We start from the raw sequence: 54,320 nt of genomic DNA on the forward strand, positions 1-54,320 counted from the left end.
GCGGTCGTCGTCGTGCGCGACCACGACGAGCTGCGGGCATGCACCCTGCGCGTCGCGGCGTTTCTGCCCCCGGTGTACGCCGTGGGCGCGTGCGGCGGCCGAGCAGGCGACGACCCGGTTCGCGGCCATGATCGCGATCGGATGCGCATTACCTGCCGGCGCCGCCTCGTCGCGTACCGCGGCAATCACCGGCCAGTCGGGCACCCAGAGGACGATGGTGCGCTGCATCAGCTGGCCCTCCGCGGCAGGGCGGTGACGGGAGCCGGTCGAGCGCCGCCCGTCTGCACCGCGCCCAGGCGCCCGCGCCCGGCGCCGAGCGGCGGGTCGAGGCGACGAATGCCGAGCTCGGGGTCGGGCAGCACGAGTCGCCCGCTGCGCGGCGCGGCCGAGCGGCGCGAGCTGACGGTGACGGTCACCTCGCGCTGGGTGAGGTAGCCCCAGCCCTGGCCGAGCCCCGACCAGCGGCTCGCGGTGATGCTGATCATGGCCTCGGTCTGCGGCCAGGTGCCGACGACGAGCAGGGTCGCCCCGCGCTCGCGCAGTCGCCCGGCAAGCTTCGTGACGGCGCCATCGCTCGCGGCACGCCCGGGCTTCACGACGATGACGCTCATCGCGTCGGCGATCGCGGCGGTCACCGTGAGCCACTGGTCGCCCGGGTGCGGCACGAGCACGAGCCGGTCGAGGTCGATGCCGAGCGACTCGGCTGCCTCGACCCCGAACTCGGGCATGCCGACGACCCCGCACCACGAGCCGGCCTGCGAGGGCCCGGCCAGCAGGGCCATGACGAGCGCGCTCGAGGCGGTCACCGAGTAGGCGGCGCCCTGCTTCAACCCGCCGTCGGGCAGGAGGTCGGCGAGTGCCTCGTGGGTGGGCGTGAGCTTCGTGTCGAGCGTCGTGCGCTGCATCGCATTGATGCGCGCCTGCAACGCCTCAACGGCCGAACGGGTCGGCTCGGGGGAGGCGAGGGCAAGGGCGGGCACCTCTCCATGGTCGAACATACGTTCGAATATGGCAAGCTGCACCGACATTCAGTCGGCGTGTCGGGGGACGCGTTGACGGAACGGCGCCGGGGGAGGAGGCTTCGCGCATGATTCGGCTCACGACAACCGCGGCGCTGGCCGCTTGTGTCGCCGCCTGCCTCGCCGGATGCGTGCCAACCGATTCAGGATGCTCGGGCGGATTTGACGCCGAGCTCACGCCCGACGCGTCCGGCTACGCGACCCCGATCGAGGCCGCCGAGGCGTGGGCCGCCACCACCGCTGCGCCCGACACGGGCTGGGTGGAGGCGGGGGAGACCGTCGTCGCCGACGACTGGGTGCTCACGGTCGTGGAGGCAGGCGGGGGTGGCTGGCTGGTCCAGTCTCAGCGCTGTGCAGAGGGCTGAACCAGCGAGCCTCATGCCCTACCCGTCCTCTCGCGACAACTGCCAGCCCATGTCGAGTTGCTCGAACTCGGCCGCGTAACACAGGGCATCATCGGCTCCTGCGACGGCTTCGATCCGGTAATCAATGACATCGGCATCTCGATCGACGACGCCGACAGACCAACCAAGGTCCTCCATACAGGCGATGTAGCGATCGAGCCCCGCAAGGTATTCATCCCGGGTGACTGTTCCATCGGCGAGCGCGTCCTGCTGTGCGTTCGACGGTTCGGCGCGCTCGGGTGCTGCGGCCCAGGACACCCAGATGACGTAGCGGTCCCCGGAGGTGCCACTCACGGACAGGGTGCGCGGGGCCTCGTCGCTCACGTCGTATTGCGAGCTGAATCCCCCGATCGTGGGCCCCTCGACGACGTCATCGCTGTCGCACTGTACCCAGCCGTCGGGCGTCTCATCGATGGTGATGTCAAAACGTCCCGGGTCGATGCAGCCCACGCGAAGGGCGAGAGTCGACGCATCCTGCGGGCGCTCGCCCAGTTCGACAATGGTGGTCCCTGACCCGGTGATGATCAGGGGTGTGCCAAAGAATTCGGTGCCGGGAAAGGTGATGGAACGCATCTCTTCCATCTCGATCTGTACGGCGCCGATCGTCTCCTGTGGCGAGAACGCCCCGGTGGCGGCGACAGCGGCACCCGTCGTCGCGCCGGCGAGACCAAAGGCAAGTATCGAGGCGGCAACGACCCGCCCGGGGGCGTAGCGGCGCGGCGATTCCGGGGTGGATGCACGTGCGACAAGCTCGGCGCGAAGAACGGCATCGCGTGTGGGGCCCTGGGGTGCGGTGTTAGGCGTCATTGCGGACTTCTTCCCATCGTGTCGGTCGAGCGGGGTGTGGCGTGATGGCCTCGGCGAGGCGGCGTTTCGCGCGAGACAGGCGTGATTTGACTGTGCCCTGCGGGACAGCGAGAACAGCGGCGGCTTCGGCATCGGTAAAGCCCTCAAGAACGCAGAGAGTGATGACCTGCCGATCGGCTAGTGAAAGCCCTTGCAGTGCCGCACTCGCAGGTCCGTCGTCATGACGCTCCGCATGGTCAGCGACCGGGGCATCGGCAGGAAGCCTGGCGAGCAGCGCCCGGTGCCGGCGAGCGCTCCTGCGGAGGTTCTGCGTCACCCGTGTCGCCGTTACCAGCAACCACGGCAGGAGAGAGCCGTCGACTAAGCGCGCGTCGGCACGGCGTCGCCAAGCCTCAAGGAAGGTGATTGCGACGGCATCGTGCGCGTCCTCCGGAACGGGAACGAGTCGGACAACATGGCGGTAGACCCGATCGCGGTGACGATCAAAGATCTTTCCGAAGCCCTCGCCGTAGCCGTTTTGCGCACGGATCCAGTCGTCCTGGTCGGCGCGCCCGTCCGGCGGGGAATGTGTCGGATCCATACCCTGAAGTGTCCGGCAGGTGCCGATCGGTTCCCTCGTCCCGTGATCTCTATTGTCAGGGCGCCGCGCCTGTCGGCTACAGCCCCAGCTCCGCGACCCGCTCGCGCAAGAACGCCGCGCCCGCCGCGTCGTGAATCAGCTCGCCCATCGTGACGACCGGGTAGTCCCGCGCGAGCATCCCGTCGCTCGGCCGCACGTCGACGTGCACGGCCTCGAGCCCGTCGGCGTGCACGTGGTCGGCCATCAGGTAGTCCGAGCGCGAGTCACCCGCCGAATACCAGCGCGGCGCGCTCACTCCGTGCCCTGCGAACCACTCGAGTGCCCGCGCCGCACCGCGATCCTTGTCGAGCAGCACCGACTCTACGTCGGTCGAGATGATCGTCGGGTCGATGCGCCACGGAACCTCGCCCCGCGCATCCGCCTGTTCCCGCTCGCCGTAGCGCAGCCCGAGCCCACGCTCGACGAGCAGCTGCCACACGCGTTCCTGAAACTCGTCGCGCGCCGGCCAGTAGTCCTCGTGAGCGATGTCGTTCCGCGCCTCGAGCGAGATCATCACGTGCTTGCCCTCGTCGACCTCCATCGCGTGCGCATACTCGGCACGCGCGAGGGCGTGAACCGCCTCCGTGACGTCCGCCGGGATCGCGAGCGCCGCATCCACCTCGATCTCACCGAGACCGAGACCGGCGGTGATCGGGGCCCACGCGCCGCCCTTCTCCATGACGGCGAACACCGGCGCCCCGTCGGGCAGCCCCGCAGACACAAGCCGTGCCGCGACCTCCTCGCGCACAAAGACGGCGCTGCGCCCTGTCACGAACGCGATCGGCACGCCCGCCGAGGCCAGCGTCACGAGATCAGTCAGGATGCTCGGCTCGACGATGCAACGCGCCACCGGGCTCGCAATGGGCCCGTCCACGTCGAGCAGCAGGCCGAACGGTGCTGAGAATGCGCTCACGCCTCCATCCTTCCCGACGCGCGAGCGGCACAATGACCCCATGACCCGCTACTGGAACTCGCGCGCCATCACCTTCGGCATCATCGCGATCATCGGCCTCGTCGGCACCTGGACCTACAACGCGATCGCGATCATCGAGCGCAACGATTTCCTCGGCGACTGGTTCAACAACGGCCCCGCGGTGGGCTCGCTCACGACCGATCTGCTCGTCATGGCGATCGCCGGATGCGCCTTCATCGTCATCGAAGGACGTCGCCTCGGCATGCGCCACCTCTGGGCGTACATCGCCTTCTCGGGGCTGACGGCGATCGCCTTCACGTTCCCGCTGTTCCTCGCGAACCGCGAGCGCCACCTCGAGCGCCAGCGGCAGGAGGCGCAGGCGCAGCCGCAGACGGCGGCAGCCGGCGAGCGGCAGGCCCTCTAAACGCGAATCGGCCCCCGAGACGTGAGTCTCAGGGGCCGATCTCGAACCAGCGTGCGCGAGGGGGGACTTGAACCCCCACGCCCTAATACGGGCACTAGCACCTCAAGCTAGCGCGTCTGCCAATTCCGCCACCCGCGCTGGTTTTGCCCGGCCCGAGGGCCGAACGAGGTACGACATTAGCACGGAATGCGGGCCCAAATGCGCGCCCGGTAGCGTGGGTGCCATGGCCGCCGACGAGACCCTCAGCGACACTGCCCGCATCGCCCGCGACCTCATCCGTTTCGACACGACGAACTGGGGCGAGGGCCGCAGCCGCGGCGAGACCGAGGCTGCCGAATACGTGGGCGCGATCCTCGAATCGCTGGGCCTCGACATCGAGTATGTCGACGCCGCCGAGCGCCGCACGAGCGTCATCGCCCGCGTCGAGGGCTCCTACGCGAACCCCGTAGACACGAGTCGCGCCGAGCGCCCCGGGCTCGTCGTCCACGGTCACCTCGACGTCGTTCCGGCCGACCCCGCGAACTGGAGCGTTGACCCCTTCGGTGGCGAGATTCGCGACGGCCTCCTGTGGGGTCGTGGCGCCGTTGACATGAAAAACATGGACGCGATGATGCTCACCGCGCTCACCGAGATCCTCTCGAGCGGCCGCCAGCCGAACCGCGACCTCACCGTCGCCTTCTTCTCCGATGAGGAGAACGGCGGCACCTTCGGTTCGCACCACCTCGTCACCCACCGCCCCGAGCTCTTTGCCGGCGCGACCGAGGCGATCAGCGAGGTGGGCGGCTACTCCGTCGAGATCGGCGGCAAGCGTGCCTACCTGCTGCAGACGGGCGAGAAGGCCCTCGTCTGGATCCGCCTGCGGGCCCGCGGCACGGCCGCCCACGGCTCGCGGGACATCCCGAACAACGCCGTGACGAAGCTCGCCGAGGCGGTCGTGACGCTCGGCCGCGAACAGTGGCCCCTGCACCTCACCGATACGACGCGTCAGCTGCTCGCCGAGATCGCCCGCCTGCTCGACGCCGACCCCGAACAGACCGGCCCCGACGAGCTGCTGCTGCGCACGGGCACGGCGGCGGGCTTCCTCACTGCGACCTTGCGCACCACCAGCAACCCCACGCTGCTGAGCGCCGGATACAAGCACAACGTGATCCCTGACACGGCCGAGGCGCTCATCGACATCCGCACCCTCCCGGGCGAGGAGGAGGGCGTGCTCGCCCGCGTCCGCGAATTGATCGGCGACGAGATCGAGCTCGAGATCGTCACGCAGGACGTCGGCCTCGAGAATCCCTTCGAGGGCCCCATCGTCGACGCGATGGTGGGCACGCTGCTGGCCCACGACCCCGAGGCGCAGGTGCTGCCCTACCTGCTGAGCGGCGGCACCGACAACAAGGCGCTCAGCGAGCTCGGCATCACGGGCTACGGCTTCGCCCCGCTGAAGCTCACGCCCGAGCTCGACTTCCCGGCGATGTTCCATGGTGTCGACGAGCGCGTGCCGCTCGACGCCCTCGACTTCGGCCACCGCGCCCTCACCGATTTCCTCCTGAACTACTAGAAGGCGACGCGCGATCCCGTGAGCACGAGCACCTATCTTGACGCGATCATCCTCGGCATCGTTCAGGGGCTGACCGAGTTCCTGCCGATCTCGTCGAGCGCGCACCTGCGCATCGTGGGCGAGTTCTTGCCCGCCGCGACCGACCCGGGCGCGACGTTCACCGCGATCACTCAGATCGGCACCGAACTCGCGGTCGTGCTGTTCTTCTGGCGCGACATCACGCGCATCCTGTCGCGCTGGTTCGCCAGCGTCTTCCGACGCGGCGTCCCCGCGAACGATCCGGATGTTCGCATGGGCTGGCTGATCATCATCGGCTCCGTGCCGATCGTCATCGCCGGTTACCTCGGCCAGGAATACATCCGCGAGGCGTTCCGCTCGCTCTGGATCGTCGCGATCACCCTGATTGGCTTCGGTCTGCTGCTGGGGCTCGCCGATTATTTGGGCCGTCGCACGCGCGAGCTCACCGACCTCACGTACCCGCACGGGCTCTGGTACGGGCTCGCGCAGATGCTTGCGCTCGTGCCGGGCGTGTCGCGGTCGGGCGCCACCACGACCATGGGCCTCGCCCTCGGCTACACCCGCCCGGCAGCGGCACGCTACGCGTTCCTCCTCGCGATCCCGGCGGTCTTTGGCTCGGGGCTCTACGAGCTGGTGAACGCGCTGGGGGAGACGACGTCGACCGGCCCCTTTGGCTGGGGCGAAACCATCGCCGCCACGGTGGTGTCGTTCGCCGTCGGCCTCGCGGTGATCGCGGGCCTCATGGCCTACATCTCGAAGCGCTCGTTCCTGCCGTTCGTGGTCTACCGCGTGCTGCTCGGCGGCACCCTGCTCGTGCTGCTGTCGACGGGCGTGCTGCAGCCCTAGGCAGCCGCCCTATGCGCGGGTGTCGCCGCCGATGTCGCCGCCCGGTTCGCCGTCGTCCTGCTTGCGCAGGTAGCGCTCGAATTCTTGCGCGATGGCCTCGCCACTGGCCTCGGGAGCCTCGACAGCATCCCGCGCCTTCTCGAGCTGCTGGATGTACGAGCGCATGTCTTCGTCGTCGTCGGCGAGGGCGTCGATGCCCTCCTCCCAGGTGCGCGCCTCGTCGAGCAAGTCGCCGCGGGGAATTGTGACGTCGATGAGTTCTTCGAGGCGGTCGAGCAGTGCGAGCGTCGCCTTGGGGGAGGGCGCGTTGTGCACATAGTGCGGCACCGAGGCCCACAGCGACACGGTCGGAATGCCGACCTCCTCGGCGGCCGCGGCGATGACGCTCAAGATGCCGACCGGCCCCTCATACGTCGAGCGCTCAATGCCCAACTCGTCGCGCACGTCGGGGTTCTCACTGGTTGCCGTCACCGCGATGGGCCGCGAGTGCGGCACATCGGCGAGTAGCGCGCCCAGCATGATGATCCCCGCAATGTCGGCGGTCAGCGCCTGGTCGACCGTCTCGGTGGCAAAGGTGCGCCAGCCGCGCGAGGGCTCGGTGCCAAGCAGCAGGTAGACGTTGTCGTGGTTCGTTCCGCTCACCGTGATCGGCTCGTCAGCCGCCAATTCGGATGCGCGCGGCAGCCCGTCATCCGCCACCGGCCCGAACAGGGTCACTCCGGGCCAGCGCAGTCGGCGCCGGCCCTCGTCGTCCATCTCGATCGTCGGTCTGTTGAGCTGGAAGTCGTAGTAGTCCTCCGGATCGATGTCGGCGATGGGGGCGACATCGAGCACGTCTTTGAGCGCGCGCACCGCGCCGCTCGCAGCCTCGCCCGCGTCGTTCCAGCCCTCGAACGCGACCACCAGCAGGCGGCCGGTGCGAAACAGATCCGTGTGCGCCACGCGCCCTCTTCTCACTCGGGGTGCCCCGGGCCTCACCGGAGCGTCCCCCAGGATAGAACGCAACTAGACTCGTGCGTCGTGACCACCGCCCCTGAGCCCCTCGACCGACCCGCCGCCGTGCTGTGGGACATGGACGGCACGATCGTCGACACCGAGCCGTATTGGATGCGCGCGGAGGTGCGGCTCGTTGAGTCGTTCGGCCGCACCTGGTCGACGGAAGACGCCATGCAGCTGGTCGGTTCAGGCCTCGAAAACTCGGCCATCCTGCTGCAACGCGCGGGTGTTGAGCTCGAGGTGGAGCAGATCATCGATCGGCTCACCGACGAGGTCATCGAGCAGATCGAGACCGAGGTGCCGTGGCGACCGGGCGCCCGCGAACTGATCGCGGCGCTGCGCGAGGCGGGCATCCCGATCGCGCTCGTGACGATGTCGCTTCGCCGCATGGCGGTGCGCGTTGCCGACGCGATCGGCGACGCCGTGTTCGACGTGGTGATTGCCGGCGACGACGTGACGGAGGCGAAGCCCCACCCCGAGCCTTACCTTGCCGCTGCTCGCGCACTCGGCGTCGACATTCACCACTGCGTCGCCATCGAAGACTCGCAGTTTGGGCTGGCGTCAGCCATCAGTTCGGGTGCCGCGACGATCGGCGTGCCGCTGCATCTGGCGCTTCACGAGGGGCCGACCCACACCCTCTGGTCGACGCTCGAGGGGCGCACCGTCGCCGAGCTGACGGCCGTCGTGAACGCGCATCTGGGCTTCCGTGCCCAGGAGGTGACGCGATGAGCGCCGAGCGCCGACGCGGCCCCTTCCGTCTGGGCGACCAGGTGCAGTTGACCGACCCGAAGGGCCGACTCAACACGGTGACCCTGCACGAGGGCGGCTCCTTCCACTCGCATCGGGGCGCTCTCGCGCATGAAGAGCTCATCGGCCGCCCCGACGGCAGCGTCGTCGAAAACTCGGCCGGGGTTGCCTATCTTGCGCTTCGCCCGCTGCTCACCGATTTCGTCATGTCGATGCCGCGCGGCGCCGCGATCATCTATCCGAAGGATGCTGCCCAGATTCTCGGCGTCGCCGACATCTTCCCGGGCGCCCGCGTCATCGAGGCCGGCGTCGGCTCGGGTGCCCTCTCGATGTGGCTGCTTCGCGCGATCGGGCCGGAGGGTCACCTCTACTCGTTCGAGCGACGAGAAGAATTCGCCGACATTGCTCGCGGCAACGTCGAGACCTTCAATGGTGGCGCGGTGCCGAACTGGTCGATCACTCTGGGCGACCTGCAAGAGCAGCTGCCCTCGACCGTCGTTGCGGGCGGCGCCGACCGTGCCGTGCTCGACATGCTCGCACCGTGGGAGTGCCTCGACGCCGTGGCCGACGCCCTCGCCCCCGGCGGGGTACTGCTCTGTTATGTGGCCACGGTGACGCAGCTGTCGCGCGTTGCCGAGGCCCTGCGCGACACCGAACGCTTCACCGAGCCGGATGCGCACGAGACGATGGTTCGTGGCTGGCACCTCGACGGGCTCGCCGTGCGACCCGACCACCGCATGGTGGCGCACACCGGTTTCCTCATCACCGCCCGGCGCCTTGCCGATGGCGCCCCCGCCTTCACGAAGGCGCGGCGCGGTTCGAAGACCGAGGCGAGTGACGACGACGTCGAAATCTGGACGCCCGGGGCCGTCGGCGATCGTCAGGCCAGCGCGAAGCGCCTGCGCAAGGCCGCACGACAGGCACAGTCGACGGCGGCGCGCGCGGCGGCGGGAGACGGCCGGGTGTCTGGCCCGGCCGACAGCGACCCGACGCCACCGCCCGCGCCGCTCGCATAGTGCACCCCCGATAGAGTGACCGTGACCCGCCCGAACGAAAGAGGATCTGTGCGCACTGTTCCCGCGCTGCTCGTATCGACTGCCCTCCTCGCATCGTTGGCCGCCTGCGCTCCGCTGGGGGCTTCCGCCGACTGCGAGCCGGTGATCCCCGCTGGCGAGTCACCCACGTACGTCGAGGTTGAGGGCGAGGTGTTCGAGGCTCCCGAGGTGAGCTTCCCGACCCCGCTGCGCACGAATGGCGCCGAGCGTGCCGTGCTCGTCGAGGGCGAGGGTGAGCCGATCGCCGCGGGCCAGGTCGTTGACTTCCAGGTCAGCCTCTACTCGGGGGTCGACGGCACGCTCATCACGCAGAGCGCCTACGACACGGCCGCAAACCCGCTGCGCCGCACGGCTGGCTCCGATATGGACATCCTGGCCGAGGTCGTGCAGTGCGCCGAGGTGGGTTCGCGACTGGCCGCCACCGGCACCATCGCCGACGTCTTCGGCGAGGGAACCCTCGACCCGGCACTCGGCCTCGCCGACGATGACTCGGTCGTCCTGGTGCTTGACGTCGAGGCGGCCTACCTCGGCAAGGCGACCGGCCTGCCGCAGCTGGGAGCCCAGGGCGTACCCGCCGTCGTGACCGCCCCCGACGGGCGACCCGGCATCACGATTCCCAACCAGGACGCGCCTACCGAACTCATTGACCACGTTCTGACGCTCGGCGATGGCGCCGAGATCACCGCGGGCGACCGCGTCGTCATGCACTACACGGGCGTCATCTGGGATTCGGAGACGGTCTTCGATTCCAGCTGGGAGCGCGGCGCGCCGGCCACCTTCCCCGCCGTGAGCTTCCTTGAGCAGCAAGACGGCATCGTGCCCGGCCTCGCCGAGGCGATCGTCGGCAAGACCGTCGGCTCACAGGTCGTCGTCGTGATTCCGCCCGAGCTGGGCTACCCCGAGGGGCAGGCACCGGCGACGATTCCCGCGGGCAGCACGATGGTGTTCGTCGTCGACATTCTCGGCATCGAAGACCGCGGCTGAGCGTCGGTCGCGTTCTAGGATGGCGGCTGTGACCGCTGACACGCCCGCACGCCGCACACCGGCCGAGGAGCGTCTCTTTCACCTCGTGCTCGCGCTGATCGCGACCGACACCGGGCTCACAAAGAGCCAGATTCTATCGACGGTCGAGGGCTACGCTCAGCGCTACGTTGCGGGGGCCGACAACGCGAGTCTCGAGCGCCAGTTCGAGCGAGACAAAGACGACCTGCGCGATCTGGGCATCCCGCTGGAGACCATCGACCAGCTCGGCGCCGATGGTGACACGAAGTTGCAGCGCTACCGCGTCTCGCGCGATGCGTACCCGATGCCCGACGATGTTGCCTTCACCGCCGACGAGCTGGCGCTGCTGTCTCTTGCCGGCCAGGTCTGGCGCGAGGGTTCGCTGAGCGATGACTCACGTCGCGCGCTCACCAAGCTCCGCGGTCTGGGGGTAACCATCGGTGATGCCGTGATCGGCGTCGCGCCCACGCTGCGCGCGCTCGATCGTGCCCACAACCCGCTCACGGTAGCGATCTCTCGCGGCCGCCAGGTCGAGTTTTCGTATCTGAAACCGGGGGATGCGCGCCCCGAGGTGCGTCTCGTGTCCCCGCTCGCGCTCGTTCAGCACGAGGGGCGCTGGCACCTGTTGGCCTACGACGAGGTGCGCGACGGTGAGCGCACTTTCCTCTTACAGCGCATTGTGGGCACGGTTCGTCAGCGTGCCGGAACCGCTCGCACGGCGGCACCGGGCGACGCCGAGCGCGCGCTCGCCGAGCTCGCCGAGCTGTGGCGCCATAACGTCGCGACCGTGCGCTCTCAACCCGGCAGCGAGGCCGACGTCGTGCTGCGCAACCGCCGCGGTTCACACAGTGAGGGCGAGGTGTTGCACGTGCGATCAACCGATCTGACGCTGCTCGCCGACGAGCTCGCCGGTTTCGGTGATGAGGTTCAGGTGCTCGGCCCGCCCGCTCTGGTCGATGCCGTCGTCGAGCGCTGGGAACGCGTGGTGGCCGCCCATGGCTGACGCGCGCGAGGCTCTCGGTACGACGCCCGATCGGCTGACGTTTCTTCTCGCTCTGGTTCCGTATCTCATCGATCAGGTGCAGGTCACGGTTGACCAGGCGGCAGCGCACTTCGGCACCACGCCAGAGCGCATCCGCCGCTCGGTAGAACTCATTGCCGTGAGCGGCGTTCCCGACGCCAGCGGCAGCGTCCTCCCCGGCGCGGGCATGTTCGACATCGACTGGGATCAGTTTGAGGACGAGCAGATCATCCGCTTTCGTCAGGCGCCTCTCACCGAGCAACCGCGCCTGTCGGGCCGCGAGGCCGCTGCGCTGCTCGCTGGCTTGCAGACCCTCGCCGCTCTGCCTGACTTCGCCGACCGCGATGAGCTCGCCGCACTCCGCGAGAAACTCACCCGGGGCGCGTCGGCGCAGCTCGCACCCGTCGCGGTCGACGTCATCGACCCGGGTGAGGTGCTTCGCACGGTGCGCGCCGCGCAGTCGGCGGGCCAGCGCCTCCGGCTCGACTACGTGACGGGCGATGGCGACCGCCAAGAGCGGCTTGTCGATCCGATTCGCCTCGACTCCGTTGATGGTGTCTGGTACCTGCGCGCCTGGTGCGTGCACCGCGAAGCCGAGCGCACGTTCCGGCTTGACCGCATGGCGTCCGTGAGCTCCGTGGGGGAGGCGGACGCGCATCCCGCGTCGCTCGCCGACCCGGCGGCGCTGTTCAGCGGAGCCACCTCCGGAGCGACGCGCATCCAGATCGACATCGCCGACGACGCCCTCCCGCTGATCGCCGACTACCTGCCCGAGAGCATCGATCCGATTCCGGATGCTCCCGGTCGCGTTCTTGCGACCGTCTCGCTCTCGCACACCGCGAAAATCGGTCGCCTCGCGGCCCGAGTCGGTCCGGCGGGGCACATCGTGACCCCCGAGGCGAGGGACGAGGCGCGACACTGGGCCGAACGCGCGCTTGCCGCCCAGCGTCGAGGGTTAGACTCGTGAGCACCTCGCACCACCGCTACGTGAAGGACGTGAGCTGAATGCCCCAACTCTCTGGCTGGACCGGCCTGATCCTCCTGTTGGTCATCCTGCTCTTGTTCGCCGCCCCCAAGCTGCCCCAGCTCGCGAAGAGCCTCGGTCAGTCGATGACGATCTTCAAGAAAGAGATCAAGGCGGGCAAAGACGACGACGGCGCGAACGCCGACGGTACGGCAAACGCCGAGGCGAAGTCGGACGGTCCCGACTCGACCACCACCAAGTAGGCGGTGAGCGACCGCCCCCCGCGGTCCCGGAATCCCGAGGGCCGCATGACCCTCGGCCAGCACCTGGTTGAACTGCGCAAGCGCATCACGATCGCGGGTCTCGCGATCATTGTGGCCGGAATCGCCGGCTGGTGGGTCGTTGACCCCATCTGGGCCGCGCTAAGTGCACCGGTTTTGCAGATCGCGCAAGAGCAAGACCGCGAAGCAGCCATTACCTATGTGACCGTCGGCGAGGCGTTCGATACCCGGCTGATCATCATGTTCCTCGTGGGCATCGTGGCCTCGTCCCCGGTGTGGCTCTACCAACTCTGGGCGTTTATCGTGCCCGCGCTCCACAAGAACGAGAAGCGCTACGCCGTCGGTTTCCTGCTCGCGGGGGCCCCGCTCTTCATCGGCGGCTGTGTCGCCGCTTGGTTCGTCTTCCCGAACATCGTGACCCTGCTCACCGGATTCGCGTTTGGCGAGTCTGCGACCCTCCTCACTGCCCGGGTGTACCTCGACTTCGCCGTGAAGTTCATCCTCGCGATCGGCGTGGGCTTCGTGCTGCCGCTGCTGTTGGTGCTGCTCAACTTCGCTCGTGTGTTGAGCGCTCAGTCGATGCTGAAGTCGTGGCGCTGGGCGATTCTGGCTATCGCCACCTTCACCGCGCTCGCGACCCCTGCGGCTGACGTGCTGTCGATGGTGCTGCTGGCGATTCCCCTCATCGGCCTCTACTTCGCGGCGTGTGCGGTGGCGGCGTTCAATGACAAGCGCATCGCGAAGCGCGAGGCCGCCATGATCGACGAGTACGGGCTCGCCGCCAGCGATGACTGACGCGCTGTCGCCCGCCGAGCGGTTCGAGCAGGCGCGGGCGATGCGCTCGCTGCCGCGGCTGTCGGCCTTTCGCGACCAACTGACCTTCGATCTCGACCCGTTCCAAATCGCGGCGTGCCGCACGCTCGAAGAGGGTCGCAGCGTGCTCGTTGCCGCCCCGACCGGCGCAGGCAAGACGATCGTCGCCGAGTTCGCGGTCTTCCTCGCAATGTTCGACGCCCGCGCGAAGATCTTCTACACGGCGCCCATGAAGGCGCTCAGCAATCAGAAGTACACCGAGCTGGTCGCACAGTACGGGCCGAGCGAGGTGGGCCTGCTCACGGGCGACACCAACATCAACGCGACCGCCCGCATCGTCGTCATGACGACCGAGGTGCTGCGCAACATGCTCTACGCCGACTCCGACCTCTTGGCCGACCTCGCGTACGTGGTCATGGACGAGGTGCACTACCTCGCCGACCGCTTCCGCGGCGCGGTCTGGGAAGAGGTCATCATCCACCTCTCCGAGCGGGTGCGGCTGATCTCGCTGTCGGCCACCGTGTCGAACGCCGAGGAATTCGGCGACTGGCTGCAAGCGGTCCGCGGCGACACCGACGTGATCGTCTCCGAGGTGCGCCCTGTGCCCCTCGAGCAGCACGTCATCGTGCGCTCCAAAATGGTCGACCTGTTCGACTCGTCGGGCAGGGCCGCGACTCATCGCGTGAACCCCGAGCTCGTCCAACTCGCGAAGGCGGGTGGGTACGCGCAGGGCCAGGGCGGCCGTGGGCGCAAGCACCCCGGCCGCTGGCAGGCACATCGCGGCCGCGACGAGGGCCGCATGAGCCGCGCCGAGATCGTGCACCTGCTCGACGGCAAGAATTTGTTGCCCGCGATCTTTTTCATCTTCAGCCGCATGGGCTGCGACCAGGCCGTGCGGCAGGTATTGCGGTCGGGCGTGCGGCTGACGGACGCCCACGAGCGCGAGGAGATCCGCCAGATCGTCGAAGAGCGCTGCCGCACTCTCCGCGACGACGACCTCGCCGTGCTCGGCTACTGGGAGTGGCTCGACGGCCTCCAGCGCGGCGTAGCCGCGCACCACGCGGGTCTGCTGCCCGCATTTAAAGAGGTCGTCGAAGAGCTCTTCCAGAAGAAGCTGCTGAAGGCGGTGTTCGCGACCGAGACCCTCGCCCTCGGCATCAACATGCCGGCGCGCACCGTTGTGCTCGAGAAGCTCGAGAAGTTCAACGGCGAAGCGCGCGTGCCGATCACGCCGGGGGAGTACACCCAGCTCACCGGCCGGGCTGGCCGCCGCGGCATCGACGTCGAGGGGCACTCGGTCATTCAGTGGGCCTCGGGGCTCGACCCGCAGGCCGTCGCCTCGCTCGCCTCCCGTCGCACCTATCCGCTGAATTCCTCGTTCCGCCCGACCTACAATATGGCCGTGAACCTCATCGAGCAATTTGGCCGCCCGCGCACGCGCGAGATTCTCGAAAGCTCGTTCGCGCAGTTCCAGGCAGACCGCGCCGTCGTCGACCTCGCGCGCACGGTCCGCAAGCACGACGAGGCGCTCGACGGCTACGCCCGCGCCATGGAGTGCCACCTCGGTGACTTCCGGCAATACTCGTCGCTTCGCCGTGAGCTCAGCGACCTCGAGCGGCGCCGGGCGACGGATGCGCAGGGTCGCGCCGAGCGCGATCGTCGCCAAAAGCAGATCGAGGGCGTCCGCACCCGGATGCGTAAGCATCCCTGTCACGGATGTTCCGATCGCGAGGCCCACGCCCGGTGGGCCGAGCGCTACTGGCGCCTCAAGCGTGATCGCGACCGCGTGAGCCGGCAGATCGAGGGACGCACCGGTGCGGTCGCGCAGGTGTTCGACCGCGTCACCGAGGTGCTCGGCGAACTCGGCTACCTCGTCACCGATGAGCATGGCCGCCTCGGCCTGTCGACCCACGGTCGAGCGCTTCGTCGCATCTACGGCGAGCGTGATCTCCTCGTCGCCGAGGCCCTGCGCCGCAACCTGTGGCGCGACCTCGATGCACCCGGGCTCGCGGCGATGGCCTGCGCGATCGTCTTCCAGGCGCGTCGCGACGATGGCCAGGCGCCCGAGTACGCCCTGCCGCGCGGAGCGTTCCGCGCGGTGCTGTCCCGCACGCAAGAACTGTGGGCCACCCTCGACGACCTCGAGCGCGACCACCGACTTCCCGGCTCCGACCCGCTCGCGACGACACTTGCCCTGCCTATGCAACGCTGGGCCCAGGGCGCCACCCTTGAGGCCGTGCTGCGCGACGCCGACCTCGCGGCGGGCGACTTCGTGCGCTGGTGCAAGCAGACGATCGACCTGCTCGACCAGATCTCTCTCGTCGCCGATGGTCCCGTCGGACGCACCGCCCGTACCGCCCTCGACTCCGTGCGACGCGGCATCGTCGCGTACAGCTCCGTTGCGTAGCGCGCATCCGTCTGACGTTTCGCCGACGCCGATGAGCTGGGCGCTGCTCGCGGCCGTGGGCGGCGGCTGGCTCATGAGCCTCGCGTACCCCGATCCGGGCTGGTGGCCGCTGCTGGTGCCCGGGCTCGGGCTCGTCCTGTGGGCGCTGCGAGGCAGGGGAGTGGGCGGAGGGTTGCTCGTCGGTGCCGTGAGCGGCTTCGCGTACTACGGGTTTCTCATCGAGTGGCTGACGGTGTACCTCGGCCTCGTACCATGGCTCGCCCTCACGCTCGCGCAGGTGTTCTTCACCGCACTCGGGGGCGCGCTCATTGCGCAGGCGTGGCGGTGGGTGCCGCGCGCCTGGCCAGGGCCAGCCGGTCGGCTCGTGCTCACTCCCGTCGTCGTCGCCGGCGCCTGGATGACCCGCGAGGCCGTGTCAAGCGTGTTCCCGTTCGGCGGCTTCGCGTGGGGTCGACTCGCGCACTCACAGGCCGAGGGGCCGCTCGCGCCGCTCGTGGCGTGGACGGGGTTCTCTGCGCTCAGCTTTCTGATTGCGGCCCTGGTCGCGGTGACGGTCGCCGCGATCGGCGCGACCGATCTCGCGAGACTGCACCGCGCATCCGTACCGGTGGGCCTCGCGGCCGCACTGCTCGTGTGGCCGGCGTTCCCCATTGCGACGACCGGCACCATGACGGTCGCGGCCGTGCAGGGCAACTCGAATTCGGGACTCTTCGCCGACTACCAGCGCGGAGAGATTCTCCAGGATCACTACGACGCCACGCAGCCGCTGTTCGGCCGCGACGACATCGATCTGCTGGTCTGGCCCGAGAACGCGAGCGACCTCGATCCGCTTCGCGACGACTACGCCAGTCAGGTTATGGACATCGTGTCCCGCGAGGTCGGCGCCCCGCTTGCCGTCGGCACGATCACGGCCTCCGGCGACGAGACGTTTAACTCGCAACTGTTGTGGCGTGCCGGGGAGGGGGCGGTCGATCAATACGACAAGATTCGGCCCGTGCCGTTCGCCGAGTACCTGCCGATGCGCGACTTCTTCACCCCGTTGGCACCCGACTTGTTCGCCCTCGTGCCCCGCGACTACTCGTTCGGGCAGCGCGACACGGTCTTCGACATTGACGGCGTCATCGCCGGGATCGCGATCTGCTGGGACATCGTTAGCGACGACCTCTTCTTCCAGACCATCGACGACGACGCCGAGATCTTGATCTCGCCCACCAACAACGCCGACTTCGGGGTCAGTGATCAGAGTGTTCAACAGCTGGCTATTGCGCGTCTGCGGGCAATCGAGGCGGGGCGCACCCTCGTTAACGCCTCGACGGTCGGGGCCAGCGCCATCGTCGCACCCGACGGGTCGACGATCACCGACTTGCCGCTGTTCACCGCGGGCACCATGGTCGCCGACGTACCGCTGAGCGACACCGTCACACCGGCGCACTACTTCGGTCGATTCCTCGAGTGGCTCGTCATCATCTTCACGGTGACGACGATCGGTGCCGCGCGCGTGCTCGGTCGCGGCACCGCAAAGGGCAAGCGATGACCCCGGCGCCCCGCACCGGGTCCGACAGCCTCGTCATCGTGCCCACCTACAACGAGGCCGACAGCATCCGCTCGATCGTCTCGCGTATCCGCATCGCCGTCCCCGATGCCGATGTGCTGATCGTCGACGATGCGTCACCCGACGGCACCGGCGCAATCGCTGACGAACTGGCCGCCGGCGACGCGTCGATCCGGGTGTTGCACCGTGCCGGTAAGAGCGGACTCGGTAGCGCTTATCTTGCGGGCTTCGCGCGCGCCACGAGCGAGCAGTACACCTGGGTGATCGAGATTGACGCCGATGGTTCGCACGACCCCGCCGAACTGCCGGCGATGCTGACGCTCGCCCACGATGTGGGCGCCGCACTCGTCATCGGATCACGCTGGATTCCCGGAGGCAGCGTCGTGAACTGGCCGTGGATCCGGCGCGCGATCTCGCGCTCCGGCAACGCCTACGCCCGGTGGATGCTGGGGTCACGAATCCAGGACATCACTGCCGGTTTCCGGGTCTTCCGCGTTGCAGCGCTCGCGGGCCTCGACCGCGAGCATGTCGCGAGCCAGGGCTACTGCTTCCAAGTGGAGCTTGCGTGGCGCGTCGAGCAGTCTGGGGGAGTGGTGCGCGAGCACCCCATTGCCTTCGTCGAGCGCGCGAGTGGCCGATCAAAGATGCACGCCGGCATCGTGCTGGAGGCGTTGGCGCGCGTCACCCTGTGGGGCATTAGCTCGCGCCGGGGCCGACGGCGCGTGGCCCCGACCCGGTAGGCGGCGGCTAGGCGCGCAGTCGTTCTCCACCACCGCGGCGGGCGCGCAACAGCTCGAGCCGTTCTTGGAGCAGCTCTTCCAGCTCGTCGCGGGTGCGTCGCTCGAGCAGCATGTCCCAGTGGGTGCGCACGGCTTTCTGTTCGCCCTCGTCGATGTCGACGGGCGTACCATCCGGTGCAAGAAGGCGACCCTCCTTGCCCGACTTGGGCGACTCCCACGTGCCGGGGAGTTCGGCGTCGGCGGCGAAGATCACGTCAAACTCTTCTCCGTCGGTCGTGCGGAAGCGAGCGCGTTGACGCTCCGCGAATTCGACGCCCTCTTCACTTTGCAAGCTCTGCGATCCGAGTCGCATGCCGCGAAGGGTTCGGTCAGCCATCGTGCACCTCCTATCACCGTCGGGGGAAATTCCATGAATAGGTATAGACCCGACAGATGAGAACCACGGGGGTGCCCGTCGTCTTCCCAGAACTTTGACAGTCGCTTAGCGCTCCTGACGCTCGGCCAGCACCGCGACCGCGAGATCGGCGCGATCGGTCACGATGCCGTCCACGCCGCGGTCCAGAAGGCGATGCATCGTGTCTGGATCGTTGACGGTCCAGACGTGCACTTCCACGCCTGCCGCATGGAAAGCGCGGATCCGCGCGGGAGTGACGGTGCTCAAGCCGCGTGCGCGCTCGGGAATCTGCACCGCGTGGATACCCGCGAGCGCACGTCGCACCGCGGGCGTCGCGCGCAGGACTGACGTGGCAAGGGCCAGGGCAAATCGGGGGCCGGATGCGCTGGTCGCCACCCCGGGAAGCATCCGCAGCGCCGCGCGGCGCCGCTGCTCGCTGAAACTCGTCACGAGTACCCGGTCCTCCGCCCGAGTCGCGCGGATAGCCTCGACGGTCGGTGCGATCGACGCTTCGGACTTGAGGTCGATGTTGAAGCGGAGGTCGGGAAACGCGTCGAGCGCCTCGGCGAGCGTGGGCACGTGCTGACCGTCACCGAGGTCGAGTCGCGCGAGATCGGCGGCCGTCAGCGCATCGACCCGTTCGGTTCTGCCGCCGATCCGACTGAGGTCCTCATCGTGGGCGACGACGGCGACGCCATCACTGCTCGCGTGAACGTCCGTTTCGACGTGATCGACCCCAGCAGCAAGCGCGTGCGCGAAGGCGAGCAACGTGTTTTCGGGCGCCTCGAGAGCGAGTCCGCGGTGGGCGAAGACGCGCGGTCGCGCTGGCTCGAAGTAGGGCAGCGACGCCACGACCGGCCTAGGCGGCAGGCGGAGCGGGCGGGGGCGTTCGCCCGTCGCCCTTCGGCGCGAAGAAGCCCTGCGAGATGCCCTGCAGCGCCTCGGTCAGCTCGCTCGGAATGATCCAGAGCTTGTTGGACGCCCCCTCGGCAAGTTTCGGCAGGGTCTGCAGGTACTGGTACGCCAACAGTTTCGAGTCGGGGTCACCCTGGTGGATGGCCGCGAACACGGTCGTGATGGCTTCGGCTTCGGCCTCGGCGCGCAGCACCTGGGCCTTCGCGTCACCCTCGGCGCTCAGGATCGCCGACTGGCGGGCACCCTCGGCCTCGAGGATGGCCGCCTGCTTCGTGCCCTCGGCGGTGAGGATCGCGGCGCGGCGGTCACGCTCAGCGCGCATCTGCTTCTCCATCGAGTCCTGAATCGACACGGGCGGGTCGATGGCCTTGAGCTCGACGCGGTTGACACGGATACCCCACTTGCCGGTGGCCTCGTCGAGCACGACGCGCAGCTGACCATTGATGTTGTCGCGGCTCGTGAGCGCCTCTTCGAGGTTGAGGCCGCCGACCACGTTGCGAAGTGTCGTGACCGTGAGCTGCTCGACACCCGCAAGGTAGTTCGCGATTTCGTACGTGGCGGCGCGGGCGTCGGTCACCTGGAAGTAGACGACCGTGTCAATGGAGACGACGAGGTTGTCTTCGGTGATGACGGGCTGCGGCGGGAAGGAGACGACCTGCTCGCGCATGTCGACGAGCGGCCGCATCCGGTCAATGAACGGGATGAGCAGGTTGAGACCCGGCTGCAGCGTCTTGTGGTACTTCCCGAGCCTCTCGACAACGCCGGCGTAGGCCTGCGGCACGATGCGGATCGAGCGAACGATCACCACGATCACGAAGATCGCCAGAACGACGAGCAGGCCGATCACGAAGATCTGGCCGACGAACTCAGTGGGGCTGATCATGCGGGGTCAGTCCTTTCTTCCGGAGCGACCTCCACGGTCGCGCCATCGACGCGGGTCACGACAACGCGTGTGCCCTCGGTCAGGGTGAGATGCTCGTACTCGGGTGCAACACGCGCCGTCCACGTTTCACCGTTCGCAAGGCGGGCGTAGCCGCCCAGGTCGGTGACGTCCGCGGTCACGCGAGCGCGCATCCCGTACAGGGCGTCGACGTTGCTCTTGGCCGGATCAGCGCCTTTGGTGAGCCGCTTCAGTAGCAGCGGCCGAATCGTGAACAACAGGGCGGCAGCAATGATCGCGGCGAGGGCAATCTGGGCCCACCAGGGCAGGCCAAGCAGGTTGGCGCCGAGCCCGCCGATGAGGGCGCCCGCGGCGATCATCAGAAACGTGAATTCGAGCGTGAGCAGCTCGATAATCACGCACACGAGTACGAAGACGAGCCAGACGATCCAGAGGTACTGGGTCAGGTCCAGCAGCATGCGGGGCCCCTTCGTCGCGGGCGGAAGTCGTGTGATCGTCACGCTATCAGCCCGCACTGACGCGCTGGCGGAATACGCCACCCGCTACGCTCAGAACCCGTGAACACTCCGCTGCCCGCCGGCTCGCTCGCCGGCAAGACTGCCCTCGTGACCGGCTCCTCCCGCGGCATCGGCGCCGACACCGTGCGTTACTTCGCTGCCGCCGGTGCCAACGTCGTCATCAACTACCGCTCCAAGGCGCCGCGCGCCGAGAAGCTCGTCACCGAGTTGACCGAGCAGGGCTCGCAGGCGATCGCGGTCGGTGCCGACCTGACCGACGCCGATTCGGTCGCCGCCATGATGCACACGATTCGTGAGCGCTTCGGCTCGCTCGACGTGCTGGTCTTGAACGCGTCGGGTGGCATGGAGTCGAACATGGGCGAGGACTACGCCCTGCGACTGAACCGCGACGCACAGGTGAACGTGCTCGAGCAGGGCACCGCCCTCATGGGCGACGGTGGGCGCGTTGTGTTCGTCACGAGCCACCAGGCGCACTTCATTCGCACCGTTCCGACGATGCCCGAATACGAGGCCGTCGCGCTCTCGAAGCGCGCCGGTGAGGATGCTCTGCGTGAGCGGATCGCGGATCTCGCCTCCCGCGGCATCGGCTTCACCGTCGTCTCCGGGGACATGATCGAGGGCACCATCACCGCGACGCTGCTGGAGCGCGCGCGGCCCGGGGCGATCGAGACGCGGAAGGAAGCGGCCGGCAAGCTCTACAACGTGTCCGAGTTCGCCGCCGAGGTGGCCCTCGCCGCCGTCGAGCCGGTGCCGGCCGACAACACGCGCCTGGTGGGGGACGTCAGCTTTTTCACCGACTACGCGGGGGAGTAGCAGGTGGCGCCGCAGCCGGGTCTGCGCCGCACGTCGCGCATCCTCGTCGTCGCTTCCGACGGCGCCGCCCTGCTGTTCATGACGGCGGCCCCCGACTCGTCACGGTTTGCGCGATGGATCACGCCGGGCGGGGGAGTCGACCCCGATGAGACCCACGACGAGGCGGCCGTGCGAGAGCTGTTCGAGGAGACCGGACTCGTTGTCGACAGCGTTGGTGCGAGCATCCATTCATACGACTTCGAGGTCGCGTGGGACGAGGCTGATCACGATCGCGGTCACGCCGAGTATTACGTGCTGAAGGTTGATGCGCAGTTTGATCCGTCGAGCGCGAACTGGACCGATGACGAGCACGTCGATGTAACGGCACACCAGTGGGTCACGGCCGATGACCTTGTTGGCCGCGGTGAACCTTTCGAGCCGCCCCACCTGCCGGAGCTCATTCGGCGCGCGGCCGCAACGCCCGCGTCCTAAGACGCGGGAGCCGCACGCGGCCGTTAGTCGCGGGTGAGGGCCTTCGAGCCGAATACTGCCTCGGCCTCGGCGAGCTCCTCATCGGTCGCCTCGCGGAACGGCGGGGCCTCCTCAACCTCGGGCGCGTGACGCCCCTGACCGCGGGTCTTCACGATGCTCGCGACGATCGCCACCGTCAGGATGAGCGCAATGACCGCCAGCGAGACGTTGGTCGGGATGTAGAGCACCTCGAGCAGGGCGAGCTTCGCACCCACCCACAGCAGCACGACGGCCAGGCCGATTTTGAGGTAGACAAATCGGTGAATGAGGTCGGCCAAGAGGAAGTACAGGGCGCGCAGGCCGAGGATGGCGAAGGCGTTTGCCGTGAAGACGATGAAGGCCTCCTGCGTGACGCCGAAGATCGCCGGAATCGAGTCGACGGCGAAGATAATGTCGCTGACCTCGACGAGCACGAGCACGGCGAGCAGGGGAGTGGCGTACACGATGCCCGCCCGACGGATCACGAACTTCTGGCCGTAGTAGGCGTCGGTCATCGGGGTGACCCGCTGGAACCATTTCATGACCTTCGAGTTCGCCACGTCAATGTGGTCGTCGCGCTTCACGATCATCGTGATCGCGGTGTAAATCAGGAACGCGGCAAAGATGTAGAGAATCCAGCCGAACTGGCTGATGAGCGCGGCGCCGAGGCCGATAAAGATGCCGCGGAACACGAGTGCGCCGAGCACGCCGAGGAACAGCACGCGGTGCTGGTACTGCCGCGGGACCCCGAAGAACGTAAAGATGATCGCCCAGACGAACACATTGTCGACCGATAGCGACTTCTCGATGATGTAGCCGGCGTAGTACTGCTGGCCGTATTCGGCACCCCACACGTTCCAGACGATCGCGCCGAACGTCACGCCGATAACGATGTAGAAGACGCTCCAGAGAGCCGCTTCGCGCACGCCAATCACGTGGGCCTTGCGGTGGGCAAAAAGGTCGATCGCGAGCAGGGCGATGATGGCGCCGACGACGGCGAACCAGACCCAGAGGTCAACATCCATGAGGTGTCTCCTGACAGCCGGCAGAGCGGCGGTGAGTCAGGAGGTCTCTCCCGACCGCGGTGAGCGCGGCCCGCAGCCCCGGGTCCGATGGCGAACCGTGATGACGAGGCGGCGTCGAGTGCGGGGATACTCCCCTCCGGCGGGCAAGTAGACCACACCGTGGCAGTTTGTCGCGAATCCGTCGACGGTTGCGGGGGAGCGGTCGTCGGGTGTGCGGAAGACCGTCCTCGCCAAGAAGCGCGGCCCTAGGCTGAGCGCATGAAGCGGCTCGATGTCGTCGACCCCGTGCTGCCGGCCTGGTACGACGCGGCGTTCGCGGTCATCGGCGCGGCAATGCTCGTGTGGTGGGCGAGCGCGATCATTTCGATCGCTCGCCGGGCACCCAGCATGCGTGCCTGGGAGGCCATCGCGTGGTTCCTGTTCGTCACGGTCGCGCCCGTCGTCGGCCCGTTCGCGTGGTTCCTACTCGCGCGCCAGCCCGCGTTGCGTGACGGAGTCCGCAACGATGCAGTCGCGGGCGATCGCTCATGACGCGTGGGGTGCGCACTCCCGATGCAACGGATGTCGAGGACATCGCCCGCGTGCACGTTGAGGGCTGGCGCGAGACCTACGCGGGACAGCTGCCTGATTCCTCGTTCGATGCCGACGCTCTCGCGCGCCGGCGCCAGATGTGGACGAGCATCCTGACGAGCCCGCCTCGGTCGACGCGGCGAGTCGCCGTCGCCACGTCGAACGGACACATCGTGGGTCTTGCCCTCGCCGACGAACCGCGTGACGCCGCAGATCGCGCAGCAGGCGTCACGCAACAGCTGTACGCGCTGTACCTGCTGAGTGCGCATCACGGATCAGGGCTCGGTCAGCGGATGCTCGACGCCGTGATCGACGACGGCCCGGCGCTGCTGTGGGTTGCGAAAGACAACCCCCGCGCACAGTCGTTCTATCGACGCAACGGCTTCACGCTAGACGGCACGGAGATCATTGACGATGACGTGCCGACCTTCGTCGAGTGCCGCATGGTCCGCTCATGAACCCCTCGCACGACATCCGATAATCTTCATTATGTCAGTTACGGCTTCACGACCTCTCCCTCAGCAGGGATCGCCTCATCCCCCGCCGGCCCGCGCGGCCCCCGCTCGATGAGCGGCACCACGCGCACCAGGACAACCATGCCGACGAGCTCGACGAGCGTCTGCGTGACCACGGCCAGGGGTGCGATGCCGAGTGCAGGCGGGAGCGCGAGCGCCAGGGGAAGCACCACGAGCGAGTTCCGGGTCGCCAGGGAGAACATCACGGCGCGGGTACCGGGAATGTCGAGCCGGACGATTCGGCCGACGACGCGGCCGAGCAGGACGGTGACGATGAGGAAGGCGACGTACAGCGGGATCACTCGGAGCAGCGCGAGGGCCTGGCCGCCTACGGCGGCGATCTGCGAGCCGATGACCACGGCGAGGGTGGCCATCATGAGCGGCACCATCGCGCCGGCCATGACGTGCTCGATGATCCGGCCGACGCGGTGCCGGCGGGCGACGGCCTGCACGATCGCCGCCGCGGTGAGCGGGGCGACGATGAGCACGAGGAAGGCTTCGACAAACGGCTCGACCTCGACGACGGCGAGCACGTCGGAGCCGGCAAACAGGAACAGGTAGACCGGCAGGAGGAGCATCTGCACGATCATCAGCAGCGGCGCGGCCGCGAGTAGGCGTGAGCGGGCTCCGCCGGCCAGGCCGGTGAACACGATCACGTAGTCGATGCACGGGGTCAGCAGCACCAGGAGCACCCCGAGCATGAGGCCGCGGTCGTCCGCGACGAACCGGGACAGCCCGTAGGCGATCACGGGGACGACCACGAAGTTGGCCACCAGGACCGTGCCGAGGAACCGCACGTCGCGGAACGCGCGGCCTACCTCGATGAGCGGGACGCCGAGGAACGTGGCGAACAGAAGCAGCGCGAGCACGGGGTAGATGGTGTGTTCCAGCGTCGGGGCCAGCTCCGGGGCGGACAGGCCGACGATCGCGCCCAGCGCGATCGCGGCCACGTAGAGCGGGATCTGATGCGTGTCCCACGCGTCCACGACTCGGCGCATCCCTACTCGCCTCCGTCGTTCGGCTCGTCATCGGTGTGGCACACACGCCGGCGCTCGCCCAGCAACATGCATTCGCTGCGGCAGGACGCCCCGCTGTCCGGGCACGCGGCAACGCGGCGGGTCGCGGCGACCAGGCGGTTGCGAAGCAGGCGCACGTTCGCCAGGTGGGCGTCGACCTCGCGCAGCCGCTCCGTCAGCTTCGGGTGCAGCGCGTCGCGGACTTGCGTACAACTGTCTCCCTCGACCACGCCCAGCAGCTCGGCTATCTCCGGCAGGGCCAGGTCGAGCTGCTTGGCCGCTTCGATGAACGACAGCCGCTCGAGCACGCCGTCGTCGTAGGCGCGGTAGCCGTTGGGCTCCCGCTGGGCGTCGATGAGCCCGATGGTGTCGTAGTAGCGCAGCGTGGTCGCGGGAATACCCGACCGCACCGCGACCTCGGAGATGCGCACAGCATCAAGGCTAGACCTTCGAGTTGGCTTCAAGGTCTAGCCTCGAAATATGACGTACGTGATCGCCCTCCCCTGCGTCGATGTGAAAGACCGCTCGTGCATCGACGAGTGCCCCGTCGACTGCATCTATGAGGGCGACCGGATGCTCTACATCCACCCCGACGAGTGCGTGGACTGCGGCGCCTGCGAGCCGGTCTGCCCGGTCGAGGCGATCTACTACGAGGACGACCTGCCCGAGCAATGGGCCGACTATTACACGATCAACGTCGAGTTCTTCGCGGAGCTGGGCTCACCCGGCGGCGCAGCCAAGACCGGCGTGCTGCCCTACGACCACCCCACCGTCTCAGCCCTCCCCCGGACGGCTCGCTCCGCCGGGGATCTCTGACCGCCCGATGCCGAACCTCCACTACGCGCTTCCTTCGGGCAAGGTAGTCGGTTGAGGAGAGCACCTTAGGCGTGCCTCGTATGGCTGAGCATTTGTTCGATCATGGCCCGGACGTGCTCGTCCTGGAGGTGGTAAATCACGTGCCGCCCGACACGATCCCCGACTACGAGATCCAGGTGGCGAAGGATGCGCAAGTGGTTGGACACCGACGCCTGCCCGAGCCCGAGTTCGTCGACGAGTTGACCCACCGTTGCCGGCGCACCGAGCAGCCGAGCAAGGATGAGCACCCGCGCCGGCGTGGCCAACCCGCTCATGACCTCGGCGACATGCTCGGCTTCTTCGGCGTCGAGCTGCATGGGCTCCTCCCCCGGAAACGATAACGATTCCTAGAATCATACCATCGTGATATTTACATATAGTGATATGTTGTAGCGATGAGCAAGGCGCGCGCAGCATCAGGGAGCATCGAACAGCACGGCCACGATCGTGCCGACCGTCCGTGGGAGCTCTACTTCGCCATCGCGGCGGGGATCACCTACGCCTCGGGCCTCGTCGCCGAATACGCCGTCGGGGCTCCCGCTGCGGTGTACGTCCCCCTGTTCCTCGCGACGTACTTCTTCGGCGGTTACTTCACCGTGATCGGGGCGTTCAGTTCCGTGCGACGAGGACGCTTCGAGGTCGACTTCCTGATGATCGTCGCCGCGATCGGCGCGGCCGCCGTCGGGCAGTTCGGCGAGGGCGCCGTGCTGCTGTTCCTGTTCAGCCTCGGCCACGCGCTCGAGGAGTACGCCATGTCCCGGGCCACGAAGTCGATCGAGGCCCTGGCCGCACTCGCCCCGCGCACCGCAACGGTGCGCGTCGGCGAGGGCATCCTCGAGGAGCGCCCGGTCGAGGCCCTTCTGCCCGGCGATGTTTTGGTGGTTCGCCCGAACTCCCGGGTCCCGGCGGACGGGTTTGTCAGCGTCGGCGACACCGCGATCGACCAGTCCGCGGTCACCGGCGAGTCCATCCCGGTGGAGAAGACGGCGGTGCCGGATTCCGCGGTCGCCCTTGCCCGCCCTGAGGGCGTCGCCGTGGAGTCGCGTGTGTTCGCCGGAACCGTCAATGGCCCCGCCGCGTTTGACATGGTGGTCACCGCCGCCGCCGGGGACAGCACCCTCGCGCGCGTGGTTACCCTGGTGCGGGAGGCTGACACGGCCCAGTCTCCGACCCAGCGGTTCATCGACAGGTTCCAGCGGATCTATGTCCCGGCCGTCGTCCTCGGCGTCCTCGGCGTGCTGGCGTTCGGCCTCCTCGCCCTCAGCGAGCCCTTCGGGGACGCCTTCTACCGCTCGATGGTCGTGCTCGTCGCGGCGAGCCCGTGCGCCCTGGCCATCGCCACTCCCGCCGCGGTTCTCGCCGGCATCGCCCGTTCGGCAAGAGCTGGCGTGCTCACCAAGGGCGGCGGGCCGCTGGAGAATCTCGCGAAGGTGCGGGCGATCGCGTTCGACAAGACCGGGACTCTCACCTGGGGCCACCCCTCCGTCACCGACGTGGCGCCCGCGCCCGGTGCGATGGTCGAGGAGCTGCAGGCCGTGGCGGTTGCGGTCGAGTCGCTCAGCGATCACCCGCTGGCAGGAGCGATCGTCCGCGACCTTGCGGAGCGCGTCGCCGACGGCGATGCCCTGATCGCTACGGACCTCGAGGGGGTCACCGGCCGGGGAGTCCGCGCACGGATCGAAGGCGATGAGGTCCTCGTCGGCAACCTGAGGATGATGGCCGACGGCGGACTGACCCTCCCGCCCGAGGTCGCCGGGGACGTCGACCGCCTGCAGGGGCAAGGCCGCACCACGATGGTCGTCGCTCGAGGGGGCCGCGTCCTCGGCGTCATCGGGGTGATGGACCAACCTCGACTGGAGTCCAGGGACACCCTGGAGGCCCTGCGTCGCGACGGAGTGAGCGAGCTCGTGATGATGTCGGGCGACAACCAGCAGGTCGCCGACGCCGTCGGGACAGCGGTGGGGATCGACACGGCTATGGGTGAACTTCTCCCCGAGGATAAGGTCGCCGCGATCCGCGGACTGGGAAGCGATGGGCGGCTGACCTGCATGGTCGGCGATGGGGTCAACGACGCGCCGGCGATGGCGAACGCGACGATCAGCATAGCGATGGGGGCGGCGGGTTCCGCGGTCGCGCTCGAAACCGCGGACATCGCCCTGATGTCCGACGATCTGGGCCGGGTCCCGTTCATCCGCCGGCTCAGTCGGGCCACCACAGGCATCATCCGCCAGAACTTGATCGCGGCGCTGGCGATCGTCGCCTTCCTCGTGCCCGCGAGCCTCATCGGGCTCTCGATGGGACCGATCGTGCTCATCCACGAGGGCTCGACAATCATCGTGGTGCTGAACGCTCTACGGCTGCTGCGCTTCGAGGTGGGCGGTGAGCACCGAGGCATCGCCCACGAGGACCGACCGGGAACGCCGGCACCGAGCGCGCGGAAGTAGAAGCAGGCCCCTCGGGACGGCTAGTGGCCACCCCTACAGCCCGAAGATGGAAGGGAACTGCACGAGGATCGTGAGCACGATCACCGCGTAGTTGGCCAGCACCGCCACCCATGCGAATGGGCTCAGCTGCTGCCCGAGCCGGCGGGTGCGGTCCCCGAAGAGGGTGCCGTGCTTGAGGCCCCAGGCCAGGAGGTACCACCACATCGGAATAGTGGCGGCCCAGACGAGCATGCAGTACGGGCAGAGCACGCCGATGACGTAGACGCTCTGCGTGTAAAGCCAGGTCACGAGGAGCCATGCGGCGAACACGCCGAGAGTGAACAGCCGCCAGTACCAGGAGCCGAACCGCGCACCCGCGAGCAGGCCGGCGGCGACGGCGATCGGTGCGACGAAGCCAGCGACTCCGAGGATCGGGTTGGGGAAGCCGAGCAGCGAAGCCTGCCACCGGTCGAACAAAGCACCGCAGGACACGAACGGACTGATGTCGCAGCTCAGCGCCACGCCGGGGTTCTGCAGGCTGCGAACACGCTCGATGAGCAGGACCACGGACCCGAACAAGCCGATCGCGCCGGTCACGAGCAGGACTGCCGCGAGAGATCGCAGCTGCCGGCGATCGGCGGCATCCTGGGGCGTCGGCTCCATGTTTCTCCTTCGGTCGGCGGTCATCCAGGTTCCTACCTCGACCCTACGGAGTCGCACTGGATGTCGCCCGCGCAGGGCTGGGCCTCGGCCGGGTCGCGGGCAAGTAATATTGGCGAGATGAGCGTGCCTGTTGCCCTTCGCCTCGAGGCCCCGCCGGGGCCTGCGGCGATGATGCGGCTCGTGACCATCATCCTGGCGCTCATGATGGTCCTTCTCGGGGTGCTGGCCGCGCATCACGCCCAGACTGCCCAGGGCGAGGCCGGCCACGCGATCGTGGCTGAGTTCGAGACGGCCCACCAGCCGCTCGCTGCCGGCGGCGCCGCGCCGGACATTGCCGGGGAACACCTCGCTGTGGGGCTGGCCGCGGGCTGCATCGTGCTGATCGCCTGCTGCGCGCTGGGCCTGGCCCTCCTCGCCTCTCGCGCTTGGCGGGCTGACCTGTTCAGGCGACTGAGCACCGTCGCGCAACAACTTCGCACCGTCATCCTCGGAGCGGCCTCGACGACGCTCACTACTATCTCTCGGCCCAGCCTGGTCGCTCTCTCCATCAGTCGCACGTAGACACGAACCGGTACTGAAGCCCGCGGCGCTGCTGTGCGCCCATTTGCTCGTGCCGTCGTCCTCTGCGCGCCACGACCGCCTGCCGGCGCGCTCGACCTGATGTGTCCCCATGAGTCTTGGAGAGAGCCCGAAATGAACACCAACGTCAAAGTCGCCATCGGATTCTCCGGCGCGATAGTCCTCATCGTGATCGCGTTCATCGTCGTCGCGATCCTGCAAGCCCAACCGCCCAGCCCCGAAGCCGAGGGCGGTCCTGAGCCCGGACTGGCGTCCGCCATCCGCGACGACAGCCACATCCTGGACGACGCCGGCGAGGGCGCGGTCACCGTGGTGGAGTTCCTCGACTTCGAGTGCGAGGCTTGCGGTGCTTTCTACCCGGTGGTGGAGGATCTGCGCGAGGAGTTCTCCGGTCAGATCACGTTCGCGATCCGCTACTTCCCTCTGCCCGGCCACTTCAACTCGAAGAATGCCGCGATCGCCGTCGAGGCCGCCGCACAGCAGGGCCAGCTCGAGGCGATGTACACGCGGATGTTCGAGACGCAAGCGGAATGGGGCGAAGCACAGGAATCGCGGGCGCCGCTGTTCCGTCAGTTCGCCGAAGAGCTCGGTCTGGACCTGGCCGAGTACGACGCCGCGGTGGCCGACCCGGCGACCCTCGAGCGAGTCGAGTCGGATTTCGATGACGGCGTTGCGCTCGGCGTCGCCTCCACCCCAACCTTCTTCGTCAACGATCGGATGGTGCAGTTGACCGCTTTCGGGGACCTTCGAGAGGCGATCGAAGCGGAACTCGACCGTTGACGTCGCCGCTGGAGGACCTCCGGCTGAAGCGGGTGATCGTGGTGGGCGCCGGTCAGGCCGGCTTGGCGATGGGGCACGCCTTGGCCCGCACCGGGCTGAAGCCACAGGTCGACTTCATAATCCTCGACGCCGGTGCCGCAAGCGACCGTGCATGGATTCGACGATGGCACTCGCTCCGGCTGTTCACCCCCGCCAGGCACTCATCCCTGCCCGGCATCCCTTTCCCCGGTTCCCGATCTCGATACCCGAGAACCGACGAAGTAGCCGTCTACCTGGACGACTACGCCAACCAGCTCGGCCTGCTCCCGATGAGGGGCTCCCGCGTGCACGGCGTTCGGGTCGACCCACACGGGCACGGGCTGACCCTGATCACGAACGTCGGCGACGTCGAGACCCGCAACGTCGTGGCAGCGACCGGCCCGTTCGCGGAGCCGCGGTTCCCCGAGTTCGCCGGCCGGGTTCGAGTGCCCGGAAAGAACCTGCACAGCGACAGCTACACGCATCCCAAGCAACTCCCCGACGGATCGGTGCTGATCGTCGGGGCCGGCAACACCGGCCGCCAGCTCGCTCGCGAGCTCGCGAGCTCCCACCAGGTAACCCTCGCCGCCGGCACCCCTCAACGCGAGCTGCCACAGCGACTCCTCGGAATCGACATCTTCACCTGGATGACCGCGACCGGGGTCCTGCGGATTCCGGCCCGCTCCCCCATCGGTCGACTCCTGTCCCGCCAGGAGGTCGTGATCGGCGAGAGCCTCGAGGAGTTGCGCACCCTCGGCGTGCGCATCGTGCCGCGACTCGTCGACGCGGCCGAGTCGACTTTCCATTTCGAGGACGGCACGAGCCTCGACGCCCAGTCCGTGATCTGGGCGACCGGGTACCTGCCGGGATTCGACTGGCTCCCCGATCAAGCCCGAAACCCTAGCGGCGACATCGTACAGACCCGAGGATCAACCCCGGTCCCGGGCCTGTACGTCCTCGGCCTCCCCTGGATGCACACGCGCGGCTCAGCCCTACTCAGCGGAGTGGGCCGCGATGCGGCCCGAATCGCCCAACTGATCGGCAGGCGACCGTGACCCGCACCGGTCTGACCGTCCGCGTGGCGGCCGTCGTCATCGCTACAGCCATGCTGGTGCTGGTGACCGGCTGCTCCCCGCCCGGCGATGACCTCGAACCGGGAGGCAGCTACGTGTCGGGCGACGGCACCGTGAGCGAGTTCACGATAGAAGACCGCGGTGAGCCGATCGTGTTCACCGGGCCGACCGACACCGAGGAGACAGTCACCGCGGAGCAGTATCGGGGCCAGGTGCTCGTGGTGAACTTCTGGTACGCCGCCTGCCCGCCCTGTCGGGTGGAAGCGCCGTGGCTCGAGGAGCTGTGGCAGCAATTCGGCGCTGACGGCGTGCAGTTCCTCGGGGTGAACGTCCGCGATGGCAAGGCCACCGCCCAGACGTTCGCGACATCCTTCGGGATCACCTATCCGTCGTTGATCGACACCGACGGATCGGTCACACTCGCGTTCACCGGCCTGGCCTCGCCCACCGCCGTGCCCACGACGGTGGTGTTCGACCGACAGGGACGACCTGCGTCCCGCATCGTCGGGCTGATCGACAAGGGTGTCCTCGAGACGCTGATCGAGGCGGCCCTTGCCGAACCGTCGGACGATGGTGGCGGCTGATGGGGGGTATCGGCGAGTTCTTCGCCCAGACCGTGTTCTCCGGCGCATTGCTGGTGGCCATCCCGTTGGCGATGGTCGCAGGGATCGTGTCGTTCCTGTCCCCGTGCGTGCTGCCGCTCGTCCCGGGCTTCCTCGGCTACGTCTCCGGTCTCGCGGACCCGGAGACGCGCCAGGGCCGACGCCGGGTTGTGATCGGGACGGTGCTGTTCATTATCGGCTTCTCCGCCGTGTTCATCGCCTATGGCACCGCGTTCGGCGCGCTCGGCTCCTGGCTGGTCCGGTGGCAGGATCTCCTTGTCCGCATCCTGGGCGTGCTGGTGATCGTGATGGGGCTGGTCATGGTCGGCGCGTTCGCCGCCCTGCAGCGCACGATCAAACCGTCCTGGACGCCTGCGACGGGCCTCGCCGGCGCGCCGCTGCTGGGTGTGGTGTTCGGTCTGGGCTGGACGCCGTGCATCGGCCCCACCCTCAGCGCCGTCGTCGCTCTCAGCCTCACCGGCGGCACCCCGTGGCGCGGTGCCGTCCTCGGCCTGGCCTACTGCCTGGGAATCGGCATCCCGTTCCTGCTCGCCGCCCTCGGCGTGAGCTGGGCCACTCGCGCGCTGGCCGTGCTGCGGCGGCACATCCGCCTGGTCAACCTTCTCGGCGGCGGCATCCTGATCGTGCTCGGCGTGCTCATGGTCACCGGCATCTGGGGTGCCCTGATCCGTGAAGTCCAGGGCCTCATCGGCTCCTTCACGACGGTGATCTGAGTATGACACCCGCGCCGAAGCAGACCCCCGCCGTCGACGAGTTCGGGGCACGGCCGGACGACTATGTGGACCACGGACGACGCGGCGACCCGACGTTGCCGCGCCTCAGCGGTGTCGGGTGGGCCCGGTGGGCATGGCGTCAGCTCACCAGCATGCGCACCGCCCTGCTCTTGCTGCTTCTTCTGGCGATCGCGGCCGTTCCCGGCTCGCTGTTCCCGCAGCGCAGCTCGGACCCCAACGGAGTTGTCCAATACTTCGACAACAATCCCGAATGGGCACCGACTGTCGATGCGCTCGGGCTGTTCAGTGTCTACAGCTCGCCCTGGTTCTCGGCCATCTACCTGCTCCTGTTCGTCTCCCTGATCGGCTGCGTAATCCCCCGCACCCGCCATCACGCGACCGCGATGCTGCAAGCGCCGCCGCGCACCCCCGGCCGCTTGAGCCGTCTCCCTGCGCACCACACCGTCACCTTTGACGACGAACGGCGATCCCCTGCGGAACTGGCCCACGACGCCCGAACCCTGCTCCGCCGCGTCGGCTACCGCGTGACCACTTACCCCGACGGCGGCGATCGGGTGTCGGTGGCCGCCGAGCGCGGCTACTTGCGCGAGACCGGCAACCTTCTCTTCCATATCGCGCTCGTGGGCGTGCTGATCGCCGTCGGGGTCGGCGGCGCGTTCCGCTATCAGGGTCAGCGCGTGGTCGTCGAGGGTGAGGGCTTCGTCAACGCCCGCGCCGTCTACGACACCTTCACCAGCGGGGCCTGGTTCTCCGACGAGAACCTCCCTCCGTTCTCGGTTACCCTCCGCGACTTCACCGTCAAGTACGTCGAGGACGACCCGCGCAACCTCGGCTTCATCACCGACTACATCGCCACCGTCGACGTCCTCGAACCGAACGCGGACGCCGCGACGTCGGCGGTCGTGCGGGTGAACGAGCCGTTGTCGATAGCCGGCACGGAGCTCTACCTCCTCGGCAACGGCTACGCTCCCCAGATCACCGTCCGCGACCCCGACGGCACCATCGTCCTCGACGAGGTGATCCCGTTCCTGCCGCAGGACGGCAACCTCACCAGCCTCGGCATCATGAAAGTCCCCGACGGGCTCACCGAGCAGATCGGTGAATCGCCCCGGGTTTAGTGGAGGGCGAGTTCTCCCAACGCCGGCTGACGCTGGGGGTTGATCTCACGGTAGTACTCGTTCTCCTTCTCGATCGGTGTGAGGTATCCGATCGATGAGTGCAGCCGGTTCTCGTTGAACCAGTGCACCCAGGAGAGCGTGGCGAGCTCGAGCTCGTCGGCGGTGCGGAACGGGCCGTCGATCTTTACGCACTCGGTCTTATAGAAGCCCACGACCGTCTCCGCCAGAGCATTGTCATACGAATCGCCGACGGTCCCGATCGACGCGATCGCGCCGACGTCCGCGAGCCGCTCCGCGTAGCGAATCGCGGTGTATTGAGCTCCGGCATCGGAATGTTGAATGACCCCTGTGACGTCTTCACCGGCGCGATCTCGGACCCACAGAGCCATCTCCAGCGCGTCCAGCGGCAACTCTGTGGGCATTCTGTCCATCGTCCGCCACCCCACGATCCGGCGCGAGTAGACATCGGTGACGAATGCGGTGAATGCCATCCCCGACCACGTCGGAACGTAGGTGAAGTCGACAACCCAGAGCTCGTTCGGCCGGTCCGCGCGGAAGCAGCGTTGCACGTGATCCGGCGGCCGCGTCGACGATGAGTCGGGCCGGGTAGTCACGAACTGCTTGCCGCGGCGGATCCCACGCAGCCCCTGCTGCCGCATGAGTCGCTCGACCGTGCAACGGGCCACGACGATGCCTTCCCGGCGCAGCAGGCGCCAGATCTTCCGGACGCCGCTGATGCCTCGACCGAGCTTCTGATCCCAGAACACCCGCTCGATCTGCACGACCAGCTCCGCGTCGGCAACCGCCCTCGCGGATGCGGGGCGGGTCTTGAACGCGTAGTAGCCGGACGGGGCGATCGGCACGGCGTGCTCGGTGAGCACCCGGCAGATCGGCTCGACCCCGAACCGGTCACGATGATCGTCGATGAACTGAACTACCACGGCAGTCGCGGGTCGAGCTCCCGCGCGAAGAACGAGGAAGCCGCCAAGAGGATCTCGTTCGCGCGCTTCAGTTCCCGGTTCTCCGCCTCGAGCTGTTTGATCCGAGCGGCATCGTTCGTGGTCGTCCCGGGGCGTTCGCCCGCGTCGATCGCGGCCTGCTTGCACCAGCCGCGCAACGTGTCGGCGTTGACCCCGACACGTTGCCCGATCCGGACCACCGCCGCGTTCAGCGACAACTCCGGATCTTCCCTTCTGGCCTCGGCAACAAGCCGCATCGCACGCTCACGAAGCTCCGGCGGATACTTCCTCGGTGCTGGCATGGGTCTCATCCTCTCGGGGAATCAGACCCTCCACGAGACCCGGGGCGATTCAACCCAGGAGCAGCGACTCGAGATGATACGAAACTGCCTGGACATGGAGCAGGTGACAATCTCCACCCGAATCGCTGGGCTGATCTTCTTGCTCTGGGCCCAGCCCCTGAACCGGATCGTGATGTTGCGCCAGAGTGACATTCTCCGCCGCGTCGACGGCTTATACCTTCAGCTCGGGCAGACTCCCACTCTCGTGCCGGACGAACTCGCGCAAACCTTCGGAAGCTACTTCGCCCACCCCTCGAATCAGCAGACCGGAAACACCGGAACCGACTGGATCTTCCCCGGCTTCCGGGCTGGACATCACCTGCATGAGGGCACGCTGAGCCAACGTCTCAAACTGCTCGGGATCGACCCGCAGCGTGCGCGGAACGCCACCCTGCAGAACCTCACCCAGCAAATCGATGCCCGCTCGCTCATCGACCTTCTCGGTTACACCGGCAAGATCATCACCTTGCATGCCGCCCGCGCCGGCGCGCCGATGTCGGACTACCTAGACCTTCGTCGCGCATCCTCCTCGACGTCGGTATAGCGGCCCACCCGGAGAAGCCCGATCTCTCGAGGCGTTCAGAACTGGATGTATCGGTTCCAAAGTCCTTGAGCCTCGACGGGGTCACTGTCGAACCGTTCAGGCTCTACGGGGAAATGCTCGTTCCGGAATCGCTCAAGGTCGTGTTCGGCGACTTGGAGTGACTCGTCGAGGCCCAGGTCAGCGTTCGACCGACGGATCGCCTGGGCTCGACGCTCCCTGACCGCCGGCCAAAGGTCACGCGCCGTCACTTCATTGATAATCTTCCACGCGACCAGCATCGAGTGGAACTCCATCGATCGACAAAGCACGTCCGCAAGAGTGATCAGATCCCGATCCGACACCTTCTCGAACACAGGCGGCTCGCCCGGAGGCGGATGGCCTTTGAACCGTTCGTTCGTCGCCGAGGCACGCGCCTGCTTGTCGTCGCCTTCCGGGTTCATCCGCTTACCCAATCCCGTTGCGCGTGGTTTGACAAGGCTAGCGAACCGCCGTCAACGCCTCAGCGGAGCCAGCCTTTGCGTTTGATGTACCAGAGGGGGATAACGGCCGCGACGAGGGTGAGCAGGGTTGTGAGCAGGAATCCGTGCTCGAAGGCAAGTTCAGGCATGTGGGTGAAGTTCATGCCGTAGAAGGTCGCGATCAGGGTCGGTGGCAGGAACACAGCGGTGATGATGGTGAAGACCTTGACGATCTGGTTCTGCTTGATGTCCAGAGAGGTCATGATCGCCTGCTGCAGGTAGCGAACCTTGTCGTGCTCGAAGCTGGCATGCTCCTTGACGCCGTTGATGTCCGCGGCGAGGGTCTCGATCAGAAGGACCAGGGGTGCGTCGGATGTTTCACTGAGTAGGTGTCGGGCGGCTCGGGCAAGCTCGAGCTGGGCTTCCTGGATTCGCGAGACGATCTCTTCGGCCTCGTTCATCCGCGCCATGGTCTCTCGCATGTCGGACACTCCGATATCGCGGCCCCGGACGTCGTACCCGTTGGTGGCTTGAGTGATCTCGTCGGTCATGTCTTCAAGCGCCGCGCTGGCAAAGTCGACCACTCGTTCGGCGGATTCGTTGACGGCATAGAGCAACGCATACATCACCCCTTGCGGGCTCTGCGCCAGCATCGGAGTGCGACGCATCCGCGCGATGCCCTTGTCGAAGATCTCGAACGGGATCTTGGGCTGCAACGTCACCAGGTGATCGTGGGAGAGCGCGAAGGTCAGCTCCTGGCGTTGGATCACCTCGCCGTCTTTGGAATCGACAACGATCGGCAAGTAGACGTAAGTGTCGGTTTCCCACACCCGGTTGCCAGCGACTGCGAAGTCGACGCCCCGATTGAAGCTGAGGTCCGCGAGGGCATCTTCGTCGTCGGCGTCGACCTGGGTCCACACGGTGCGCAGCGCCTCGGGGTCGAAGAAGGAACCGGGCGGTGCCGGGTTGAGGATGTTGTCGTTCATGATGTGTCCTTAGCGGTTTGTGGGTTCTGGATGCCGGTGGCTGAGTCAGGGGTTGAACGGAGAGTTCGACGAAGTCCCGTCGGTTCCGGCCGGCGGCTCGGGCACGACGTAATGCACGACGAGCAGGGACACGGCGATGAACAAGTACAGGCTGACCGTGAAGAAGATCGCCTGACGTTCCAGATTCGGCCGCTTCGTCCGACCGTTTTGGTGTGTCTGCGACTTCCGGGCAAGAAGGGTCATTACAGAAGTCCTCTCTAAAGCCTGCGCATGGCAGGCGCTGATGTGCGGCAGCCCAATATGCAGGGAACTGCATGGGCGGAGCCGGGAGTGTGTGACAGCGCGCGAACCCGCACGGCAACACCTGCGACGCAACGATTCAGAGGAAACGCAGAACGCCACGAGCGGTGAGCGCGGTGCTCGATCTATGACTACTACTGTCACTGGGCATGTTGACGCTCACCTCACTTTCGTGGCTTAGGGCTGCAAAGCCTCGCCAAGCTTAGACCCGCCACTTGACCTGCGCCAGCCAACCCTTCGGTGTGAAAACGGATAACGGGTTTCACCAGTAAAACGCGACGGACGCGGAGAGCCGTGCTGTCGCCCCTCCCCGCGCGGCGCGGCGCTTAGGGCGCGAGGCCGAGCAACGGTCGCAGTTCGATGCACCGGTTGCAGGCCCGGGATGCGGCGATGGCCACGTGCTGGGCTGCGTCTGCGTGGGGCGCGTCGATGATCCAGAATCCGGAGACGAACTCAGCCGCCTCTGACACGGGCCCCTGGGTCGTCACCGCGTCGGCGCCGCGGGCATCGATCATCACGCTCTGATCTGGCGAAGCAATGCCGCCGGCGATCACCCAGTGCCCTCTCGCCTTTAGTTCGTCGTTGAACGCGTCGATCGCCTCGCCCTCGCTCGCTGTCGCCGATCCGCTCACACTGTCGATCACGCCGAGCAGGAAGTACATGCCGGCGAGCATACGACCTTGACGAGATCGCGCGCCGATTCTATATTGCTAGCATGCAAGCAAATGACGAACGCTCCGCCAAAGCGCAGTTCAACGTCTACCTGCCCGCCGACCTCGTCCGCGCCATCAAGCACCGCGCTATCGATGAGGGGCTGTCGCTCTCGGCCCTCGTCGAGAAGGTCATGACCCAGTACTTGGAGGAAGAGCGATGATCACGATCCGATCGCTTGTCTATACATCCCGAGCCGCCGAGTGGCACGCGCTCCTGCGCGACCTCGGCTTCACTCAGCACGAGTCGGACGGCGCCGACTGGACGGTCTTTGCCTCGTCCGGCCTGATCGCCGTGCACGCCGTGCCAGCGGGAGACCCGCTCGACGGCCAGGTCGAGCTGCAGACGCTCGTCGACGATCTGGATGAAACGATCGCGGGGATCGAATCGCTCGGCATCACCGTCGACCGCGAGATTCTCGACGACGGCGCCACTCCCCTGGCCCGCGTGCACGCCGACAACGGCGTTCGCGTGAGTGTTCTGCCCGGCGCGGTCAAGACCGGCGGCAGCGTCGTCGTTCAGCCCATTTGGTATCGGCGCTCCGCGCCTGAGGGCCGAGCACTTCTGACGGCGCTCGGCCTACAGCCCCGCCTGGCGTCCGACGCCGGCACCTGGCTCGACTTCTCCGCCGATGCGGGTGGGCGGGCTGCGCTCCACGAGGGCGACTCCCCCGGCATCGAGCTGAGCCTCGAGGTCGCGCAGCCCGACCGCCTCGCCGCACAGCTGCGCGACCGGGGTCGCTCGGCGACGGTCGTTGACGAGGCCTACAACCGCACGGTGCTGGTGCCGTCTCCCGACGGCGGCGAACTCTGGGTCAACGGGCCGATCGACGATCTGTACGGCTACCACCGCCTCGACGTCGCCGAGTGACCGTACGCAGATGATGCACGCGCAGTGCATTATGATGCACTTATGTCTGTGCCAGTCCCTGAGCCCGATGCCCTGTCGGCGGCGATCGGTGCGCGCGTTCGCGATGCGCGCATCCGTCGATCGCTGACGCTCGATCAGCTCGCCGAATCGGCGAGCCTGTCGAGACGGATGCTCGTCAACGTCGAGCAGGGATCCGCCAACCCCAGCGTCGCCACACTGCTGCGGCTCGCGCAGGCGCTCGGTCTGGGCTTGCCCGAACTCGTCGAGCCGCCGCGCACCGGCGACGTCACGGTGACCTTGAGCGGGACCGCACCGGTGTTGTGGCGGGGCGAGGCAGGAGGCACCGCTGCACTGGTTGCCAGCGCAAAAACTCCGGACGTGCTGGAACTCTGGACGTGGACGATGCGCCCCGGCGAGTCGCGCGAGAGCGACGCCCACCCCGCCGGCGCACGCGAACTCGTGCATGTCGTGTCGGGCGCGCTCGCGCTCGTTGTCGACGGCGACACACAGGTGCTGGGCGTCGGAGACGCGGCGAGCTTCCCGGGAGACCGACCCCACGCCTACCGTGCCGCGGGTGATGAGCCCGTCACGTTCACTTTGACCGTATTCGAGCCGGCGCCGTGAGCGTGCTTGAGCGCGGAGCGGCGCGGGCGACCGCCGCCACTCCCCCGTGGAGCCTCGCCGTCGCCGCGATGCTCATGATCCAACTGGGTTCGGCGCTGTCGGCCGGCCTGCTGATCCCTGACCTCGGCGCGGCCGGCACCGCGTGGCTGCGACTCACGCTCGGCGCGATCATCCTTGTCGCGATCGCACGCCCGCCTCTCCGCGAGATCCGCCGCAGCGATGTGCTCCCCCTGCTCGGCCTCGGGGTGGCGACCGGGCTCATGACGGTCTTCTTCCTCGCCGCGCTCGCGCGCATTCCCCTCGGGGTCGCCGTCGCCATCGAGTTCCTCGGCCCGCTCGCGGTGGCGGCCTTCCGTCGGCCCAGCGCCCGGGCGCTCGCCTGGCCGGCGCTCGCGCTCGTCGGGGTGGTGCTCATGACCGAGCCGTGGCGAGGCACGATCGACCCGCTCGGAGTCCTGTTCGCGGCCCTGGCTGGCACCGGCTGGGCCCTGTACATCCTCTTGACGCAGAAGGTGGGCGACCGCTTCACCGGTATCCGAGCCCTGTCGATCACCATCCCCATCGCCGCGATCACCGCGGCGGTCATCGGAGTTCCGCAGGCGATCGGCGCTCTCACGATTCAGCACGTACTGATCGGCGTGGGGCTCGCGCTGCTCGTGCCGGTGTTGCCCTTCGCCCTGGAAATGGTCGCGCTGCGGCGCATGACCATGACCGCGTTCGGTACCCTCATGGCCGTTGAGCCAGCCATCGGGCTGGTGATCGGCATGCTCGTGCTCGCGCAGGCACCCGGCCCCCTGCAGGTGGCCGGCATCACACTCGTCGTGACCGCCGGCGCGCTCGCCCAACGCGGCGGGCTGCGTGACACCCCGGTGGTAGACCCAGCTAAGCCGGCATGAGGGGTGTCTCGGCGAAGAATCGCCACTCGAAGTGCATCGAGGTCCGATACGCGGCGCTCATCAGCAGGCGTTCAGCGCGGTCAACACTGTCTGCCGCGACGCTCGCGAGCCGTTCAGCCTGAGCGGCCGTCCGCACAAACGCTGCCTCACCGTACAGGTCGAGCCAGCTCGCGTACGGGTGGTTGTCCCGCGAGACCGCACGCCAGCGCACGCCCAGGTCGCTGTAGAGCGTGTAACACGGCAAGACCGCGCTGACAGCACGAGCGTACGAACCCGATTCGACCGCTCTGCGGAGGTGTGACAGGTACTCCACCGTGACTGCGGCGGGTGTTTCGTCTGCATCGCCGAGCACCTGGGCGTGAAGCCGGTTGATCTCGGCCTGTGCTGCCTCGCAGCTCGCCAGCCAAAATGCGCGCGTCGTCGGATCGGGTGCGCTCTCGGCGATCGCGGCGAGCACCTCGGCATACCCCTCGAGGTAGTGGACGTCTTGCGCGAGGTAGCGCCGAAAAGCGTCGCCGTCGAGGCTTCCCGTGCCGAGGCCTGAGACAAACGGAAGCTCAGTGATACGCGTGACCAGTGACGCGCAGTCGACCCACGCCCCGCGCGCCCACTCCCCTGTGCTGCGCATGCGGTGCGCATGGTCAATCGGGCCGTGGCCGGAGCCGACCTGCAAGAGCGATGACGCGGTAAGCGCATCGGCCATCCACGCCTTGACCTCGGCCAGTGCATCTGGCCAGCTCAGGCCCGACGCGCGCAGCGTCGCGATCGCCGACGACAACGAGCATCCCGTGCCGTGGGTATTGCGCGTGGTGACGCGCTGACCGGGCACATCGATCACCGCGTGCGGGGTCACGATCGCGTCGGGAGCGGCCGCCCCGACCAGGTGCCCGCCCTTGACGAGAATCGTGGTGTCGAGCAGCTCGGCCAACCGTCGGCCCTGTTCACGCGCTGTTGACCACGTCGTCGCGACCGGCTCCCGCACCATCACCGCGAGCTCATCGAGGTTCGGCGTCACGAGGTGAGCGCGCTGTGCGAGGTGCACGAGGGCATCTTCGGCGCTCGCGTCGAGCAGTCGGTCTCCGCTCGTCGCCACCATAACCGGGTCCAGAACGACCACCGGCGGTGCGACGCGCGCCAGCCACGCTTCAACAGCCATGATGATGTCAACCGAGTGCAGCATCCCAATTTTCACGGCGTCGATCGTGATGTCGGCGTCGAGCGCGGTGAGCTGCGCCGTCAAGAAGTCGGCCGGCGGCGCGTGCACAGCTGTCACCCCGTGCGTGTTCTGCGCGGTCAGGGTGGTGATCGCCGCCATGCCGTATCCCTGAAATGCTGCGATCGACTTCAGGTCGGCTTGAATGCCGGCTCCCCCACTCGGGTCTGACCCCGCGATCGCGAGCACGCGCGGTGGCCGGTTTGCTGTGCTCATGCGACGGCCCCCGCGGTGAACGACCGTGCCGCGGCCTCGGGATCGTGTGCCGCGCAAATGGCCGAGACGACAGCGATTCCCGCGGCTCCCGCGTCACGAAGAGCGCGGACATCGTTCGCGGTCACGCCCCCAATCGCGATACAGGGAAGGGGAGTACTGCGCGCACGCACCGCGAAACCCTTAATGCCCAGGGGTGTGGGGTGGTCAGGCTTGGTCGTTGTCGGACGGATGACACCCACGCCGAGGTAGTCCACGGTGCCGGCCGGGAGCGCTGCGACCGCTTCCAGGTGTGAGGGGGTGTTGGCGGTGAGGCCCACCAGCGATTCGGGCCCCAGCAGGCGCCGCGCCGTATCAACGGGGAGGTCACTCTGACCGAGGTGCACGCCGTCAACGCGAGCGCCGCGGTCGCGTGCGGCGAGCACGACGTCGACACGGTCATTGACCACGAATGCGGCGCGGCGGTCGATAACCGAAGCGAGCAGCATCGTGCGTTGCATCAACTCGCGTGCCGTCGCTGTTTTCGCCCGCAACTGAACAACGGTCACGCCGCCGCGGATGGCCGCATTAACGACGCTCGCGAGGGTGTGGTCAGTCAGCGCCTCGTCGGTCACCAGGTGCAGAGACAGATCGCGGCGCGCCGTCACGGTGTGGCCCCCCAACCGCCGTCACTGCTCAGGCGCCCCTGGCGTACGAGAGCGGCGCCATCGACCACGGCGAGCGCGTCCAGAAACGCAACGGCGAACGTTCCGGGACCGGCGCTTGACGACGCAGCGACTTCCGACGCGGCGGCGTGAATCGCAGAGCCAGCCACGGCCGCCGAATACGCGTCGGTCACCCCGAGAAACGCCGCCATGGTCGCGCCGAGCGAGCAGCCGCCACCCGTCACCCGGGTGAGCAGCGCGCTTCCGCCGGCGACCCGAGTCTCGCGCTGTCCGTCCGTAATGAGATCGATCTCGCCGGACACCGCGACCACCGCGCCGCACGAACGAGCCAGCTCGCGCGCCGCAGCACGGGCGGCGTCGGGCCCGTCGATGGAGTCGACCCCCCGACCCCCTGAGCCGTCGCCCGCGAGCGCACGAATCTCGGAGGGGTTTCCGCGGATGATCGCCGGGTGCGCCAGCACAAGCTCGTGGGCAAGGGCCGTGCGCACGGGGAGAGCGCCCACCGCAACGGGGTCGAGAACCCAGGGGGTTCCACTCTGCACCGCTTCACGGGCCGCATCGCGTTGCTCACGTGTCGGAGTGCCGAGGTTGACGAGCACGCCGTCGGCGACAGACGCGAACACCTGCGCCTCGCCGGGAATGTCACACATCGCGGGTGACGCCCCCAGCGCCAAGAGCGCATTCGCCGTGAAGTTGGTGACGACCGCGTTCGTGATGCACTGCACCAGCGGTTGTCGTTGGCGCAGAGCAGCGAGCGCTGCGTCCGGAGAGAGGGCGGGCAGAGACGGCAGGCGAGCGCTCACGATGAGACATCCCTTCGCTAGAACGACCTAGATCAGGTTCGACGGGTGTGATCTCAGCCCTGTATTCGGGCACCCCGTGTCAACGGCTGCGACGCTAGCACGGCACGCTGGAACACTCCTTCCGCGTACGTTGATGAGGTCACGCTTCAGCGCGTTTGCGGTCGGCGACGCGGCCTATCTATTGGCCACGTGGCACCCGAGCACGCGGCCGTCGACTCTCAAACTCGACGATGAGCTGCGCTGGTACCGCCTCGATATTCACGCCACAAGTGAGGGCGGCCCATTGGATGCGCGGGGCTCGGTTCTATTTTCGGCCCACTACCGCTCCCCCGACGGCCCCGGTCAGCTCGATGAGCACAGCACTCTTGAGCGCGTGGATGGCGCGTGGCTGTACGTCGACGGTCGCTGACTGAGCGGCGGTTGGGTCAGCGGAGGCCATCCTCCAGATCGCTCCAGAGGTCGTCGATACCTTCCAGCCCGATGGACAAGCGCACGATTCCGGCACCGGGCCGAGCCTCGGGCGCGACCGGTCGATGCGTGAGCGACGCGGGGTGCTGGATCAGCGAGTCGACCCCGCCGAGCGAGACGGCGTGGGTGAACCAGCGCCTGTTGCTCGTCACCCGCTGGGCGGCGGCGTACCCGCCGGCGAGCTCAATGCTGAGCATCGCGCCCGGACCGCGGAGCTGACGGCCCAGCAAACCCTGCGGGTCGCCACTCTCGACCGAGGGGTAATAGACCCGCGTGACGGCCGGGTGCTCGACGAGGCGCGCCGCGAGCTGCGCCGCCGTCGCCTGTTGCGCGCGGATGCGCAGAGGGAGTGTCGGCAACCCCCGGTGCAGCAGATAGGCCGCTAGGGGGTGCAAGATGCCGCCGGTGATTGCCCGGACCGGGCGAATCGCCGTCGCCCACTCGGCGCTGACGGCGAGGGCGCCACCGACGACGTCGCCGTGGCCGCCCAAGTACTTCGTCGCGCTATGTAACACGATGGCTGCGCCGTGTGCCGCCGGGTTCTGCAGCACGGGGGTTGCGAAGGTGTTGTCGACCAGCACGGGGCGCTCCCCCGCCGCAGACACGACGGCTGCGATGTCGACCAGCTCGAGCGTGGGGTTCGCGGGGGTTTCCATCACAACGAGACAGGTGTCGGGGCGAACGCAGTCGGCGACGCTGTCTGGCGCGCAAAAGGTCGTCTCAACGCCGAGCATCCCGGACGCGAGCAGGTGATCCGTCCCGCCGTAGAGCGGCCGAACCGCGACGACGTGACGGCCGACTCCGCGGTTCGCCGCGGCCGTCACCGCGGCCGAGAAGGCTGCCATCCCGGAGGCGAAGGCGACCGCCTCGTCCGTCCCCTCCAGTTCGGCCAGCGCACGTTCGAGGCGCGCCACCGTCGGATTCCAGAGGCGTGCGTACACGGCGCCGCCCTCGGTCGGGTGCCCACCCGTCGCCATCGACTCGTACGATTCGCCGCCCGCATCGATGTCGGGAAGAGGGTTCGTCGACGATAGATCCAGGGGCGGAGCGTGTACGCCCAGCTCGGTCAGATCCTGACGTCCGGCGTGTACGGCGCGAGTATCGAGCGAGGCGGGGGCGACAACGGTGTCGGGCAGCATGGTGCGAGTGTGGCGCAGTGTGCGGCCGTGTTCAATAATCACCGCAGCAATCGCATGACGTGGACAATTCACCGCGGAATCTGCACACTGGGCCCATGGTTGTCCCTTCCCTGCCGCACGATCCGCGCGACGCCCTCGACGGCATCGACCGACGTCTTCTCCTCGCGCTCGAACGCAACGCGCGCCTCACCAATGCTGCGCTCGCGAAGGCGGCGGGCATCGCGGAATCCACCTGCACGCAGCGCCTGCGCTCTCTCCGCGACCGCGGCGTAATTCGCGGCTTCCGCGCCGAGGTCGACCCCGCGGCGGCGGGGCGGCCGATGCAAGCCGTGATCAAGGTTCGTCTGGGCAGCCACGACCGAGACGGCGTGCTGGCGTTTCACGAACGCCTGACGCGCATCCCCGGCGTGATACGCATCTTCCACGTCGCCGGGGCCGACGACTACCTGCTGCACGTCGCCGTCGCGACCGCGGAGGCGCTGCGCGATCTTGTCCTCGAGCACATCACCCAGCATCCGGGCGTGGTGCACACCGAAACGCAGCTTGTTTTCGAGGTGTTGGATGGGCCTGGCGCGCTGGCAGAACCGGCCGGGGTGCGGTCATGACCGCCGTTCTCGTTCTGGGGGGCACCGGCTGGTTGGGCAGTCGGCTCGTGGATGCGTTGCTCACGACGGGCGCGGATGTCATCTGCCTCGCGCGCGGCTCATCCACTCTGCCCGGTGATGCGCGACTAATCCCTCGAGACCGTGACGCCGACGACGCCTACGATGCGGTGCTCCGCGACTGGGACGCGATCGTCGACCTGACGTCGAACCGCCATCACGGGGTGCGCGCGCTTGAGGCCCTCGCTGGCCACGCGGGTCATTGGCTCACCGTGTCGACGGTGTCGGTGTACGCGAGCAACGACACTGCGGGTGACGACGAGACGGCGGCGCTCGTCGACGGTGGGCCGGTGGGCGACTACGCGGCAGACAAGGCGGCGATCGAGGCAGCGGCGGTCGAGCGGGTGCACGACCGCCTCACCGTGGTTCGGCCGGGGCTGATTGTCGGCCCCGGTGACCCCAGCGATCGCGGTGGTTACTGGCCCGGCCGCTTCGCGCTCGCGGGCTCAGGCCCGGTGCTCGCCCCCGCTGCGGCTGATGGTCGTGTCCAGGTGATTGACGTGCGCGATCTGGCCGAGTGGATTGCGCGCACCGCCGTATCGGCGCCTGTTGGCGCCCTCAACGCCGTCGGTTCGAGCGTAGCGTTGGGGACCGTTCTCGACGAGGCCGCGCGCATCGCTGGATTCACGGGCCAGCGCGTCGACGCCCCTTCGGAGTGGTTGGTCGAGCAGCAGGTGCAGTACTGGGCGGGGCCGCGCTCGCTCCCTCTGTGGCTGCCCGACGGGATGCCCGGCTTCGCGAACCGCTCCCGCGACCGCTATGTCGCAACGGGCGGAACCGAACGCTCGCTCCTCGCGATACTCCACGATGTGCTGGAGGACGAGCGTCGGCGAGGGTTCGACCGAGCCCGGCGTTCCGGACTCACCCGCGCCGAAGAACGGGAGTTGCTCGACACGTACCTGGCATCGGCCACGTAGCCGTTGCTCGTGCCCGACGGCTCGGGCTCAGCGCTGCGTTGCCGCGGCCCACTCGTCGAGCTTGCGGGAAGCCGCGCCCGAGTCAATGGCCGCGCGCGCGGCATCCAACTGCTCGATCAGACGCTCAGTGATGGGTCGCGAGATGCCGGTGGGGTCGTTCGCCAGCGCGAAAGACACCAGTCCCGCTGCGGCGTTGAGCAGCACGATGTCGCGCACGGCCCCGGCCTCGCCGTCCAGCACGCGCCGCGCGATGGCCGCGTTGTGTGCGGGTTCGCCGCCCAGCACCGCCTCGACGGGGTGGGTTGACAGGCCCAATTCGCGCGGGTCGATGTCGTGCTCAGTCACCGAACCCCGCGATACCTCCCACATGTGGGAGTGGCCGCTGACGCTCAGCTTGTCGATGCCGTCGTCGCCGCGGTAGACGAGTGCCGTGGCCCCACGAGTGCGGAAAACGCCCACCATGAGAGGCACCCGGTCGAGGTACGCGACGCCCACGGCGGACGCCTCGGGCCGAGCGGGGTTCACGAGCGGACCCAGAATGTTGAAGACGGTCGACACGCCGATCTCACGACGTGCGGGCCCCGCGTGGCGGAACCCGGGGTGAAAGACCTGCGCGTTCAGATACGTCACGCCAACCTCACGCAGCACGTCAGCGACGTCGTGCGGGTCGAGAGCGAGATTGATGCCGAGCTCCTGCAGCACGTCCGACGCGCCCGACTTCGAACTCGCCCCGCGGTTGCCGTGCTTCGCCACGGGCACACCGGCCGCGGCCACCACGATTGAGGCAATCGATGACACGTTGACGACCGCGCCGTACGGGTCTCCGCCGGTTCCCACAATGTCGAGCGCCATCGGATCAATCGCCACCGGATGCGCGTGGCTGAGCGCCGCATCCCGAAAACCGACGATCTCGTCGATCGTTTCGCCCTTGACCCGCAGCGCGACCAAGAACGCCGCCAGCTGCGCGTCGGAGACCTCGCCCGCCATCACCTGCTCCATGGCCCAGGTTGCCTCGGCGATCGTTAGATCGTTGCCCTCGATCAACCGCGTCAGCAGGTCAGGCCAAGACAGAGTCACAGACATGTGACGATGCTAGTGAAAACCTGCAAAGACGCGCGGCGAGCGCAATGAAGACCCAGGAACATCGGTCATAATGAACAGGTGACCAGTACCCCACTTGCCGCATCCATCAATGCCCCCACGATCAACCGGCCCAATGTCGTGGCCGTCGGCACGATCGTGTGGCTGGGCAGCGAGGTGATGTTCTTTGCCGGACTGTTTGCCATCTACTTCACGCTGCGCTCCACCTCACCTGAGCTCTGGGCCGCGGGCACCGAGAAGTTCGATGTGACGTTCGCCGCGGTGAACACCTCGATCCTCGTCGCATCGTCGGTGGCGTGCCAGTTCGGCGTGTTCGCGGCTGAGCGCCTGCAGCCGCGCCGCAAGAGCTGGAAGATCACCGAGTGGGGAATGATCGAGTGGTTCTTCGTGACCTACGCGATGGGTGCAATCTTCGTCGTCGGTCAGATCTACGAGTACGCGATCCTGACGAGCGAGTTCGTCTGGCTGAACTCCGATGCGTTCGGCTCGGCCTTCTACCTGACGACCGGCTTCCACGGTCTGCACGTCATCGGCGGTTTGATCGCCTTCCTCCTTGTTATCGGCCGTGCGTACGCGGTCAAGAACTTCACTCACCGCGACGCCACCAGCGCGATCGTCGTGTCGTACTACTGGCACTTCGTTGATGTCGTCTGGATCGGCCTCTTCCTCGTCATTTACATCCTCCAGTAGCCCAATCAGCTCGTAACCGCGACAGCAGACTCCGAGAATCGAGACACACAGCACCATGGCTATTACCTCACCCGCCTCCCCCCGACGCTTCGGTCGGCGTAGCCCCCTGGCAACCGCCGCGTTGCTGATTGTCGGGTTGCTCGCGACGGGCGGCGCCTACGCGCTGGCAACGTCCACCGCCACCGCGGAAACGACGACGACGCACAGCGCCGAGATGATCGAGGAGGGCGGCAAGCTCTTCGCCGCGAACTGCGCGAGCTGCCACGGCGTTCTGGCCGACGGCACCGCGGCGGGCCCGTCACTGATCGGCGTCGGCGCTTTGGCGGTCGACTTCCAGGTCGGCACCGGGCGTATGCCGATGGCCGCTTCCGGCCCGCAGGCCGAGGTGAAGCCGGTGCAGTTCGACCAGGAGCAGATCGACCAGATGGGCGCGTGGGTGGCCTCGCTCGCTCCCGGGCCGGCACTGCCCGCCGAGCGGTACATCGCCGGTGACGGCGACGTGGCCAACGGCGCCGAGCTGTTCCGCATCAACTGCGCCATGTGCCACAACGTGGCCGGTGCCGGTGGCGCGCTGACCGAGGGCAAGTACGCGCCGGGCCTGGCGAACATCGACCCGGTTCACGTGTACGGCGCGATGGTGACCGGCCCGCAGAACATGCCGGTGTTCAGCGACATGAACCTCACTCCCGAAGAGAAGAACGACATCATTTCCTACCTCCGCTACGTCGACGAGAACCCGTCGGTCGGTGGCTTCGACCTCGGCTCGCTGGGCCCGGTCTCGGAGGGTCTCTTCATCTGGATCTTCGGTCTTGGCGCCCTGGTCGCTGTGACCGTGTGGCTGACCGCGAAGTCGAACTAACGCTCTCGCGGGATTAGGAAGGATCGATAATGGCCGACAACCACGACGACCACGACGAGGTCACGTCCCCGTCGAATGAGGTCGCGACGGTCGACGACCACGCAGCGAACGCCCCGGCGACCGCCGTGGTGCGCACGGACCGCGTGCCGAACCCCGGCTTCCCGCCGGAGCGCCCCCGCGTTGCCGACCTTGACCCGAAGAAAGAGAAGCAGGCCGAGCGCACGATTAGCGCGCTGTTCCTCCTCTCGGTCGTCGGCAGTGTTCTCGCGGTGGTGGCGTACTTCGCCTTCCCGATCGACGAGGCCAACCCGGGCTCCGTTCGTCTGAACAACCTGTTCCTCGGCCTCGGTATCACCCTGGCGCTGCTGGGCGTCGGCATCGGTGCCGTTCACTGGTCGAAAGCGCTCATGCACAGCCACGAAGAGGTTGAGCTGCGCCACCCCACGCGGGGTAGCGATGAGGCGCGCACTAAGGCCGTCGAGGTCTTCAGCCAGGCCAACAAGGAGTCGGGCTTCACCCGACGCAGCCTCGTGCGCAACACGCTTATCGGTGCGGTTGCAGCGACGCCCATCCCCGCCGTCGTCATGTTCCGCGACCTCGCACCGCAGGGAGACCCGGTGGCGCTGCTGAAGCAAACGATGTGGGATGAGGGTGTGCGGCTCTGCCGCGACCCCTCCGGCACGCCGATCCGCGCGGCCGATGTCACGATCGGTTCGGCCTTCCACGTGATTCCCGAGGGTCTTGCCGAGCTTGAGTACCACCGCATTGAGGAAAAGGCGAAGGCTGTGGTTCTCCTCATGCGTCTTCCGCTCGAGGACCTCAACGAAGACCCCGAGAAGGCCGACTGGTCCTACGACGGCATCGTCGCCTACTCCAAGATCTGCACGCACGTGGGCTGCCCCGTCGCGTTGTACGAACAGCTGACTCACCATCTGCTGTGCCCCTGCCACCAGTCCCAGTTCGACGTCGCGAACCACGCCGAGGTCATCTTCGGGCCGGCGGCGCGTCCTCTCCCCCAGCTCCCGATCACTGTGGATGACGAGGGTTTCCTGGTCGCCAAGAGCGACTTCTTAGATCCTGTGGGTCCGAGCTTCTGGGAGATCAACCGATGACCACAACTACTCAACAGCCCACCGCGGCGGCCACGCAGGCCGCTCCCGGTCGGGGCATGCGGTTCACCGGGTGGGCCGCGAACTACATCGACGAGCGCACGAGCGCATCGACCGCCGTCAAAACGCTGGGCCGCAAGATCTTCCCGGATCACTGGTCCTTCATGCTCGGCGAGGTCGCGCTGTACAGCTTCATCGTCATCCTGATTTCGGGCACGTTCCTGACCTTCTTCTTCGACCCGTCCATGACGGAGGTCGAGTACGAGGGTTCATACGTTCCGCTGCAGGGCATCCCGATGTCGGTGGCGTACCACACAGCTCTCGACATCTCGTTCGAGGTTCGCGGTGGCCTCCTGATGCGACAGGTGCACCACTGGGCGGCACTGCTGTTTGTGGCCTCGATCGCTCTGCACATGCTGCGCGTGTTCTTCACTGGGGCTTTCCGTAAGCCCCGCGAGCTGAACTGGGTGATCGGCTTCCTGCTCTTCGTCATGGCGATGGCCCTCGGCTTCACGGGCTACTCGCTGCCGGACGACATGCTCTCGGGCAACGGCCTGCGCATCATCGACGGCATGATCAAGGCCGTCCCAGTGGTCGGCGCCTGGATCTCGTTCCTGCTCTTCGGTGACGAGTTCCCCGGCACGCAGATCATCCAGCGCCTGTACATCCTGCACATCATGCTGCTGCCGGCGATCACGATCGCCTTGATCGGCGTGCACATGCTGCTGCTCATCGTGAACAAGCACACGCAGTTCGCGGCTCCGGGCCGCACCAACGACAACGTCGTCGGTGCTCCCGTCATGCCGACGTTCGCGGCGAAGGCGGGTGGCTTCTTCTTCATCGTCTTCGGCACGATCGTCCTGATTGCGTCGCTGTTCACGATCAACCCCATCTGGAACTACGGCCCGTACGACCCCTCCCCCGTGTCTGCCGGTACACAGCCTGACTGGTACATCGGGTTCGCTGACGGCGCCCTGCGCCTCATGCCGCCGAACCTCGACTGGGTGATCTTCGGGTACACGCTGCCCATGGGTGTGTTGATTCCGACCGTCGTCCTGGTCTTGTTCCTCGCAGCGATCGCGGTCTACCCGTTCCTTGAGGCGTGGGTGACCGGTGACAAGCGCGAGCACCACATTGCCGAGCGTCCCCGTAACGCCCCGGTGCGTACCGGTATCGGTGCGGCGGCCATCGTGTTCTACTGCGGCATGTGGGCGGCGGCAAGCTCCGACCTGATCGCGACGCACTTCCGCCTGACTCTCGAAGGTGTCATCCACGCCCTCCAGTTCGTCACGGTGGTGGGCCCGTTCATCGCCTTCTGGATCACCAAGCGTGTCTGCCTCGCTCTCCAGCGCAAGGACCGCGAGATGGCCCTCCACGGTTTCGAGACCGGCCGCATCGTGCGCCTGCCCGGCGGCGAGTACATCGAGGTCCACGAGCAGCTCGACGACTACGAGCGTTGGAAGCTCGTGGCACACGACGAGTACCAGCCGCTCATGATCCGTCCCGACGCCAACGGCCGCATCACGGCCCGCCAGCGCGTTCGTGCCGGACTCTCGCGCTGGTTCTTCGAGGACCGCGTCGCCCCGGTGACGCAGCGCGAGCTGGAAGAGCAGAAGCACTAACGCTCGAGCACACGGCGAAGGCCCCGTCTCCCTCTCTCGAGGAGACGGGGCCTTTCCCGTTGTGGCGATGGACTGGAGAGGCGTCGCGCGGTGGAGGTCCGTGGGCTGCTACTTGACCAGCAAGACAGTGCCGGCAGCGCGGTCATGGAGTCCGCGATTGTTGACGTCCCAGAAGACGGCCGGCAACACGAGCGCGAGGAGCGCGGTGCGGAGCAGGGGGCGCCAGATACCGATGCGTCCGCCAGCCATCGGAACCACGTGCATCCCGAGAATAAGGTGACCAGGGCTCCCGCCCAAGAGGATCGTCGAGACCGCGTGCAGGCCTGCAAACACCGCGAGGGTCGCGAGCGGCTCGTAGTTGAAGAACGCGGCGGAGATCACCACGCTGAAGCCCCAGTCGATCGCGATGCCGCCGATGCGCCGGCCAATGCGAGCGATCGAGCGCGGCCCCGATTCGGGCAATCCCAGCCGCTGGCCGGGCCAGTCGGGTAGTTCACTGTCAGGTGTCACGTCGAAAGTCTAGGAGGGCGTCGCCGAGCACCAGCCGGTGGGCCTGAGAGCATCGCTCACGAGCGGGGCGTACACTCGCGGTGTGATCGACTACGTCGACACGGGGCTAAGCGCCAACTCCGTGCCGTACTTGTCGGGTCTCGACCAGCAACGTGCTCTGCACGCGGCGGTCGTCGAGGGCCGGGCGCATGATTCTGTCTTGCTGTTGGAACACGAGAGCGTGTACACCGCGGGCAAGCGCACCGAGCCGCACGAGCGGCCCACTGACGGCACCCCCGTCGTCGACGTCGACCGTGGGGGCAAGATCACGTGGCATGGCCCCGGCCAATTGGTGGGCTACCCCATCCTGCGGCTGGCCGAGCCCGTCGACGTCGTCGGCTACGTGCGTCGCCTTGAGGGGATGCTCATCGCCGTTCTCGAGGATCTCGGGCTGGGCGGCGCTGGTCGCGTTCCCGGTCGCAGCGGCGTGTGGCTGCGCGGCACCGACAAGATCGCGGCGATCGGCATTCGCGTCGCGTCCGGGGTAACCATGCACGGTTTCTCGCTCAACTGCTCGAACACGTTCGACGCCTACGACCGCATCATCGCCTGCGGACTTGCCGACGCCGGGGTCACGTCGATCAGTCGTGAGCTCGGACGCACCGTCACTCCCGAGGACGCGGCGCACGGGGTGCGCAACCGCTTCGAGGAGGAGGTGTACGCGCACGTTGCCCGCGGCGCATTCTCCTCCGCCGCCTCGCCGTCCTCCCCCATTCTTGTTCCCGCCACCCCCTCAGGAGTTCTCTCATGACCGCACCCGTCGATGGCCGCAAGATGCTGCGCCTGGAGGTGCGCAACGCGCAGACTCCGATCGAAAAGAAGCCCGAGTGGATCAAGACACGGGCGAAGATGGGCCCTGAGTTCAGCGCACTGCGCTCGCTCGTTGGCGACAAGCAGTTGCACACGGTCTGCCAGGAGGCCGGCTGCCCCAACATTTACGAGTGCTGGGAGGACCGCGAAGCGACCTTCCTGATCGGCGGCAGCCAGTGCACGCGGCGCTGCGACTTCTGTCAGATCGACACCGGCAAGCCCGCCGACTACGACACGGATGAGCCGCGCCGCGTCGCCGAGAGCGTGCGCGAGATGAACCTGCGCTACGCCACGGTCACCGGCGTCGCGCGCGACGATCTGCCCGACGAAGGCGCCTGGCTGCACGCCGAAACCGTCCGGCAGATTCACGAGCTGAACCCCGGGACGGGCGTCGAGATCCTCGCGACCGACTTCAGCGGCAACCCCGAGCTCCTCCGCGTCGTGTTCGAGTCCCGCCCCGAGGTGTTTGCCCACAACGTCGAGACGGTGCCGCGCATCTTCAAGCGCATTCGCCCGGCCTTCCGTTACGAGCGCTCGCTCGACGTCATCACGCAGGCCCGCGACTTCGGCCTCATCACGAAGTCGAATCTGATACTCGGCATGGGCGAG

General features: G+C 67.6%; 66 protein-coding genes, 1 tRNA gene, 1 riboswitch and 1 other annotated feature (2 of these 69 only partly in view). Of the genes, 40 read left to right on the plus strand and 27 right to left on the minus strand.

Features of this window, described 5'->3' with window-relative positions:
* Together EV141_RS00530 and EV141_RS00535 are read right to left on the minus strand one after the other, a co-directional pair.
* On the minus strand, positions 1-228 hold the start of the coding sequence (locus EV141_RS00530; protein WP_130484037.1) for a DNA polymerase Y family protein. Its footprint begins 1,347 nt before the window's first position; 228 of the gene's 1,575 nt are visible here — the first part of the coding sequence; it begins with the start codon at positions 226-228; its stop codon lies off the left edge, out of view.
* Complete coding sequence (locus tag EV141_RS00535; protein ID WP_241968914.1) at positions 228-998, minus strand: hypothetical protein; 771 nt, start codon at positions 996-998, stop codon at positions 228-230. The genes EV141_RS00530 and EV141_RS00535 overlap by 1 nt, the downstream gene beginning before the upstream one ends.
* 89 nt (positions 999-1,087) lie before the next feature.
* On the opposite strand from EV141_RS00535, the gene EV141_RS00540 reads away from it, so the two are divergent.
* Positions 1,088-1,384, plus strand: a complete 297-nt coding sequence (locus EV141_RS00540; protein ID WP_130484038.1) for a hypothetical protein — start codon at positions 1,088-1,090, stop codon at positions 1,382-1,384.
* A gap of 18 nt (positions 1,385-1,402) precedes the next feature.
* Here the strand turns inward: EV141_RS00540 and EV141_RS00545 are convergent, their stop codons facing one another.
* The 3 genes from EV141_RS00545 to EV141_RS00555 form a co-directional block, all read right to left on the minus strand.
* Positions 1,403-2,230 (minus strand): hypothetical protein, encoded by an 828-nt coding sequence (locus EV141_RS00545; protein ID WP_130484039.1) that lies wholly within the window; start codon positions 2,228-2,230, stop codon positions 1,403-1,405.
* On the minus strand, positions 2,220-2,810 hold the full coding sequence (locus tag EV141_RS00550; RefSeq protein WP_130484040.1) for an RNA polymerase sigma factor: 591 nt from the start codon (positions 2,808-2,810) through the stop codon (positions 2,220-2,222). Before EV141_RS00550 ends, EV141_RS00545 begins: the two co-directional genes overlap by 11 nt.
* 76 nt (positions 2,811-2,886) lie before the next feature.
* Positions 2,887-3,762: a hypothetical protein gene (locus EV141_RS00555; protein WP_130484041.1), complete on the minus strand. Its 876-nt coding sequence runs from the start codon at positions 3,760-3,762 to the stop codon at positions 2,887-2,889.
* A gap of 40 nt (positions 3,763-3,802) precedes the next feature.
* Between EV141_RS00555 and EV141_RS00560 the strand changes: the two genes are divergently transcribed.
* A complete protein-coding gene (locus EV141_RS00560; protein WP_130484042.1) occupies positions 3,803-4,186 on the plus strand; it encodes a DUF2834 domain-containing protein in 384 nt (127 codons plus the stop codon).
* 52 nt (positions 4,187-4,238) lie between these two features.
* Here the strand turns inward: EV141_RS00560 and EV141_RS00565 are convergent.
* Positions 4,239-4,324: transfer RNA gene (locus EV141_RS00565), tRNA-Leu, on the minus strand.
* A gap of 85 nt (positions 4,325-4,409) precedes the next feature.
* Between EV141_RS00565 and EV141_RS00570 the strand changes: the two genes are divergently transcribed.
* A complete protein-coding gene (locus EV141_RS00570; RefSeq protein WP_130484043.1) occupies positions 4,410-5,738 on the plus strand; it encodes a M20/M25/M40 family metallo-hydrolase in 1,329 nt (442 codons plus the stop codon).
* Between the two features lie 18 nt (positions 5,739-5,756).
* The gene (locus EV141_RS00575) at positions 5,757-6,602 is read left to right on the plus strand and encodes an undecaprenyl-diphosphate phosphatase (protein WP_130484044.1); all 846 of its coding nucleotides are present in this window, start codon (positions 5,757-5,759) and stop codon (positions 6,600-6,602) included.
* 9 nt (positions 6,603-6,611) lie between these two features.
* Here EV141_RS00575 and EV141_RS00580 read toward each other — a convergent pair whose 3' ends face one another.
* Positions 6,612-7,544 (minus strand): PAC2 family protein, encoded by a 933-nt coding sequence (locus EV141_RS00580; protein WP_130484045.1) that lies wholly within the window; start codon positions 7,542-7,544, stop codon positions 6,612-6,614.
* A gap of 78 nt (positions 7,545-7,622) precedes the next feature.
* On the opposite strand from EV141_RS00580, the gene EV141_RS00585 reads away from it, so the two are divergent.
* From EV141_RS00585 to EV141_RS00630, 10 genes are read left to right on the plus strand one after another with little or no spacing between them, the layout of a single operon-like run.
* Positions 7,623-8,327 carry an HAD family hydrolase gene (locus EV141_RS00585; RefSeq protein ID WP_260437781.1) on the plus strand — a complete coding sequence of 235 codons (705 nt, stop codon included), beginning with the start codon at positions 7,623-7,625 and terminating at the stop codon, positions 8,325-8,327.
* The gene (locus EV141_RS00590) at positions 8,324-9,361 is read left to right on the plus strand and encodes a tRNA (adenine-N1)-methyltransferase (RefSeq protein WP_130484046.1); all 1,038 of its coding nucleotides are present in this window, start codon (positions 8,324-8,326) and stop codon (positions 9,359-9,361) included. Before EV141_RS00585 ends, EV141_RS00590 begins: the two co-directional genes overlap by 4 nt.
* A gap of 48 nt (positions 9,362-9,409) precedes the next feature.
* On the plus strand, positions 9,410-10,384 hold the full coding sequence (locus tag EV141_RS00595) for an FKBP-type peptidyl-prolyl cis-trans isomerase (protein WP_130484047.1): 975 nt from the start codon (positions 9,410-9,412) through the stop codon (positions 10,382-10,384).
* A gap of 19 nt (positions 10,385-10,403) precedes the next feature.
* Positions 10,404-11,405, plus strand: a complete 1,002-nt coding sequence (locus EV141_RS00600) for a helix-turn-helix transcriptional regulator (RefSeq protein WP_130484048.1) — start codon at positions 10,404-10,406, stop codon at positions 11,403-11,405.
* Positions 11,398-12,390: a helix-turn-helix transcriptional regulator gene (locus EV141_RS00605; RefSeq protein WP_157985470.1), complete on the plus strand. Its 993-nt coding sequence runs from the start codon at positions 11,398-11,400 to the stop codon at positions 12,388-12,390. The genes EV141_RS00600 and EV141_RS00605 overlap by 8 nt, the downstream gene beginning before the upstream one ends.
* Before the next feature lie 38 nt (positions 12,391-12,428).
* Positions 12,429-12,650: a twin-arginine translocase TatA/TatE family subunit gene (locus EV141_RS00610; protein WP_130484050.1), complete on the plus strand. Its 222-nt coding sequence runs from the start codon at positions 12,429-12,431 to the stop codon at positions 12,648-12,650.
* Between the two features lie 3 nt (positions 12,651-12,653).
* Positions 12,654-13,463, plus strand: a complete 810-nt coding sequence (gene tatC, locus EV141_RS00615) for a twin-arginine translocase subunit TatC (protein ID WP_241968916.1) — start codon at positions 12,654-12,656, stop codon at positions 13,461-13,463.
* A complete protein-coding gene (locus tag EV141_RS00620) occupies positions 13,456-15,888 on the plus strand; it encodes a DEAD/DEAH box helicase (RefSeq protein ID WP_130484051.1) in 2,433 nt (810 codons plus the stop codon). The genes tatC and EV141_RS00620 overlap by 8 nt, the downstream gene beginning before the upstream one ends.
* 31 nt (positions 15,889-15,919) lie before the next feature.
* Positions 15,920-17,422: an apolipoprotein N-acyltransferase gene (lnt, locus tag EV141_RS00625; protein WP_157985471.1), complete on the plus strand. Its 1,503-nt coding sequence runs from the start codon at positions 15,920-15,922 to the stop codon at positions 17,420-17,422.
* Entirely contained in the window at positions 17,419-18,180 is a 762-nt protein-coding gene (locus EV141_RS00630) for a polyprenol monophosphomannose synthase (RefSeq protein WP_130484053.1), read from the plus strand. The genes lnt and EV141_RS00630 overlap by 4 nt, the downstream gene beginning before the upstream one ends.
* Positions 18,181-18,187: 7 nt before the next feature.
* On the opposite strand, the gene EV141_RS00635 is transcribed toward EV141_RS00630, so the two are convergent.
* The 4 genes from EV141_RS00635 to EV141_RS00650 form a co-directional block, all read right to left on the minus strand.
* Positions 18,188-18,556 carry an RNA polymerase-binding protein RbpA gene (locus EV141_RS00635; protein WP_130484054.1) on the minus strand — a complete coding sequence of 123 codons (369 nt, stop codon included), beginning with the start codon at positions 18,554-18,556 and terminating at the stop codon, positions 18,188-18,190.
* Between the two features lie 105 nt (positions 18,557-18,661).
* Complete coding sequence (locus EV141_RS00640; protein WP_375880256.1) at positions 18,662-19,426, minus strand: glycerophosphodiester phosphodiesterase family protein; 765 nt, start codon at positions 19,424-19,426, stop codon at positions 18,662-18,664.
* 7 nt (positions 19,427-19,433) lie between these two features.
* Complete coding sequence (locus EV141_RS00645; RefSeq protein ID WP_130484055.1) at positions 19,434-20,372, minus strand: SPFH domain-containing protein; 939 nt, start codon at positions 20,370-20,372, stop codon at positions 19,434-19,436.
* Positions 20,369-20,848 carry an NfeD family protein gene (locus EV141_RS00650; RefSeq protein ID WP_130484056.1) on the minus strand — a complete coding sequence of 160 codons (480 nt, stop codon included), beginning with the start codon at positions 20,846-20,848 and terminating at the stop codon, positions 20,369-20,371. The genes EV141_RS00645 and EV141_RS00650 overlap by 4 nt, the downstream gene beginning before the upstream one ends.
* A 99-nt stretch (positions 20,849-20,947) precedes the next feature.
* On the opposite strand from EV141_RS00650, the gene EV141_RS00655 reads away from it, so the two are divergent.
* Positions 20,948-21,721: an SDR family oxidoreductase gene (locus EV141_RS00655; protein WP_130484057.1), complete on the plus strand. Its 774-nt coding sequence runs from the start codon at positions 20,948-20,950 to the stop codon at positions 21,719-21,721.
* 3 nt (positions 21,722-21,724) lie between these two features.
* A complete protein-coding gene (locus tag EV141_RS00660; RefSeq protein WP_130484058.1) occupies positions 21,725-22,192 on the plus strand; it encodes an NUDIX hydrolase in 468 nt (155 codons plus the stop codon).
* Between the two features lie 23 nt (positions 22,193-22,215).
* On the opposite strand, the gene EV141_RS00665 is transcribed toward EV141_RS00660, so the two are convergent.
* Entirely contained in the window at positions 22,216-23,235 is a 1,020-nt protein-coding gene (locus tag EV141_RS00665) for a TerC family protein (protein WP_130484059.1), read from the minus strand.
* Between the two features lie 258 nt (positions 23,236-23,493).
* On the opposite strand from EV141_RS00665, the gene EV141_RS00670 reads away from it, so the two are divergent.
* Positions 23,494-23,766: a PLDc N-terminal domain-containing protein gene (locus tag EV141_RS00670; RefSeq protein ID WP_130484060.1), complete on the plus strand. Its 273-nt coding sequence runs from the start codon at positions 23,494-23,496 to the stop codon at positions 23,764-23,766.
* 8 nt (positions 23,767-23,774) lie between these two features.
* Positions 23,775-24,263, plus strand: coding sequence for a GNAT family N-acetyltransferase (locus EV141_RS00675; protein WP_241968918.1), 489 nt, complete (start codon positions 23,775-23,777; stop codon positions 24,261-24,263).
* Between the two features lie 38 nt (positions 24,264-24,301).
* Here the strand turns inward: EV141_RS00675 and EV141_RS00680 are convergent, their stop codons facing one another.
* Both EV141_RS00680 and EV141_RS00685 read right to left on the minus strand, forming a co-directional pair.
* A complete protein-coding gene (locus EV141_RS00680) occupies positions 24,302-25,318 on the minus strand; it encodes an arsenic resistance protein (protein ID WP_130484062.1) in 1,017 nt (338 codons plus the stop codon).
* A gap of 2 nt (positions 25,319-25,320) precedes the next feature.
* On the minus strand, positions 25,321-25,767 hold the full coding sequence (locus EV141_RS00685) for a MerR family transcriptional regulator (RefSeq protein WP_130484063.1): 447 nt from the start codon (positions 25,765-25,767) through the stop codon (positions 25,321-25,323).
* 49 nt (positions 25,768-25,816) lie between these two features.
* Here EV141_RS00685 and fdxA point away from each other — a divergent pair, with 49 nt between their 5' ends.
* Complete coding sequence (gene fdxA, locus EV141_RS00690) at positions 25,817-26,152, plus strand: ferredoxin (RefSeq protein ID WP_130484064.1); 336 nt, start codon at positions 25,817-25,819, stop codon at positions 26,150-26,152.
* Positions 26,153-26,217: 65 nt separating this feature from the next.
* Here the strand turns inward: fdxA and EV141_RS00695 are convergent, their stop codons facing one another.
* Complete coding sequence (locus tag EV141_RS00695) at positions 26,218-26,508, minus strand: ArsR/SmtB family transcription factor (protein ID WP_130484065.1); 291 nt, start codon at positions 26,506-26,508, stop codon at positions 26,218-26,220.
* A 78-nt stretch (positions 26,509-26,586) separates the two neighbouring features.
* Between EV141_RS00695 and EV141_RS00700 the strand changes: the two genes are divergently transcribed.
* Complete coding sequence (locus tag EV141_RS00700; RefSeq protein WP_130484066.1) at positions 26,587-28,635, plus strand: heavy metal translocating P-type ATPase; 2,049 nt, start codon at positions 26,587-26,589, stop codon at positions 28,633-28,635.
* 33 nt (positions 28,636-28,668) lie between these two features.
* Here the strand turns inward: EV141_RS00700 and EV141_RS00705 are convergent, their stop codons facing one another.
* Positions 28,669-29,301: a vitamin K epoxide reductase family protein gene (locus EV141_RS00705; RefSeq protein ID WP_241968919.1), complete on the minus strand. Its 633-nt coding sequence runs from the start codon at positions 29,299-29,301 to the stop codon at positions 28,669-28,671.
* Between the two features lie 156 nt (positions 29,302-29,457).
* Between EV141_RS00705 and EV141_RS00710 the strand changes: the two genes are divergently transcribed.
* From EV141_RS00710 to resB, 6 genes are all read left to right on the plus strand, one after another.
* Positions 29,458-29,838 (plus strand): hypothetical protein, encoded by a 381-nt coding sequence (locus tag EV141_RS00710; RefSeq protein ID WP_130484067.1) that lies wholly within the window; start codon positions 29,458-29,460, stop codon positions 29,836-29,838.
* A gap of 132 nt (positions 29,839-29,970) precedes the next feature.
* Complete coding sequence (locus tag EV141_RS00715; RefSeq protein ID WP_130484068.1) at positions 29,971-30,636, plus strand: DsbA family protein; 666 nt, start codon at positions 29,971-29,973, stop codon at positions 30,634-30,636.
* A complete protein-coding gene (locus tag EV141_RS00720; RefSeq protein ID WP_130484069.1) occupies positions 30,633-31,709 on the plus strand; it encodes a flavin-containing monooxygenase in 1,077 nt (358 codons plus the stop codon). The genes EV141_RS00715 and EV141_RS00720 overlap by 4 nt, the downstream gene beginning before the upstream one ends.
* Entirely contained in the window at positions 31,706-32,311 is a 606-nt protein-coding gene (locus EV141_RS00725) for a TlpA family protein disulfide reductase (protein ID WP_130484070.1), read from the plus strand. The genes EV141_RS00720 and EV141_RS00725 overlap by 4 nt, the downstream gene beginning before the upstream one ends.
* Positions 32,311-33,063, plus strand: a complete 753-nt coding sequence (locus EV141_RS00730; RefSeq protein ID WP_130484071.1) for a cytochrome c biogenesis CcdA family protein — start codon at positions 32,311-32,313, stop codon at positions 33,061-33,063. Before EV141_RS00725 ends, EV141_RS00730 begins: the two co-directional genes overlap by 1 nt.
* A gap of 2 nt (positions 33,064-33,065) precedes the next feature.
* Complete coding sequence (gene resB / locus EV141_RS00735) at positions 33,066-34,202, plus strand: cytochrome c biogenesis protein ResB (RefSeq protein WP_130484072.1); 1,137 nt, start codon at positions 33,066-33,068, stop codon at positions 34,200-34,202.
* Here the strand turns inward: resB and EV141_RS00740 are convergent.
* A protein-coding gene (locus tag EV141_RS00740) for an IS3 family transposase (RefSeq protein ID WP_241968920.1) occupies positions 34,199-35,463 on the minus strand; the annotation gives its coding sequence in 2 pieces (ribosomal slippage) (positions 34,199-35,172 and positions 35,172-35,463; 1,266 coding nt in all). The two genes, resB and EV141_RS00740, sit on opposite strands and share 4 nt — an antisense overlap.
* Positions 35,051-35,179: a sequence feature (AL1L pseudoknot), on the minus strand. (Overlaps the previous gene by 129 nt.)
* Here EV141_RS00740 and EV141_RS00745 point away from each other — a divergent pair.
* Positions 35,462-36,046 (plus strand): hypothetical protein, encoded by a 585-nt coding sequence (locus EV141_RS00745; protein ID WP_130484073.1) that lies wholly within the window; start codon positions 35,462-35,464, stop codon positions 36,044-36,046. The genes EV141_RS00740 and EV141_RS00745 overlap by 2 nt on opposite strands.
* Before the next feature lie 35 nt (positions 36,047-36,081).
* On the opposite strand, the gene EV141_RS00750 is transcribed toward EV141_RS00745, so the two are convergent.
* The 4 genes from EV141_RS00750 to EV141_RS00765 form a co-directional block, all read right to left on the minus strand.
* Positions 36,082-36,486: a hypothetical protein gene (locus EV141_RS00750; protein WP_130484074.1), complete on the minus strand. Its 405-nt coding sequence runs from the start codon at positions 36,484-36,486 to the stop codon at positions 36,082-36,084.
* 59 nt (positions 36,487-36,545) lie between these two features.
* A complete protein-coding gene (locus EV141_RS00755; protein ID WP_130484075.1) occupies positions 36,546-37,490 on the minus strand; it encodes a CorA family divalent cation transporter in 945 nt (314 codons plus the stop codon).
* 45 nt (positions 37,491-37,535) lie between these two features.
* Positions 37,536-37,733, minus strand: a complete 198-nt coding sequence (locus EV141_RS00760) for a hypothetical protein (RefSeq protein ID WP_130484076.1) — start codon at positions 37,731-37,733, stop codon at positions 37,536-37,538.
* Positions 37,734-38,116: 383 nt separating this feature from the next.
* A complete protein-coding gene (locus EV141_RS00765; RefSeq protein ID WP_130484077.1) occupies positions 38,117-38,452 on the minus strand; it encodes a YciI family protein in 336 nt (111 codons plus the stop codon).
* Between the two features lie 53 nt (positions 38,453-38,505).
* Here EV141_RS00765 and EV141_RS00770 point away from each other — a divergent pair, with 53 nt between their 5' ends.
* From EV141_RS00770 to EV141_RS00785, 4 genes are all read left to right on the plus strand, one after another.
* Complete coding sequence (locus tag EV141_RS00770; protein WP_130484078.1) at positions 38,506-38,664, plus strand: ribbon-helix-helix domain-containing protein; 159 nt, start codon at positions 38,506-38,508, stop codon at positions 38,662-38,664.
* On the plus strand, positions 38,661-39,371 hold the full coding sequence (locus tag EV141_RS00775) for a VOC family protein (protein ID WP_130484079.1): 711 nt from the start codon (positions 38,661-38,663) through the stop codon (positions 39,369-39,371). The genes EV141_RS00770 and EV141_RS00775 overlap by 4 nt, the downstream gene beginning before the upstream one ends.
* A gap of 42 nt (positions 39,372-39,413) precedes the next feature.
* Positions 39,414-39,995 (plus strand): helix-turn-helix domain-containing protein, encoded by a 582-nt coding sequence (locus tag EV141_RS00780; protein WP_130484080.1) that lies wholly within the window; start codon positions 39,414-39,416, stop codon positions 39,993-39,995.
* 68 nt (positions 39,996-40,063) lie between these two features.
* A complete protein-coding gene (locus EV141_RS00785; RefSeq protein WP_130484817.1) occupies positions 40,064-40,891 on the plus strand; it encodes an EamA family transporter in 828 nt (275 codons plus the stop codon).
* On the opposite strand, the gene thiD is transcribed toward EV141_RS00785, so the two are convergent.
* The 3 genes from thiD to thiM all read right to left on the minus strand — a co-directional run bounded on the left by thiD (position 40,878) and on the right by thiM (position 43,785).
* Positions 40,878-42,320: a bifunctional hydroxymethylpyrimidine kinase/phosphomethylpyrimidine kinase gene (gene thiD, locus EV141_RS00790; RefSeq protein WP_130484081.1), complete on the minus strand. Its 1,443-nt coding sequence runs from the start codon at positions 42,318-42,320 to the stop codon at positions 40,878-40,880. The two genes, EV141_RS00785 and thiD, sit on opposite strands and share 14 nt — an antisense overlap.
* Entirely contained in the window at positions 42,317-42,964 is a 648-nt protein-coding gene (gene thiE, locus EV141_RS00795) for a thiamine phosphate synthase (RefSeq protein ID WP_130484082.1), read from the minus strand. The genes thiD and thiE overlap by 4 nt, the downstream gene beginning before the upstream one ends.
* Positions 42,961-43,785, minus strand: a complete 825-nt coding sequence (thiM, locus tag EV141_RS00800) for a hydroxyethylthiazole kinase (protein WP_241968921.1) — start codon at positions 43,783-43,785, stop codon at positions 42,961-42,963. The genes thiE and thiM overlap by 4 nt, the downstream gene beginning before the upstream one ends.
* Positions 43,778-43,872: riboswitch (TPP riboswitch) on the minus strand. It overlaps the preceding gene by 8 nt.
* Positions 43,873-43,918: 46 nt before the next feature.
* On the opposite strand from thiM, the gene EV141_RS00805 reads away from it, so the two are divergent.
* Positions 43,919-44,194 (plus strand): YchJ family protein, encoded by a 276-nt coding sequence (locus EV141_RS00805; RefSeq protein ID WP_157985472.1) that lies wholly within the window; start codon positions 43,919-43,921, stop codon positions 44,192-44,194.
* A gap of 16 nt (positions 44,195-44,210) precedes the next feature.
* Here the strand turns inward: EV141_RS00805 and EV141_RS00810 are convergent, their stop codons facing one another.
* Positions 44,211-45,392 (minus strand): trans-sulfuration enzyme family protein, encoded by a 1,182-nt coding sequence (locus tag EV141_RS00810; RefSeq protein ID WP_130484083.1) that lies wholly within the window; start codon positions 45,390-45,392, stop codon positions 44,211-44,213.
* Positions 45,393-45,487: 95 nt separating this feature from the next.
* Here EV141_RS00810 and EV141_RS00815 point away from each other — a divergent pair, with 95 nt between their 5' ends.
* Positions 45,488-45,997, plus strand: coding sequence for an Lrp/AsnC family transcriptional regulator (locus EV141_RS00815; protein ID WP_130484084.1), 510 nt, complete (start codon positions 45,488-45,490; stop codon positions 45,995-45,997).
* On the plus strand, positions 45,994-46,971 hold the full coding sequence (locus tag EV141_RS00820) for an NAD-dependent epimerase/dehydratase family protein (protein WP_130484085.1): 978 nt from the start codon (positions 45,994-45,996) through the stop codon (positions 46,969-46,971). Before EV141_RS00815 ends, EV141_RS00820 begins: the two co-directional genes overlap by 4 nt.
* Before the next feature lie 27 nt (positions 46,972-46,998).
* On the opposite strand, the gene trpD is transcribed toward EV141_RS00820, so the two are convergent.
* Complete coding sequence (gene trpD / locus EV141_RS00825; protein ID WP_130484086.1) at positions 46,999-48,054, minus strand: anthranilate phosphoribosyltransferase; 1,056 nt, start codon at positions 48,052-48,054, stop codon at positions 46,999-47,001.
* Positions 48,055-48,132: 78 nt separating this feature from the next.
* Between trpD and ctaE the strand changes: the two genes are divergently transcribed.
* From ctaE to qcrB, 4 genes are read left to right on the plus strand one after another with little or no spacing between them, the layout of a single operon-like run.
* Positions 48,133-48,762, plus strand: a complete 630-nt coding sequence (gene ctaE, locus EV141_RS00830; RefSeq protein ID WP_130484087.1) for an aa3-type cytochrome oxidase subunit III — start codon at positions 48,133-48,135, stop codon at positions 48,760-48,762.
* Positions 48,763-48,817: 55 nt separating this feature from the next.
* Entirely contained in the window at positions 48,818-49,621 is an 804-nt protein-coding gene (gene qcrC / locus EV141_RS00835) for a cytochrome bc1 complex diheme cytochrome c subunit (protein WP_130484088.1), read from the plus strand.
* 29 nt (positions 49,622-49,650) lie between these two features.
* Positions 49,651-50,733 carry a cytochrome bc1 complex Rieske iron-sulfur subunit gene (gene qcrA / locus EV141_RS00840; RefSeq protein ID WP_130484089.1) on the plus strand — a complete coding sequence of 361 codons (1,083 nt, stop codon included), beginning with the start codon at positions 49,651-49,653 and terminating at the stop codon, positions 50,731-50,733.
* The gene (qcrB, locus tag EV141_RS00845; protein ID WP_130484090.1) at positions 50,730-52,352 is read left to right on the plus strand and encodes a cytochrome bc1 complex cytochrome b subunit; all 1,623 of its coding nucleotides are present in this window, start codon (positions 50,730-50,732) and stop codon (positions 52,350-52,352) included. The genes qcrA and qcrB overlap by 4 nt, the downstream gene beginning before the upstream one ends.
* 108 nt (positions 52,353-52,460) lie before the next feature.
* Here qcrB and EV141_RS00850 read toward each other — a convergent pair whose 3' ends face one another.
* On the minus strand, positions 52,461-52,862 hold the full coding sequence (locus EV141_RS00850; RefSeq protein ID WP_130484091.1) for an RDD family protein: 402 nt from the start codon (positions 52,860-52,862) through the stop codon (positions 52,461-52,463).
* An 82-nt stretch (positions 52,863-52,944) separates the two neighbouring features.
* Between EV141_RS00850 and lipB the strand changes: the two genes are divergently transcribed.
* Both lipB and lipA read left to right on the plus strand, forming a co-directional pair.
* Positions 52,945-53,652, plus strand: a complete 708-nt coding sequence (lipB, locus tag EV141_RS00855) for a lipoyl(octanoyl) transferase LipB (RefSeq protein WP_130484092.1) — start codon at positions 52,945-52,947, stop codon at positions 53,650-53,652.
* Positions 53,649-54,320 carry the 5' portion of a lipoyl synthase gene (gene lipA / locus EV141_RS00860; protein WP_130484093.1) on the plus strand. 318 nt of this gene lie beyond the right edge of the window, so only the first 672 of its 990 coding nucleotides appear in the window; the start codon lies at positions 53,649-53,651; its stop codon lies off the right edge, out of view. Before lipB ends, lipA begins: the two co-directional genes overlap by 4 nt.

Origin of the sequence: Microcella putealis (assembly GCF_004216575.1) — a bacterium.
Taxonomy (GTDB): Bacteria; Actinomycetota; Actinomycetes; order Actinomycetales; family Microbacteriaceae; genus Microcella; species Microcella putealis.

Coding starts and splice junctions, on each gene's coding strand:
- EV141_RS00680 (WP_130484062.1), bottom strand. CDS start 25,318: ATGCGCCGAGTCGTGGACGCGTGGGACACGCATCAGATCCCGCTCTAC.
- lnt (WP_157985471.1), top strand. CDS start 15,920: ATGAGCTGGGCGCTGCTCGCGGCCGTGGGCGGCGGCTGGCTCATGAGC.
- EV141_RS00705 (WP_241968919.1), bottom strand. CDS start 29,301: ATGACCGCCGACCGAAGGAGAAACATGGAGCCGACGCCCCAGGATGCC.
- fdxA (WP_130484064.1), top strand. CDS start 25,817: ATGACGTACGTGATCGCCCTCCCCTGCGTCGATGTGAAAGACCGCTCG.
- EV141_RS00750 (WP_130484074.1), bottom strand. CDS start 36,486: ATGAACCCGGAAGGCGACGACAAGCAGGCGCGTGCCTCGGCGACGAAC.
- EV141_RS00620 (WP_130484051.1), top strand. CDS start 13,456: ATGACTGACGCGCTGTCGCCCGCCGAGCGGTTCGAGCAGGCGCGGGCG.
- EV141_RS00600 (WP_130484048.1), top strand. CDS start 10,404: ATGGCGGCTGTGACCGCTGACACGCCCGCACGCCGCACACCGGCCGAG.
- EV141_RS00730 (WP_130484071.1), top strand. CDS start 32,311: ATGGGGGGTATCGGCGAGTTCTTCGCCCAGACCGTGTTCTCCGGCGCA.
- EV141_RS00785 (WP_130484817.1), top strand. CDS start 40,064: ATGCTCATGATCCAACTGGGTTCGGCGCTGTCGGCCGGCCTGCTGATC.
- EV141_RS00715 (WP_130484068.1), top strand. CDS start 29,971: ATGAACACCAACGTCAAAGTCGCCATCGGATTCTCCGGCGCGATAGTC.
- EV141_RS00665 (WP_130484059.1), bottom strand. CDS start 23,235: ATGGATGTTGACCTCTGGGTCTGGTTCGCCGTCGTCGGCGCCATCATC.
- EV141_RS00605 (WP_157985470.1), top strand. CDS start 11,398: ATGGCTGACGCGCGCGAGGCTCTCGGTACGACGCCCGATCGGCTGACG.
- EV141_RS00545 (WP_130484039.1), bottom strand. CDS start 2,230: ATGACGCCTAACACCGCACCCCAGGGCCCCACACGCGATGCCGTTCTT.
- EV141_RS00560 (WP_130484042.1), top strand. CDS start 3,803: ATGACCCGCTACTGGAACTCGCGCGCCATCACCTTCGGCATCATCGCG.
- EV141_RS00770 (WP_130484078.1), top strand. CDS start 38,506: ATGCAAGCAAATGACGAACGCTCCGCCAAAGCGCAGTTCAACGTCTAC.
- EV141_RS00610 (WP_130484050.1), top strand. CDS start 12,429: ATGCCCCAACTCTCTGGCTGGACCGGCCTGATCCTCCTGTTGGTCATC.
- EV141_RS00775 (WP_130484079.1), top strand. CDS start 38,661: ATGATCACGATCCGATCGCTTGTCTATACATCCCGAGCCGCCGAGTGG.
- qcrC (WP_130484088.1), top strand. CDS start 48,818: ATGGCTATTACCTCACCCGCCTCCCCCCGACGCTTCGGTCGGCGTAGC.
- EV141_RS00635 (WP_130484054.1), bottom strand. CDS start 18,556: ATGGCTGACCGAACCCTTCGCGGCATGCGACTCGGATCGCAGAGCTTG.
- EV141_RS00780 (WP_130484080.1), top strand. CDS start 39,414: ATGTCTGTGCCAGTCCCTGAGCCCGATGCCCTGTCGGCGGCGATCGGT.
- EV141_RS00760 (WP_130484076.1), bottom strand. CDS start 37,733: ATGACCCTTCTTGCCCGGAAGTCGCAGACACACCAAAACGGTCGGACG.
- trpD (WP_130484086.1), bottom strand. CDS start 48,054: ATGTCTGTGACTCTGTCTTGGCCTGACCTGCTGACGCGGTTGATCGAG.
- EV141_RS00805 (WP_157985472.1), top strand. CDS start 43,919: ATGAGGTCACGCTTCAGCGCGTTTGCGGTCGGCGACGCGGCCTATCTA.
- EV141_RS00695 (WP_130484065.1), bottom strand. CDS start 26,508: ATGCAGCTCGACGCCGAAGAAGCCGAGCATGTCGCCGAGGTCATGAGC.
- thiD (WP_130484081.1), bottom strand. CDS start 42,320: ATGAGCACAGCAAACCGGCCACCGCGCGTGCTCGCGATCGCGGGGTCA.
- EV141_RS00700 (WP_130484066.1), top strand. CDS start 26,587: ATGAGCAAGGCGCGCGCAGCATCAGGGAGCATCGAACAGCACGGCCAC.
- qcrB (WP_130484090.1), top strand. CDS start 50,730: ATGACCACAACTACTCAACAGCCCACCGCGGCGGCCACGCAGGCCGCT.
- resB (WP_130484072.1), top strand. CDS start 33,066: ATGACACCCGCGCCGAAGCAGACCCCCGCCGTCGACGAGTTCGGGGCA.
- EV141_RS00650 (WP_130484056.1), bottom strand. CDS start 20,848: ATGCTGCTGGACCTGACCCAGTACCTCTGGATCGTCTGGCTCGTCTTC.
- EV141_RS00570 (WP_130484043.1), top strand. CDS start 4,410: ATGGCCGCCGACGAGACCCTCAGCGACACTGCCCGCATCGCCCGCGAC.
- EV141_RS00630 (WP_130484053.1), top strand. CDS start 17,419: ATGACCCCGGCGCCCCGCACCGGGTCCGACAGCCTCGTCATCGTGCCC.
- EV141_RS00755 (WP_130484075.1), bottom strand. CDS start 37,490: ATGAACGACAACATCCTCAACCCGGCACCGCCCGGTTCCTTCTTCGAC.
- EV141_RS00670 (WP_130484060.1), top strand. CDS start 23,494: ATGAAGCGGCTCGATGTCGTCGACCCCGTGCTGCCGGCCTGGTACGAC.
- EV141_RS00820 (WP_130484085.1), top strand. CDS start 45,994: ATGACCGCCGTTCTCGTTCTGGGGGGCACCGGCTGGTTGGGCAGTCGG.
- EV141_RS00550 (WP_130484040.1), bottom strand. CDS start 2,810: ATGGATCCGACACATTCCCCGCCGGACGGGCGCGCCGACCAGGACGAC.
- EV141_RS00765 (WP_130484077.1), bottom strand. CDS start 38,452: ATGTACTTCCTGCTCGGCGTGATCGACAGTGTGAGCGGATCGGCGACA.
- EV141_RS00645 (WP_130484055.1), bottom strand. CDS start 20,372: ATGATCAGCCCCACTGAGTTCGTCGGCCAGATCTTCGTGATCGGCCTG.
- EV141_RS00810 (WP_130484083.1), bottom strand. CDS start 45,392: ATGCTGCCCGACACCGTTGTCGCCCCCGCCTCGCTCGATACTCGCGCC.
- EV141_RS00590 (WP_130484046.1), top strand. CDS start 8,324: ATGAGCGCCGAGCGCCGACGCGGCCCCTTCCGTCTGGGCGACCAGGTG.
- EV141_RS00540 (WP_130484038.1), top strand. CDS start 1,088: ATGATTCGGCTCACGACAACCGCGGCGCTGGCCGCTTGTGTCGCCGCC.
- qcrA (WP_130484089.1), top strand. CDS start 49,651: ATGGCCGACAACCACGACGACCACGACGAGGTCACGTCCCCGTCGAAT.
- EV141_RS00815 (WP_130484084.1), top strand. CDS start 45,488: ATGGTTGTCCCTTCCCTGCCGCACGATCCGCGCGACGCCCTCGACGGC.
- EV141_RS00535 (WP_241968914.1), bottom strand. CDS start 998: ATGTTCGACCATGGAGAGGTGCCCGCCCTTGCCCTCGCCTCCCCCGAG.
- EV141_RS00745 (WP_130484073.1), top strand. CDS start 35,462: ATGGGTCTCATCCTCTCGGGGAATCAGACCCTCCACGAGACCCGGGGC.